General features: G+C 38.9%; 51 protein-coding genes and 1 pseudogene (1 of these 52 running past the window's edge). 19 read left to right on the top strand and 33 right to left on the bottom strand.

Features of this window, described 5'->3' with window-relative positions:
- The 3 genes from M1381_05840 to M1381_05830 all read right to left on the bottom strand — a co-directional run.
- Nucleotides 1-403, bottom strand: the 5' portion of a protein-coding gene (locus M1381_05840; GenBank protein MCL4478607.1) for a glucosyl-3-phosphoglycerate synthase. The gene continues 1,799 nt to the left of window position 1, outside the view; only the first 403 of its 2,202 coding nucleotides appear in the window; its start codon is at nt 401-403; its stop codon lies off the left edge, out of view.
- Between the two features lie 147 nt (nt 404-550).
- A complete protein-coding gene (locus tag M1381_05835; GenBank protein MCL4478606.1) occupies nt 551-1,612 on the bottom strand; it encodes an acylglycerol kinase family protein in 1,062 nt (353 codons plus the stop codon).
- Between the two features lie 63 nt (nt 1,613-1,675).
- On the bottom strand, nt 1,676-3,301 hold the full coding sequence (locus tag M1381_05830; GenBank protein ID MCL4478605.1) for an ASKHA domain-containing protein: 1,626 nt from the start codon (nt 3,299-3,301) through the stop codon (nt 1,676-1,678).
- 77 nt (nt 3,302-3,378) lie between these two features.
- On the opposite strand from M1381_05830, the gene lptE reads away from it, so the two are divergent.
- Entirely contained in the window at nt 3,379-3,894 is a 516-nt protein-coding gene (gene lptE, locus M1381_05825) for an LPS assembly lipoprotein LptE (protein MCL4478604.1), read from the top strand.
- 4 nt (nt 3,895-3,898) lie between these two features.
- Complete coding sequence (locus tag M1381_05820; GenBank protein ID MCL4478603.1) at nt 3,899-4,741, top strand: hypothetical protein; 843 nt, start codon at nt 3,899-3,901, stop codon at nt 4,739-4,741.
- Nucleotides 4,742-4,775: 34 nt separating this feature from the next.
- On the opposite strand, the gene M1381_05815 is transcribed toward M1381_05820, so the two are convergent.
- The 15 genes from M1381_05815 to M1381_05745 form a co-directional block, all read right to left on the bottom strand.
- Nucleotides 4,776-5,777 (bottom strand): glycosyltransferase family 9 protein, encoded by a 1,002-nt coding sequence (locus tag M1381_05815; GenBank protein MCL4478602.1) that lies wholly within the window; start codon nt 5,775-5,777, stop codon nt 4,776-4,778.
- The gene (locus M1381_05810; protein MCL4478601.1) at nt 5,764-5,943 is read right to left on the bottom strand and encodes a Trm112 family protein; all 180 of its coding nucleotides are present in this window, start codon (nt 5,941-5,943) and stop codon (nt 5,764-5,766) included. Before M1381_05810 ends, M1381_05815 begins: the two co-directional genes overlap by 14 nt.
- Nucleotides 5,944-6,052: 109 nt before the next feature.
- Nucleotides 6,053-6,985 (bottom strand): glycosyltransferase family 2 protein, encoded by a 933-nt coding sequence (locus M1381_05805; protein ID MCL4478600.1) that lies wholly within the window; start codon nt 6,983-6,985, stop codon nt 6,053-6,055.
- Nucleotides 6,986-6,998: 13 nt separating this feature from the next.
- The gene (locus M1381_05800) at nt 6,999-8,171 is read right to left on the bottom strand and encodes a glycosyltransferase family 4 protein (protein ID MCL4478599.1); all 1,173 of its coding nucleotides are present in this window, start codon (nt 8,169-8,171) and stop codon (nt 6,999-7,001) included.
- A 24-nt stretch (nt 8,172-8,195) separates the two neighbouring features.
- Entirely contained in the window at nt 8,196-9,275 is a 1,080-nt protein-coding gene (locus M1381_05795; GenBank protein MCL4478598.1) for a glycosyltransferase family 4 protein, read from the bottom strand.
- Nucleotides 9,272-10,525: a hypothetical protein gene (locus tag M1381_05790; GenBank protein ID MCL4478597.1), complete on the bottom strand. Its 1,254-nt coding sequence runs from the start codon at nt 10,523-10,525 to the stop codon at nt 9,272-9,274. The genes M1381_05795 and M1381_05790 overlap by 4 nt, the downstream gene beginning before the upstream one ends.
- Complete coding sequence (locus M1381_05785; GenBank protein ID MCL4478596.1) at nt 10,526-11,593, bottom strand: metallophosphoesterase; 1,068 nt, start codon at nt 11,591-11,593, stop codon at nt 10,526-10,528.
- Nucleotides 11,590-12,891 carry an FAD-dependent oxidoreductase gene (locus M1381_05780; protein MCL4478595.1) on the bottom strand — a complete coding sequence of 434 codons (1,302 nt, stop codon included), beginning with the start codon at nt 12,889-12,891 and terminating at the stop codon, nt 11,590-11,592. The genes M1381_05785 and M1381_05780 overlap by 4 nt, the downstream gene beginning before the upstream one ends.
- 18 nt (nt 12,892-12,909) lie before the next feature.
- The gene (locus M1381_05775; protein ID MCL4478594.1) at nt 12,910-14,232 is read right to left on the bottom strand and encodes a hemolysin family protein; all 1,323 of its coding nucleotides are present in this window, start codon (nt 14,230-14,232) and stop codon (nt 12,910-12,912) included.
- 429 nt (nt 14,233-14,661) lie between these two features.
- Nucleotides 14,662-17,115 carry a hypothetical protein gene (locus M1381_05770; protein ID MCL4478593.1) on the bottom strand — a complete coding sequence of 818 codons (2,454 nt, stop codon included), beginning with the start codon at nt 17,113-17,115 and terminating at the stop codon, nt 14,662-14,664.
- A gap of 124 nt (nt 17,116-17,239) precedes the next feature.
- Entirely contained in the window at nt 17,240-18,214 is a 975-nt protein-coding gene (locus tag M1381_05765; GenBank protein MCL4478592.1) for a response regulator, read from the bottom strand.
- Nucleotides 18,215-18,268: 54 nt separating this feature from the next.
- On the bottom strand, nt 18,269-18,670 hold the full coding sequence (locus tag M1381_05760) for a response regulator (protein MCL4478591.1): 402 nt from the start codon (nt 18,668-18,670) through the stop codon (nt 18,269-18,271).
- The gene (locus M1381_05755; GenBank protein MCL4478590.1) at nt 18,655-20,637 is read right to left on the bottom strand and encodes an ATP-binding protein; all 1,983 of its coding nucleotides are present in this window, start codon (nt 20,635-20,637) and stop codon (nt 18,655-18,657) included. Before M1381_05755 ends, M1381_05760 begins: the two co-directional genes overlap by 16 nt.
- Nucleotides 20,638-20,781: 144 nt before the next feature.
- Complete coding sequence (locus M1381_05750; GenBank protein ID MCL4478589.1) at nt 20,782-21,234, bottom strand: cbb3-type cytochrome c oxidase subunit I; 453 nt, start codon at nt 21,232-21,234, stop codon at nt 20,782-20,784.
- Nucleotides 21,235-21,251: 17 nt separating this feature from the next.
- The gene (locus M1381_05745; GenBank protein ID MCL4478588.1) at nt 21,252-22,988 is read right to left on the bottom strand and encodes an SGNH/GDSL hydrolase family protein; all 1,737 of its coding nucleotides are present in this window, start codon (nt 22,986-22,988) and stop codon (nt 21,252-21,254) included.
- A 256-nt stretch (nt 22,989-23,244) separates the two neighbouring features.
- Here M1381_05745 and M1381_05740 point away from each other — a divergent pair, with 256 nt between their 5' ends.
- From M1381_05740 to M1381_05725, 4 genes are all read left to right on the top strand, one after another.
- A complete protein-coding gene (locus M1381_05740) occupies nt 23,245-24,531 on the top strand; it encodes a TolC family protein (protein ID MCL4478587.1) in 1,287 nt (428 codons plus the stop codon).
- Nucleotides 24,524-25,546, top strand: a complete 1,023-nt coding sequence (locus tag M1381_05735) for an efflux RND transporter periplasmic adaptor subunit (protein ID MCL4478586.1) — start codon at nt 24,524-24,526, stop codon at nt 25,544-25,546. The genes M1381_05740 and M1381_05735 overlap by 8 nt, the downstream gene beginning before the upstream one ends.
- A 142-nt stretch (nt 25,547-25,688) precedes the next feature.
- Nucleotides 25,689-28,730 (top strand): efflux RND transporter permease subunit, encoded by a 3,042-nt coding sequence (locus M1381_05730; GenBank protein ID MCL4478585.1) that lies wholly within the window; start codon nt 25,689-25,691, stop codon nt 28,728-28,730.
- Nucleotides 28,723-29,298: a dual specificity protein phosphatase family protein gene (locus M1381_05725; GenBank protein MCL4478584.1), complete on the top strand. Its 576-nt coding sequence runs from the start codon at nt 28,723-28,725 to the stop codon at nt 29,296-29,298. Before M1381_05730 ends, M1381_05725 begins: the two co-directional genes overlap by 8 nt.
- Here M1381_05725 and M1381_05720 read toward each other — a convergent pair.
- Complete coding sequence (locus tag M1381_05720; GenBank protein MCL4478583.1) at nt 29,280-30,242, bottom strand: BtrH N-terminal domain-containing protein; 963 nt, start codon at nt 30,240-30,242, stop codon at nt 29,280-29,282. The genes M1381_05725 and M1381_05720 overlap by 19 nt on opposite strands.
- Before the next feature lie 207 nt (nt 30,243-30,449).
- On the opposite strand from M1381_05720, the gene M1381_05715 reads away from it, so the two are divergent.
- Complete coding sequence (locus M1381_05715) at nt 30,450-31,232, top strand: enoyl-CoA hydratase (protein ID MCL4478582.1); 783 nt, start codon at nt 30,450-30,452, stop codon at nt 31,230-31,232.
- Between the two features lie 75 nt (nt 31,233-31,307).
- Here M1381_05715 and M1381_05710 read toward each other — a convergent pair whose 3' ends face one another.
- The 10 genes from M1381_05710 to M1381_05665 all read right to left on the bottom strand — a co-directional run bounded on the left by M1381_05710 (nt 31,308) and on the right by M1381_05665 (nt 39,375).
- A complete protein-coding gene (locus M1381_05710; protein MCL4478581.1) occupies nt 31,308-31,904 on the bottom strand; it encodes a peroxiredoxin in 597 nt (198 codons plus the stop codon).
- A 21-nt stretch (nt 31,905-31,925) separates the two neighbouring features.
- Entirely contained in the window at nt 31,926-32,342 is a 417-nt protein-coding gene (locus M1381_05705; protein ID MCL4478580.1) for a transcriptional repressor, read from the bottom strand.
- A 180-nt stretch (nt 32,343-32,522) separates the two neighbouring features.
- Nucleotides 32,523-33,314 (bottom strand): DUF4412 domain-containing protein, encoded by a 792-nt coding sequence (locus M1381_05700; protein MCL4478579.1) that lies wholly within the window; start codon nt 33,312-33,314, stop codon nt 32,523-32,525.
- A gap of 2 nt (nt 33,315-33,316) precedes the next feature.
- On the bottom strand, nt 33,317-33,895 hold the full coding sequence (efp, locus tag M1381_05695) for an elongation factor P (GenBank protein ID MCL4478578.1): 579 nt from the start codon (nt 33,893-33,895) through the stop codon (nt 33,317-33,319).
- Nucleotides 33,896-33,905: 10 nt separating this feature from the next.
- Nucleotides 33,906-35,504, bottom strand: coding sequence for an aldehyde dehydrogenase family protein (locus M1381_05690; protein ID MCL4478577.1), 1,599 nt, complete (start codon nt 35,502-35,504; stop codon nt 33,906-33,908).
- 190 nt (nt 35,505-35,694) lie between these two features.
- Nucleotides 35,695-36,090: a hypothetical protein gene (locus tag M1381_05685; protein ID MCL4478576.1), complete on the bottom strand. Its 396-nt coding sequence runs from the start codon at nt 36,088-36,090 to the stop codon at nt 35,695-35,697.
- 12 nt (nt 36,091-36,102) lie between these two features.
- On the bottom strand, nt 36,103-36,543 hold the full coding sequence (locus M1381_05680) for a MaoC family dehydratase N-terminal domain-containing protein (protein MCL4478575.1): 441 nt from the start codon (nt 36,541-36,543) through the stop codon (nt 36,103-36,105).
- 23 nt (nt 36,544-36,566) lie between these two features.
- Complete coding sequence (locus M1381_05675; protein MCL4478574.1) at nt 36,567-36,989, bottom strand: OB-fold domain-containing protein; 423 nt, start codon at nt 36,987-36,989, stop codon at nt 36,567-36,569.
- Complete coding sequence (locus M1381_05670; GenBank protein ID MCL4478573.1) at nt 36,989-38,158, bottom strand: thiolase family protein; 1,170 nt, start codon at nt 38,156-38,158, stop codon at nt 36,989-36,991. The genes M1381_05675 and M1381_05670 overlap by 1 nt, the downstream gene beginning before the upstream one ends.
- Nucleotides 38,155-39,375: an acyl-CoA dehydrogenase family protein gene (locus tag M1381_05665; GenBank protein ID MCL4478572.1), complete on the bottom strand. Its 1,221-nt coding sequence runs from the start codon at nt 39,373-39,375 to the stop codon at nt 38,155-38,157. The genes M1381_05670 and M1381_05665 overlap by 4 nt, the downstream gene beginning before the upstream one ends.
- A 69-nt stretch (nt 39,376-39,444) precedes the next feature.
- Between M1381_05665 and M1381_05660 the strand changes: the two genes are divergently transcribed.
- Nucleotides 39,445-40,989: a hypothetical protein gene (locus tag M1381_05660; protein MCL4478571.1), complete on the top strand. Its 1,545-nt coding sequence runs from the start codon at nt 39,445-39,447 to the stop codon at nt 40,987-40,989.
- A gap of 120 nt (nt 40,990-41,109) precedes the next feature.
- On the opposite strand, the pseudogene M1381_05655 reads toward M1381_05660, so the two are convergent.
- Nucleotides 41,110-41,388: pseudogene (locus M1381_05655) on the bottom strand (SWIB/MDM2 domain-containing protein).
- Between the two features lie 365 nt (nt 41,389-41,753).
- Here M1381_05655 and M1381_05650 point away from each other — a divergent pair.
- From M1381_05650 to M1381_05635, 4 genes are read left to right on the top strand one after another with little or no spacing between them, the layout of a single operon-like run.
- The gene (locus M1381_05650; GenBank protein MCL4478570.1) at nt 41,754-42,857 is read left to right on the top strand and encodes a DnaJ domain-containing protein; all 1,104 of its coding nucleotides are present in this window, start codon (nt 41,754-41,756) and stop codon (nt 42,855-42,857) included.
- A 1-nt stretch (nt 42,858) separates the two neighbouring features.
- The gene (gene dnaK / locus M1381_05645) at nt 42,859-44,436 is read left to right on the top strand and encodes a molecular chaperone DnaK (protein MCL4478569.1); all 1,578 of its coding nucleotides are present in this window, start codon (nt 42,859-42,861) and stop codon (nt 44,434-44,436) included.
- A complete protein-coding gene (locus tag M1381_05640; protein MCL4478568.1) occupies nt 44,433-45,005 on the top strand; it encodes a hypothetical protein in 573 nt (190 codons plus the stop codon). Before dnaK ends, M1381_05640 begins: the two co-directional genes overlap by 4 nt.
- A 1-nt stretch (nt 45,006) precedes the next feature.
- Entirely contained in the window at nt 45,007-46,035 is a 1,029-nt protein-coding gene (locus tag M1381_05635; protein ID MCL4478567.1) for a PAS domain-containing protein, read from the top strand.
- A gap of 9 nt (nt 46,036-46,044) precedes the next feature.
- Here the strand turns inward: M1381_05635 and M1381_05630 are convergent, their stop codons facing one another.
- Nucleotides 46,045-46,431, bottom strand: coding sequence for a hypothetical protein (locus M1381_05630; protein MCL4478566.1), 387 nt, complete (start codon nt 46,429-46,431; stop codon nt 46,045-46,047).
- Between the two features lie 249 nt (nt 46,432-46,680).
- Between M1381_05630 and M1381_05625 the strand changes: the two genes are divergently transcribed.
- The 6 genes from M1381_05625 to cobA all read left to right on the top strand — a co-directional run bounded on the left by M1381_05625 (nt 46,681) and on the right by cobA (nt 52,499).
- Nucleotides 46,681-47,268, top strand: coding sequence for a hypothetical protein (locus M1381_05625; GenBank protein ID MCL4478565.1), 588 nt, complete (start codon nt 46,681-46,683; stop codon nt 47,266-47,268).
- A gap of 107 nt (nt 47,269-47,375) precedes the next feature.
- A complete protein-coding gene (locus tag M1381_05620; GenBank protein ID MCL4478564.1) occupies nt 47,376-48,029 on the top strand; it encodes a bifunctional precorrin-2 dehydrogenase/sirohydrochlorin ferrochelatase in 654 nt (217 codons plus the stop codon).
- A gap of 2 nt (nt 48,030-48,031) precedes the next feature.
- Entirely contained in the window at nt 48,032-48,838 is an 807-nt protein-coding gene (gene ccsA / locus M1381_05615) for a cytochrome c biogenesis protein CcsA (GenBank protein ID MCL4478563.1), read from the top strand.
- A 3-nt stretch (nt 48,839-48,841) separates the two neighbouring features.
- Complete coding sequence (hemA, locus tag M1381_05610; GenBank protein ID MCL4478562.1) at nt 48,842-50,101, top strand: glutamyl-tRNA reductase; 1,260 nt, start codon at nt 48,842-48,844, stop codon at nt 50,099-50,101.
- On the top strand, nt 50,098-50,997 hold the full coding sequence (gene hemC, locus M1381_05605) for a hydroxymethylbilane synthase (GenBank protein MCL4478561.1): 900 nt from the start codon (nt 50,098-50,100) through the stop codon (nt 50,995-50,997). The genes hemA and hemC overlap by 4 nt, the downstream gene beginning before the upstream one ends.
- Nucleotides 50,994-52,499: a uroporphyrinogen-III C-methyltransferase gene (cobA, locus tag M1381_05600; GenBank protein MCL4478560.1), complete on the top strand. Its 1,506-nt coding sequence runs from the start codon at nt 50,994-50,996 to the stop codon at nt 52,497-52,499. The genes hemC and cobA overlap by 4 nt, the downstream gene beginning before the upstream one ends.
- Before the next feature lie 56 nt (nt 52,500-52,555).
- Here the strand turns inward: cobA and M1381_05595 are convergent, their stop codons facing one another.
- Entirely contained in the window at nt 52,556-54,046 is a 1,491-nt protein-coding gene (locus tag M1381_05595; protein MCL4478559.1) for an FHA domain-containing protein, read from the bottom strand.
- A gap of 18 nt (nt 54,047-54,064) precedes the next feature.
- A complete protein-coding gene (locus M1381_05590; protein ID MCL4478558.1) occupies nt 54,065-55,525 on the bottom strand; it encodes a pentapeptide repeat-containing protein in 1,461 nt (486 codons plus the stop codon).
- Nucleotides 55,526-55,774: 249 nt separating this feature from the next.
- On the opposite strand from M1381_05590, the gene M1381_05585 reads away from it, so the two are divergent.
- Nucleotides 55,775-57,613 carry an OmpA family protein gene (locus M1381_05585; protein ID MCL4478557.1) on the top strand — a complete coding sequence of 613 codons (1,839 nt, stop codon included), beginning with the start codon at nt 55,775-55,777 and terminating at the stop codon, nt 57,611-57,613.
- Nucleotides 57,614-57,671: the final 58 nt, after the last annotated feature.

Raw genomic sequence — 57,671 nt, 5'->3', positions numbered from 1 at the left:
TGTTTTTGATATCCGCATCTATCCAGACAACAATGTCACCTTCGAGTACGTATAAGCTTTTGAATAGTGCCTCACCCTTCCCGCTGTACGTACCGAGTAACGGCATAATGTCCCTATGCATATAAACCTTTGCACCGAGTCCTTTTGCAATATCCCTTGTCCCGTCACTTGACGAGCTGTCAATTACAACAATTTCATCTATCAATCTGATATCATCGTAAAGTGCACTCTTTAATACAGAAATAACATTACCTATGGTTGCTTCTTCATTAAGCGCGGGTAAACAAAGGCTGATCTTGAGCCCCCTTTTCTGTTTTAATAGCAAAAGGGATTGAAGATTGGAAAAATCCTGACTATGGAATGTATGCGTTTCAAACCACTGAGTGGGCTGATACTTGGACATATAATTATCTTATGCTCATTCAGTTATTTTGTCTATAAAATAAGAGGTAGTTTTATACAGCCTTACCATACATATTTGCTCAATACTGCTCACCGCATAAACCTCATTATTTTTAAATGCATCGTCAGGATCAACCGCTTTTCCAGGTTAAAACAATGAGAACGTAATCTGATTATCTTTATCGTATTTATTTACATGCTCGGGATTTATGTATGCCTTATATGTTATGCCATAAGATGTTCTTATTGTTTCAGGAACAACAAAAAACTTGAGCAACGGACCTTCCTCCAATATAATATCTGTATATTCGTCATTTACAAGCTCTCCATCTAGTGCATATCCGCATTCTGCATTTATTCTTACATTAGACGGTACTCCATTGAATGTATGAGGGGGTATCTCTTTCCCTGTTGTAAACGCACGAAGATTTTTTATAGCAATCCACGGGTCAACAGCGCTTGCAATAAAGTAAAAATTATTAATGCCCTTTTTTTCGGGCTGGTAAAAAGGCTTAAACCATAATAAAAGCCTCTGGAATACGGCGGCAAACATGAGAAGATACCTTTGCTCCGGGTATCTATTACCGTCGATATAAAGTTCTGCATTGATCTTGCTATAATATTTTTTCGTTCCGGTGTGCCCTATTGCATAACCGCCTATTGTACTTGTTATAAGATTGATAACAGTGGTGAATGTAGGATTTTCCTGCTCTGTGTATAATTTCTGCACCCTGTAAACAAGTCCATTAGTAAAAGTAAATCCATACTTTATTCCGTATTTAGAATCCGTTAGTTTTAACGGTTTTACAGAAAGTGATGATATACTTTCTTCACCTTTATCATAGAGTTCAAGATGTTTTAATAGAATCTTCACGGTATCAATCGGATTCTTCCTTACCCCGATAGCACCCTGGACCGTATTCGATGTCCCGCCTCTTAACGGCAGTATGATCGGCAATGAATCAGCCGGCATCGCATTAATAAGTGCAGTTAAAAGCTGTTGCAATGTCCCGTCACCACCATTCACCATAAGCATGTTTATCCCCTCATCTTTTATTACATGCACTGCCTCGTTAAGCTCATTAAGTGAATACGCATCAATAATCCTGAAATCATCTGGAACAAACTGCAGAAACTTATCTTTATTGTATCTATATTTTCTGTTTTTACCCGAATTCATATTGTTAAAAATACAGCATCTCAATTCCATAAATCCTCCACTTTTTAAGGCTAAAATATTACTTTTAAAAATTCAAGGAATTATTTTATACGGTTAAATATAATTTGTCGGTTTCAATTCAAGCATTGATATAAATTCTTTGTTAAATGAAGGCTCCTGTGCAAGTTCGATATGCTTTATTTTTGATAAAAGTTTTTCAATATCAACCTCGGGCTCGTTTAAAATGAACCTCTTGAGTCCTGAAATTACGCTATCACCTATAAAGTATGTTTTCGATGCGAGGGATAACGGTAGCATACCTATAAGAACCAGATCCTCGGGGTTTAGGTAATTACCGAATGCACCTGCAAGAAAGAGTTTTGACGGTTTTATGCCGGATCTGGTTATAAGCGTTTTTAAACCAGCAGCTATCCCTGATTTTGCAAGCTGCAATGCCCGTATATCCGATTGATAAAGATAAACCTCATTATTGAGCGATCTATAAAGCATAAAAGCCTGCTCTCCATTTTTGTGAACTGATCTGATAGCAAGGTTGTTTGCAATATGCCCTGGGTCGAGAAGCTCACCGGACTCCGTTATGATTTTAGACTTTGTAAGTTCGGATATGATTCTAATAAGGCCTGATCCGGATATACCTTCCGGCTCGGTATTACCTTTTACATCGAGGCTGATTGAGTCATCATTTATAACTATATTCTGTATTGCTCCATCCTGCGCCCTCATTCCATGCTTTATCTGGCCGCCTTCAAATGCAGGACCCGCAGGCGAAGAACTGACATATATATTATCCCTGTTACCAACAACTATCTCTGCATTTGTGCCGATATCAATCAGGGCAACAGGTTCTTCTGAAATGTCCATGTCCGTTGCAAGTATGGAAGCTATTGTATCACCCCCGACAAAACCGGCAATAAGAGGGAAAAGGTATATATCGTCGATTTTGATATCCAGCTTCGTCTTTAGTTCGGTCAACACAAGCATATTTATAAATGCAGGTTTATAAGGTGCCTTTGCAAGCCCTGATAGATCCATTCCAGCGATGATATGTTCCATTGTTGTATTACCCGCTATATAAATTGATCTTATTCTGTCCCTGTCTATACCGATATCTTTTATAAGCTTTTCAATCCCATTTGCAATCGTGTTTACCGTTACATACTTCATTTTTAAAAGAGTAGATCCGTCAAGTCCCGACTTTATTCTTGATATAACATCAGCCCCATAAATTCTCTGAGGGTTCGGCACACTATGTACGGCAATTAGGTTATTGTCCAAAAGGTTTACGAGACTAATGAGTATTGTTGTTGTGCCAAGATCAATTGCAACGGCAATATCGGACGGCGTAATGCTATAGATCGTTCTTAAAGACGGTTTTTCTCCGGTCTTTATTTTTATAGTAATCCCGTCAGGGATAATCCTTTTCCTGCATGCAAGCCTGATGCCGGATTTTATCTCACTCTCTGTAAGAAGCTCCGTTTCGAGATCATCGGGTTGAAGATTTCCATAGACCATAACCTTGCATTTACCGCATTTTCCCATGCCTGCACAGGGTGCATCGGTTATGGTCCCTGACTGCTCTATTACCTCAAGAAGACTGCATGGATTATTTGTGCAGAGGTTGTATTCCTTGTCATTTAACAGTATTCTTGATTTTATGAACATGACTATTTTATCCGTATGTGCATTTCTAACGATAAAACTATCACCAATAGATGTCAATCACAGATTAAGACTTCTATTCCCGATCATTGTTAAAACATCTTGAGAAAATATATATTAATGTTAATTATACTTATATGAAGTATTTAAAATATATATTGATACTAATGATAATACCGCACATAGCAGAGTGCGGATACCATTTCGGAAGAGGCGTTGGAGTTATCCCAAAAGTGGTTTCAAAGCTGTACGTGCCCATATTTACAAATATTACCAACGAGGTTGAGATAGAGGACTATTTTACTGAAGCCATGAGAAAAACCATAGCAGATTCATCAGACTCAGAACTTGTTTCAAAACAGAATGCAGAAGCCATTGTAGAAGGTACTATAACATCTTACAACTCTGTCCCTATTTTTTTCTCAAGTACAGGCACCGCAAGTGTTTATCAGCTGACGGTTGTAGTTAACATAAAACTCGTTCAAAAAATGACCGATAAAACGCTATGGGAGATGAACGGTTTTACAGAGAGTATTGATTTTAATCCTGTAAATGATCCGCTGATAACAAAAGAGCTTGAACATAATGCCGTGCAATCTCTCGCAGTCTCAATGACGCATAGGGCATTTGATGCCATGCATAGTAATTTTTAAAAATATGCCGGATATACATATCATAATAAGTAAAGATAGCTCTTACAATACAGACCTTATCAGGAAGTTAAAAAAAGAGTATACAAAAGATAATGATTCTGTAGAAGTTTTCGACGGTAATGAAGCGAATACGGGACAGATAGATAATGCATTGTTCACATCGTCACTCTTTTCACAAAAAAAAGTGGTTATCATAAACGATTTTGAATCACTCCGGTCTAATACGGTAGATGTACTGAACAGGTTTTCAAACTCTAATATTACCAACTTGTGCCTTATCATGAGTTCTGAAGAGTCCGATGTGTTAAAAGAAAAGCAATTTCAGGAATTACTATCTTCAAAACATATTAAAAGGCATGTACAGATCAATCTAACAACATACGGTTTAATACAAAATCATATAAAACAACATCAGATAAAGATAACAAAAGAGGCAATAGACATGCTTGTTAGCATTCTTGAAATATCTACATGGGGGATAGTGGAGAATGAATTAACAAAACTTGCTACGTATGCAGGGAAAGACGGATTCATAGATGAAAATACCGTAAGTGAGTTGACTTTCAATATCGATAAGGCTGACACGTTCAAGTTTGTTGATGATATAATAAAGATGGATGAGAAATCGGCATTAAGGGATTTAAAAAAAATAAAAGATACGGGCAGTGAGCCTATCATGGTAATAGGTGCAATCGCATGGAAATTCAGACAGCTACTCCAGAACTCTTATGAAGAGAGGTTTGTAAAAGGTCTTAATCTAATCTACAAATATAGTCTTGCACTCAGGGAAGGGAAAATAAGCAATAATCTAATACTTGACAGGCTTGTAATAGAGCTGCTGCATTAGAAATATTAGTTGATCTTTTTCTCTACTCTTCGGATTAAACAAGAAGTGCATGCACGGCATTCATTACATGCTCCGGTTTTATAGAGTTCATACAGAGAAAATGTCCTTCAGGACATTCATTTGGTCCATGAGGAGAGCACGGCCTGCAGTAAAGTTTGCCCGCCTGAACAATAACCGTATTAGGCCTCATAGGCGCAAAACCCTGTTCAGGTATGGTCGGCCCGAATATAGCAATAATGGGGGTATTAACGGCTTGTGCAACCTGCATTGCACCATTGTCATTTGTTATAAGTAATGTTAATCCTGCGATGGTTTTAATAAGATCATGAATATCGGTTTTACCTGTTAAATCTGTGATCTCTGCGTCTACAAGTGATCTTATTCTGTCAGATACCGGTTTATCTTCTTTACTGCCAATCAACACGATGTTAAAATCATTTTTATGAAGCTGCTTTATCACATCTGCGTAACCCTTTCCCAGCCATCTTTTTGTATGCCATACAGAGCCTGGTGCAATACCTATTGTATTAGAAGACCTTTGTATGCCTGTAACATTGATTAAAGGGTATCTCTCACCGGATGATGGTTTTATGTGAAAAGGCTCAAGCAATGCAAATATCCTATCTACCTCGTGCTGAAGTTTATCTCTCTTAACTCTAACATTATAAAATGGTATCAAGGACGGTATAGAATAACCCACTCTATTTTTTGCGCCCGAAAACAATGCGATTGTCCCCGATCTCATGGAACGGTGCGGGGATATGACCGTATCAAAGTTATAAGCTTTTATTTCTTTTATTTTAGCTGCATACGATTTTAAACCGCGCTCTCTTCCATTTTTATCATAGATAATAATTCTATCCGCGACATCCTGATCATTTAAAAGCTCCTCACCCACAGGCGTTGTGAGCAAAAGAATTTCAGCGTTTTTAAAGTGTGATCTTAAAACCCTTAAAAATGGAATTGTTAAGACTATATCACCAAGAAAGGCTGTCTGGATAATAAGTATGAGATGCGGTTCATCATTTTTGTTCATTTAGCTTTATTGCCTCATCAACCAGCATCACGGGTATGTCATCCGCAATAGTGTATTTGAGATTACACCTGCGGCAGATAAGGCCCTTTTCATCTTTTTCAAGTTCAAGATCACCCTTGCACTGTGGACATGCAAGTATATCAAGAAGCTCTTTGCTTATAGCCATCATCATCCTTCCTCAATATTGAGATATATTTGTAAAATAATGAATTAATAACTTTATGTCAAATAATACCAGTTCTTCACCGGCAGTTTATAAAGAATCCTGGTTTGATTCAATCCCTTCCAATCCTTATAGTAGTCCTATCAGACATATTCCCATTAAACTCTTCTGTTTTTCGCCTTTTAAAAACAAGGGGCAGTAACCTGAGGGCAGAAAATAAGGCAGGATAAAAATAAATATCCAATGTAATTATAGATGTAACGGTTCTAATAACAAGAAAAAAGATATGTTCTGACATAAGAAATGGTGAACTGATATTCTTCCAGATAAAAAGCAAACGATTCCTCGCTTTAATGGTTTTGAGTGTAAAACGCTTGAAGGAGGTTTTCATTGTACTGATCTCTTTATGATAAACTACACTTTCCGGTTCGTAAAGCACCTTCCATCCGTTTTTCCATGCCCTCCATGATATGTCCACATCTTCCCAGTAGCCTGGATGGAAAAGTTCATCAAATCCACCAAGAGCAAGAAACATCTGTTTTCTTACTGCGCAGTGCCCACCTACAGCATACAAAGAATATTTGTTGTTCTCCGCTTGATGCCTTAAAGCATGTCTAATATGCGGGAAGCCTAAAGAAAACACCATGCTCTTTCCACCTTCCCGGAAGGTTTTCTCATCGTCTCCCAGAGATCTAAAAGTGACGGCAAATACGGATGAATCATCAAAATTAGGGATAACAGCATCTAAAAAATTATTACTCACTGTCACATCATTGTTGAGTAGAACTGCAATATCTTCCCGAGCCTCATGAACGCCTTTGTTACTTGAGTAAATAAAACCACGGTTTTGTTTATTTTTAATCATTCTAATCTGTGGGAATTGCAATCGCAGAAACTCTTCCGTATCATCACTGGAAGCATCATCAACAACTATTATTTCACGAATAACTTCCGGGTGGCTTTCCCATGCGTGCATTATGGAAGGAAGTGATATTTTCAGTCTTTCCTTCCCGTTCCAGCTCGTTATTACGATGCTTGTCCCCATTGCATATTCTCCGTTAGATGAACTTTTTATAAAAGAGATAGATTTGTTGTGCGATTTTCCGAGAATCGTATTTTTCTTTTGCAAGATCTGCTGCCTTAGCACCTAATTTATTCCGCAGCGTTTCGTCCTCTAAAAGTCTTTTTAATACATTGGCAAGGGCTATCCAATCACCGGAAGGAACGAGTAAACCGGCATCACCCAACACCTCCGGAATTGCACCCGAAGTTGAACCGACAATTGCCTTCCCGCTTGCCATTGCCTCAAGCAAAACCATACCGAATTGCTCTTGCCATTCACTTGTGGGAAAGCTTGGAAGCACAAATATATCGGCAAGATTATAGAGGTGTGGAAGTTCGTGATAAGGTATGTATGGAATAAGAACGATCTTTTCTTCCAGCCCCCATTCCCTGATAAGTTGTGTTATGAGATCCCGTTCTCTGCCTGTTCCCACTATAAACAATTTGACTGGAAAACCCATATCTCCTGATAAAAGGTATCTTGCTGCAAAGAGTAATTGATAAATACCCTTTTCGGGAACAAGTCTTCCAATAAAAAGTATGATCCTTTCTTTATCTTTTATGCGGAATCGATCGGAATATATCGCTTCTCTTTCCAAAGGCTTAAATGCATTCACATCTATTCCATAGTGTATCAGAGTAATTTTATGCTCCGGTACCCCCTCAATCAGAAGTGCCTCTTTGGCACCCTGCGTTACAGCAATAATACCATCGGCGTGTTGAAGTATAAATGATCTCATTTTCTGCCAGCGGGGCTTATTTTTATACAGGAATGGAATATTTTCCCATACCGTGACGATCAACTTGAACCCGTGTTTCCCCTTTAGATATGCGCCTGTGTAGGTCATCCTTGCTTTTAAATCAACGGTATGAAGTATGTTAAGAGTATTGGCCTTCTTCTCTATCTCGTTTGGATAATAAAAAACCTTTTCGAAGTGTGAGCTGAAAGCCCGTTTAATATACTTAACCGGATGAAAAACATTGTACGTGGTCTCTGAAAGTTTATTAAGGTTATATACCGGTAGATCAATACCCGTAATATCAAAACCATTATCATTGGGCATAAACAATACAATATCCATCTTATCCCTTAAGGGAATGTAATTCTGAATTTCCCATGGATTGATATTTTTCTCCCTCAAAATCCCGACACAGGGCATTTTATCCATAAGTGATCTCTTTCATAACAATCTTTATGCTCTTGTGCGTTCCAGCAAAACATTTTCCAACAACTCTGCACTCCTGTACCATTTGAATTCCTGTATACGTTCAAAGCCTGCTATAGAAATCCTTTTTCTTACGCCCTCATTATTTAAGAGCTTCAGTACATTATCTGCCAGAGCTTTAGGGTTATTAGGCGGCGATAATAAAGCAGTCACCCCATCCTCCGCATAGTCTCTATTGCCGCCGCAATCGGTTGATGCTACCGCACACCCGCATGCCATTGCCTCAGCAGAAGGAAATGCAAACCCCTCGCCTATACTACTGCTTATAAAGATCCGTGAACTATTGTATATTTGTACAAGTTCACGATTACTAACCCTATATTCATAATTTATCCATTGTGAGTTCCTCGATGAAGAGCCCGTATTCCCGAATACGACAGCCTTTAAATCAGGATACCGTATTTTGCAGATCTCCATTGCCGCTATACCGTCTTCCGCAGCTTTGTAATAACCCGGCGCATACATCATCGCTAAGTGGTAAGGTCTGTTATCAGTGTTATTTTTTATATGAAATATTTTATGGTTAATACCAAGAGGTATGTAGGTTAGATTTTCCGTACCCGCAATCACAGCAACATTATTAAAAATCCATCGGGAGATTGCTATCTTCTTTAAAGGAAACTTCCACGTTTTTTTCAATTCCTCTTGTGGCCCAAAATAATCGCCAAAATCCATTACCATGTAAAATTTTTTCCCCTTTCTGCCCGGTAACTGCATCACAGATTCAGCGGTTTGCCATGCCGTAGCAAAAACAGCGTCGCCGTCAGGAATAGAACTCGTCGTGATATCGTGGACGCATAGTACCTTAACCTGTCTGCTGAGCGGCTGCCATTTCTTGATCGCATGACGGATTCTAAGTACATCTTTAACGTACGTGGTAAAGCTGCCGAGTGAATGAAATACGGTGGCTGGTTTTGAATGAGCCCAATGGTGCACAATATAGACATCATGCCCCCGTGCTGCCAGATGATTAGCATACTCATAAACAACCCTGAAACCTCCGACGGGTTTCCGTGGAAACCCGGGCAATATAAATGTAACTTTCATAGAGGCTTTCCATCCAAACGGGGATTTCCGTTAGTTATGGGAGTAAAGTACCTTACTGAACGTTCAATAACGCCGAACAAGAACAGGTAATAAAAAAATGGAGAGGTCGCAAACATATTAAACAGAGAGCCGAAAAAGTAAGCACCTACCCCTGCCGTAAGCCCGGTAAGCAAAAACCCGGATTCCTGCGACTTCGGATGGAGGTTTCTCACCCTGAAAATGAGTTTAATAAATGCACCATAGATAAACAACATATAAAGAATACCTATAATGCCCGTATCTATGTATTCACCTAAAAAAGAGATGGATTCGAAAGATGTTTTAACCGGTTGTGAACCATAGTATTGCGACAGAGTTGACCCTGCCCTGAACCCGTGTCCAAGAATGAGGGGTGCATAATGCTTCATATCAATATCGTGTTTTATGATAGCTATGGATGCCTTTAATTTATAGAGGCGGTCGGAACTCAGTATGTTTATTTCATGTAAACTGATATTATGATTTATTATTATTTTCTTTAAAATCACGAATCTTGGATCATGCTTTGCAAACACAGACAGTAGTATGGAAAATAATAGGAGTATACTTAATATACCGGTTATGAGGACAGCGGGTTTTACTTTTATTTTATGCTGCACGGCAAAAAAGAAAAACGCAATACCCCAGAAAACGTCTAACCATGCTGTTCGTTCAAAAGTCAGTACAATAGCTCCAAACATAAAAGCAAAGGCAGTGAACATGAGTATTTTATTTGTGCTTTTTTTTATCGAAAACAAAAAAGCAAGAGATATACACATTGACAGTGATACCAGATTGCCCAGCTCAAAACCGCTGCCCCATAACCCGCTGGCATGTTGTGGCATTAATAGAAAGAATTTTATATATGCAGCTGCGGAAAACAGCATCCCGCCTGTCAGGATAATGAAAGCATACTTTTTCAGCAGTTTTTCATCCGCGGTATCAAGAAGAAGTGCCGGAAAGTAGATCAACGCAAAAACAGCCCTTATTACGGCCTGCATCGCATATTTCGAATGAGTTTCAAACAACATTGTAGGCAGGATCATGCCAATAAAAAACAAGAAAACGGGAATGGTTAATGAGCCTGCAAATCGATGTTTTGGAATGGTGCTGAATCGCAGTAAAAAGATAAGAATGATTAATACGAGCACCGCTTCATACAGAGAAATAGATAGATATATTGCACCAACAAAAAAAAGAAACAGCCATTTGATATCAAATATACTTATCATTTAAAATGATGAAACCTCTTCTATTTTATGTTTACCATGCCATTCCCGTAAAGTTACGCCGACAGGATTCACTCTATAATCAATCAACGCATAATTAAGTCTTGTATGCCTGCCGAGGTTTTCAATATTCATATTTATCATTTCTGTCCATGTGCCCGTGTTGATATATTCTTTGCCTTCTAATTCTATGTGCATTGCTTTATGGCTGTGTCCAAATATAACAACCCTGTAGTTTGTGTGCCTGAGAATGGATATCGCAACTTCTGTCAACGAATTTAATCTTAGAGATTCCATTATGTGTTCAATGTTGATACTAAATTTTTTTCTTCTCTGCGGATCCCTGTGAAACCTGTTTCTAAAATAGAAGAGTACCATCCGAGATACGATCTTGAGTGTATTCACCGTATCGAATAAAAGCCCCCATCTTATATATTTTCTTAATGGTTTAATCTTATCAAGATATGGTATTTTTTTCTTCCTCGGATAAATAAAGGTCATGACAAAATAGCTGCCCCATGGTATATTAAGAACGCGTCTGCCTTCAAAGTCCTTTTCTGAATATTCCTTAACATCAAAGCCATTCAGCATATCGTAATGATTCCCATGTTCTATGTATATACCATCGAAGCTTCTGGAACGCGGATAAAACATAATCCTCTCTGAAATCTCATTTTTTAATAATGCTTCTATCCTATACCACAAAAATCCCTGATCATGATTTCCTATTATAAAGCTGAGCTGATGTTCCGGCTGGTTCATGAATTGTTTAAGCGTTTCAAAAAATACGGCGTGGCCATTGAGGACCCTCTGCAGCATAAGCATGCTGTCGGGTTCCGTGATTGTAACACCGTCAATAAGTATATCAGGCTGAAGAAGATTAACAAAATCGCCGTTGATTATAAGTTCAACATTAAAATCCCTGTACTGCCCTGCGGTGTAATATTCTACGAATTCTGCGAAGCTTCCATCAAACCAGAAATCCTCATACGGATTTTTTATACCGTCATCAAACGTGGGTCCCCTCCCGAGATGTAAATCACTCACAACAAGTTTTATGGCTTTCTTCATTTGACTGTTTTACCGGTTATCTCTTCATAGCATTCAATGCTTGACTCATGTGCAACATCTCCGCCTGCTCCACGGGCAGACGTAGTATCCCCAACAAAATAAAGATTCTCTACTCCATTTAATGCAAAATTGATCCTTTTTTGTCTCAGTTGATTTATATTTAATTCTACGCCATCAACCATATCAAAATGTAAAACGCGTTTAAATATAGCCCTTCTCTTTATTTCAGGGAATACGGACTCTATCTTTTTTTCAAGCCTGTCCTGATATCCTTTTACAACGGCATCATTCTTTATTTTCTCATGCACAATTGGGCAAAACCATGTTAACAAAGATTTATCTTTAGGTGCAACATTTGATGAAAGGCTGGATACAAAACAGCCAAAACTTAAAGGATCTTCAAAATAAATCAATCCATCAATATCACTTATAATACCGTCTAACGCATAATCTATTGATATCCCTGCAGTAGGAACAAGGTTTGACGCATTTTTTAAGCTGTTATCATGAATTAAACCTGTATCAAGTATCTCGTCGATATACTGTGATGGGACATCAATAATAATATTATTTGCCTTTATATTATCATTGCTAAGCCTGACACCCGTTGCCCTGCCATTCTCAATGATTACAGATCTAACCTTGCTGTTTACTCTGATCTCTCCACTCTGTTTTATCTTGTTTGTAATAGGCTCTATTATATCTTTTGCCCAGCCATGTAATGGATATTCTACAGATATGCCTGTTTTTAAAACCTTACTTATATTCTCTGTTAATGCACTGAGCGATGCAACGGCAATATCGGGGCACACAAGCATCGAGCCTGAAACAAGTGAAAAATATCTTTTCAATCCTTTTTGTATATGTTCATTAACCATCCAATCCGATACGGTAAGATTTTCCGTATCCTTATATTTGTTCATTTTTATCTGCAGCATGACGAACAAAGCCTTAAGCCGTTCTGCGATTGTAAACATCTCACTTTTAAAGAAACCTGACGGACTCGTGGGGAATAAAACAAAGTTATTGTTCTGATCAACAAAATATGATTTACCGAGTTGTTTAAATTCAATATTACCGCCGATGCGGTTTATTACCTTTGCGATTGCACTTTTTTTACCAAACCGTACAAGGTGTATTCCATTATCAAGGATAAACCCGTCCTTCTCATGTATAAATGCTCTGCCGCCAACATGCTGTGCCTGCTCAAGCACAAGCACTCTATATCCATCCTGACCAAGCATAGCCCCAAGTTCAAGCCCTGCTATCCCTGCACCAACTATTATAAAATCATACATACAACGCTCCGCTAACTTTTAAAATGCATCCATATTTGATTCCTCAACAAGTTTTTTTGTAACCTTTAATTTTTCCGGAATCCTGCCTTTAACTTTTATAACCGTTATTCTCAATTGTTCGTCCTCGTATACCTCACCTACTGAGGGATAATGCCCGAGCATGCTTGTTACAAACCCTCCGATAGTACTTATCTTTGTATCATCTATGCCAACCCCTATAGCTTCATTGATATCGGCGATCTTCACATTACCGAGAGATATTATTCCATCCAGAATATGCTGTATGGGTTCCTCCTCCATTAGGTCGTATTCATCCCTTATCTCCCCTACCAATTCTTCAAGTATATCTTCCATGGTTACTATACCTGAGATACCTCCGTATTCATCCGTTACGACAGCCATCTGAATGTCCCTTTTTCTGAACTCCTTTATAGCATCGTCCAGCCTCATTGTATCGGGTATAAAAGAAGCAATTCTGAGTATCTGCAATAATGTTTTTCCTTTATTCTTTGCATCAAGCAGGTCTTTTATATGGACAATACCAAGAACATGGTCCATGTCCTTTTCATAGATGGGCATGCGTGAATATCCTGATTCTATCATCCTGTTCAACGAATCATCTAACGGGGTATCCTTTTCTATTGCCGTGACATCAACTCTCGGTATCATGATCTCCTTGACCATCGTATCACTAAATTCTAAAATAGAATAAAGCATCTGTTTTGCGTCAGGCTCTACAACACCTTCTTTTGCACCCGTATCTATAATAGCCCGTATCTCATCCTGTGTAATGATTGATGACTTACCTTTCAGTTTTAAACCAAATATCCTGCCGATCATATTAACTGACAATGTCAGAAATTCTACAAATGGGGAAAGAAGCTTAGAAGTCATGTTTATAACTGGTGCCATAATAAGTGCTATTTTATCGGCATATTCCACAGCAATAGCTTTAGGGAAAAGTTCACCAAGTACAAGGAATAAGTATGAGATAATGATGGTAACGAAAATAATCGTAACGATATGCCATTGAGTTATGTTCAAGAATCCTATATGTAAAAAAAAGTAATCAGCTAACGGTGAGGCGTACCATTCTGATGCAACCGCTGAAGATAGAAAGCCGACTATTGTTACCATTATCTGAATAGTGGAAAATAATCTCTTCGTATCATTTACAAGAAATTGTAAACTATCCTGGATTTTACCTTTGTTTTTTTCCTTTTTAATACCCTTTGCCTTAACAATTATTATCGCTATTTCTGAGGCTGCAAATAAGGCATTTAACAAGATAAAAAACCCGATTAACAATAGTCTTAATATAAATGAGCTTGATACATCCATATAATGATTTTACTCTAATAAAATTATGCTTCTTGTCAAGAACCCCTGCAAATCTTACCCACCCGCGGTTCTATCATTGCAGATAATTAACCCAAAAAATGCATTTAAAAATAGGAAAGTTTTTGTAGTGAACGTGGCGATGAATAAAGAGCCTCAAGTTTGTTCGCGCCTGCGAGAAGGTGAGCGGGCAGAGACGAAAAATCTGCGTCAATATATAATATCGCTGGTGCTCCTGTCTGCATCGCTCTTTGTCGTACGAACCCGGTTAGAAGACCTCACGCTCCAACAAGTGCTTGAAGGATACGAGGAATACGCTCAAAAAGTGCGTTACCGTTTATTGCCGGGGATCTGGTGAAAATCACTTTTGGATCCAGCAGGTAAAGGTTAAACAAAAAACCTTATTTTATAAGCTACGGGAAAGAACTAAAGTTAAAATACTTCTATCCTATAGACTGTACCTGGATTAGATGGCTTTGCATACAGGGTAAAAAGATTGATTCCATTTATATTGCCATTCACAGTAAAATCAGCCCCTGTGATTATACCGCACGCAATCGCACCGCTATCAATTACATTGCAGGGCTGGAGTGATTGACCATACTGGTTTATAAGGTTCATACCATGTTGTGGATTTAACCCTGTACTTGATGATACCAGGGTAAATGATGAACCATCATACATTGTAAAATTCCCATTTGCACCAGGATATACACGCAATGTTTGTGCTGTTATGACATTTGCGAGTGTTGTAACAGTAACCGTTGTTCCTGTTATAAATGTATCAGGGGTATATGTGAGCATAGGGATTATTGAACCAGTTCTAACAAAAATTGGAATAGTATTAAGAGGTGTATTTACAGTCACACTTATACCACCTGCAACTGCGATACTGCCATTGAATGGATACCAATTACCAGCAGGTAGATACACCGAAGCTTCGCTTATATTTTGCGATACAACAGGTGTGACGAGTATCGCATCACCAAACATGTATTCAAATGGATTGTTAAATATCTCCGGGTCATTTGGAAATTGAAGGTATAAGGGCATCATTATAGGCACACCTTTAATATGAGCCTGGTATGCGTTTGAATATATATATGGGAATAACAATGCATGCAATGTTGTGTATGTTTCATAAATGGACAACAACTGTTGATCGTATACAACCCATGGTCTTCTGTCACCAGCACCTCCATACTGCATAATAGGTGAGAATGCTCCGAACTCTATCCATCTTGCCATTACTTCTTCTGTAGGTGTTCCACCCCGATATCCGCCAATATCAGAGCCGTAAAAAGGAAAGCCTACAATACCAAGATTTATGCCTCCAAGTATTGATGACTTCAATCCGCCCACATAGCCGGGTAATGTACCATTTGCTGCTGGTTGGGTAAAGTACATGGTATTTGGAGAAAAGTTGTTATCGAGGTCTCCGGGCCAGATAGCATCAACATAGGATTGTGAGCCTATAGTACCTGTTCGTGCAATTATAAAGAAATTATCAGCTCCATTTGTAGCTTTTGGATAGAATGCAGTTGCAGTCTCATAGAAATCTTTGTGATATAAGAGCTTATATTCAGCATGCATATTGTAAGCCCTGCCATTATTGTAAAACCTGTATATATCAATTGGCGTGCCAGCCAATGAGGGAACAACGTCCTCTCCATAATCCAATTTGAATCCTCTGCTACCCATTTCTAAAGGCTTTTTAATAAGTATCTTATACCATGCATTGGCATTAGGGTTTGTAAAATCAATGATTCCTGCAACCCCCCTACCCCATGGCAACAGAAGCGTAGAACTTGTTGAACCTGTAACAAAATATCCATTTGTCTCACATTGATCAAAGTATGGTGCTGTTGCAGGTTCATTTGACTGAACAGGATCATTTATATGCTCTGTTGCCCAGTTTATAACATAAAAACCTTCACTCTGAAGCTGGGATATTGTTTGGGTAGGTTGACTAAACCTTGTTAGATCATAATCAAATGTATTTTCTCCGGTTTCCCATGGTGCATCTATCCATAATACAGAAACAGGTATGTGCCTTGTCCTTAATTGATAGGCGTCATCAAGTATATCCTGATCACCTGTAGACAACGGATATTCATCTCTCCAAAACATGCTCGCAAATGCCCATGCAGGAGGTAAAGGTGGATAACCTGCTGTTGCAGCATAATCCTCAACAAACTTTACTGGCAGATCACTCTTAGCCTTGAAAAAGTAATGAAGCTCGAGTGACGATGTAATAAAATTGAAACACAGCAGATCAGAGCTTGCAGCACCGACATCAAAAATTCCCTGATCCTTGTTGTTAACAAACAAAGCATAGCCTTTTGTCGATATAAGAAACGGTATCGGAACATGTACCTCATTTGTATCGGTTTCACTGGATGGTAGAATTTCAAGATACATTCTTCTTACTTTACCATAGTTGTCTATGCTATCAAAGTTTTCCCCAAGACCAAGTATGTGTTCTCCCTGGCTTATTCCATAACACCCGCCACCCCACCTTATATTTTGAGGATCAATCGCAAAAATACTTACTGTAAATTGATACGCACTTAAGGTAAAATCTATAGCAAACTTATTACCAATACTGTCACCCACAACCATTTGTATAGTATTACTATTAGCAGTGGTAGAGTAATTGGTGCTTATGTTACTAACAGAGCCATCAAAGCTTGTAAATGTAAAATTAACCCCATTAATAACATTGCCGTTATTTAAGAATATATGATAAGAAAAGTGGTCAGGATTAATAGCTAAGTTATACCCCTGCTCTTTGAATGTAAGAAAATCCGAATGGCTCGATTGACAAGAAACAAGCCAGAGTAACACAAGAAATATCACCAGGCTATACGATTTAGACCTTAACATCAACATCATATACTGTAAAAACCTCTATATTTAGGTCATGGTTTAAAGATTGTTGGAGAAAAACATGGTCACCCATTGAAAATATGTTTACAACTCGTGTTTTGATATAGGTATCTAAAATGATTCAGTCCTTTAAAAGGTACGTTACTTCAATTATGTCTTTGATCCGTTTTAAGAACACATCAACAAGCTCCGGATCGAAATGTTTACCTGATTCTGCATTTATAGCCTCAATAGCATTCTCTACTGAGAATGCGGGTCTATATGTTTTCTTCATAGTTAAAGCATCAAATACATCTGCAATGGCAGTGATCCTCCCTGTTATCGGTATTAAATTCCCTGCTAAACCCATGGGATAGCCATTGCCCTCCCATCTCTCATGATGTGTCAATGCAATCTCAGCAGCAAGATCAAGTATCTTTGAGCCTGCACTGCTTAATATATTAGCACCTATTGTAGTATGCTCTTTAACTTGTTTAAACTCGTTTGTCGTAAGACTATCAGGCTTTAAAAGTATTGACTGCGGCACACCAATTTTACCAATATCATGCATACAACTTGCAACAGATATGGTTTCCGCTTCATCCCTTGATATTCCAAGTGCGTTGGTTATTATCATCACATATCTGCTAACCCTTTCATTATGATTGCCTATATTTTGATCCATATATTCAACTACCTTCGACAGCTTATAAATTGTTTTTATCTGACCTTGCTTCAACGTTTCTATTGTGCTTTGAAGAGAGCGTGTTTTCTCGCTTATTATTTTATTTAAGCTGTCAACGTGCTGTTTTACTTTCAGAAGATTCTTTACCCTTAATATCAGCTCGGAACGATCGATCGGTTTTGTAAGAAATTCATCTGCACCTGCAGAAAGTGCACTTATCTTTGATTCTGTGTCGTCGAGTGCGGTAATTATGATTACAGGAACTGAAGACGTTTGTTTATCTGCTTTAATTAGCCTGCATACCTCTATACCATCTACTTCAGGCATAAGCACATTTATAAGTGCTATATCAGGTTCAATTGTTTTAATCTTATCAATCGCCTGTTTGCCGTTATTTACCGCTATTATGTTATACCCAAGAGGTAAAAGTATTGCCTCGATTAATTTAAGGTTTTCTATCCTGTCATCCGCGACAAGTACGTTAATTCAATTATGCCTTTGTGCCTTCTTAGCATCAACATCATACTTATTCAAAATATCAATAATTTCATTTACGTGAAACGGCTTACTTATGTATTCATCATACCCTGCCTGCAAAAACCTCTGCTTATCACCTTTCATTGCGGATGCCGTAACTGCAACAACAGGTATATTATTTATCCTTGGATTTATCTTTATGAGCTTTGTCAGTGTAAGTCCATCCATACCAGGCAGGTTTATATCCACAAATATAAGATCAGGGATATGCTCATTTATAAGCCTTAGTGCCAACACACCGTTGTTTGCCTCCATTATAGTGTGAGCCCTCATCTTAATGATATCCCTCATAAGTTTTACACTTTTAGGTTCATCCTCTACAACAAGTATCTTTATTATACCCTCCCACAAATCTTATTAATTTCTTCTATAAATACCTTTTTATCAAAAGGTATCAGTATAAATGCATATGCACCAAATTTAAGTGCATCCTTACTCTCCTCCATAGATGAAATAATAACGATTGGTATATTATTTGCAGCTGGATTTTCCCGAAGGCTCTTTATTATATGCCATCCCTTACTATTCGGAATAGAAGGGTTAAGAATTATGATATCAGGCGAAAATCTTTTAAGTCTTGTTAAAGCCTCGTCACCATCATAAGCAGACTCTACCCTTAATCCTGCATCCTCAAGATAACTTCTTATAAGCTTTGATAATGCTTGATCCCATTCTATTACAAATGCGGTATTACATTTACCTGTTTTTTGTAGTTTTTGTGATTGTACCTTTACATATCCATGTTTTATATCTGCAGGGATTGTAAAGTAGAATTGGCTGCCTTTTGCTGGGATGCTTTCAACCCATACATCTCCGCCGTGAAGCTCTATAAAAGACTTTACTATTGTAAGCCCAAGTCCTGTACCTTCATGTATTGATTCATGTTCAGGGTGCAACTGGGAGAACGGCTGAAAAAGTCTTGGTATGAGTTCTTTCGGTATCCCTATACCGGTATCTCCTACAGTGAATAAAACATTTCTACCATCCATATTTATTCCAACAGTTACATTGCCGCCGGATGGTGTAAATTTTATAGCATTGCTGAGCAAATTATATAATACCTGCTTTATTTTCCTCTCATCTGCATATATAGTTGTTACTGTCTCATCATATTCTACATGGATATTTATACGCTTCTTTAGTGCGCGTTCCTTTATTATTGCTATACTCTGTTCAACTACATCTTTTATATAAAATTCGGACGGTTCAAATATCATCTGTCCCGATTCAACTCTGGAAAGGTCGAGTATATCATTTATCAGATTAAGCAGGTATTCGCCTGATTCGAGAATAGACTTTATATAATCCCTTTGTTTTTCATTCAATTCTCCCATACTTTCCATAAGCAATATCTCGGAAAACCCGATAACAGCATTCAATGGCGTTCTTAATTCATGCGACATATTTGCAAGAAATTCTGACTTAGCCTTATTAGCCTTCTCGAGTTCAACGTTTTTTTGCCTTATCTCTGCCTGCGTTAAGCGTATGGAGCTGATATCAGTAATAACACCGAGTTTGCCCACAAGCTTATCATTCTCTATAACAGGAACACCTGTTATAAGAATAGGCAGTTCTTTACCGGTTTTAGTAATAATATTGATCTCGTAAGTTGTTATTGTCCTCATTATTCGTTTACTAAATTCAGCCCTCATTATATCTTTATTTTTTTCATCAAAGAATTCAAAGACATTTTTACCAAGCATTTCTTCTTTTGCGTAACCGAACAATTCTGTAAAAGCGGGATTTACATCAATCGTGTTATTATTTTCATCAAGCGCCCACACAGCGTTGTGCATGTGATTTATATAAAATTCTTTCCTCTGGAGCTCTTTATTCTTTTCTTCAACAATTGATTCAAGATGTTTTGTCTTATGTTTTAAATGTTCAATTATGCCTTTAATCCTGTATAGTATGTTAAAACTGAATATGCCTGTTTTTACTCTGTTATCTATTACAAAGCCTTCTTTATCAATATCTTCTATAAGCGGCATGAGCCTTTTCATGGGTAAATATAACAGAACAACCAAAGAATAAATGACAAATATCAGGATTAGCGATAATATTATAATACCCGATGTTTCTAAAGACGCTGACTTGCCTGTAGCATGGACACTTTCTCCATGTTTGTCGATGATATGTAATGCTGTAAAATGTGATAAATAATCCACACCTGTAGTCGTGTCCGCGCCTGCGGTGAATTTTACATCCCCTGTTTTAAACATACATGGAGCTTGATACTGTAAAAACATTACATCTATGAGAAAAGCAACAGGGAGTAAGGCTAAAATAAAGATATTTTTGTATACAAATTGGAGCAATTTTCAGCACACCTCCTTGTATGGATAAATTATTGACTCTCTTTTGAACAAAAGTCAACAATTCTGATAGCTGGGGATCACACGGCCCATCATTTGCATGGATACCTCGGGCGAATGAATAAATTTCCTTATTGATTTTATGGGTTAAAACTTCTCACCCTTTTCTTCCCTGAAATGACTGCCAATAGGCTTTATCCTCTGCCATATATTTATGAAAAACAGTATTATGCCTATAACCTCAATCCATGAAGCAATTAAAACATCCCATCCTATCAGTGGTATTGTTATGAACCCATCCAATGTCTCTCCGATTGCCCTGAATAAGATTGAAAAAAACATTACATAAAATGTAACCTCAGAAAGGTATGGGCTATAGAAAACCCTTTCCCTCGGCCTTGGGAAAAGCCACAGAGCAACGCCCATGATAAGCATCATAACAAAACCTACGAGTATGAGATGCGTATGCGCCGTTACGATAGAATGTGGTATGTCTACTTCCCTAATATTGATCTCATAGCTCATGTAGGCGCCGAGCAGTATGCCGAGAAACAGGAATACAATGGCAGCCTTTACATAGTACCTGACAACCGTATACATATAATGTCCGGTAAAGGTTATTTGTATATGTTATATTGCGTCTCGCATGTGAATGTCGTTACGCTCATGGGATCTCCGGATCCATTTACACATTGACAATATAACTTTTCTTTATTGGAAGTCTGTGAACAATAACCGGATAATGCTGTTGGTGATAATGGATCAGAGGCAAGAATACTATCAAGCGGCGGCAAAGGGACATTTGTACCGAGTATATTATTTATTGTCTGCACAAATATGGATGCGATTATTGCATAACCCGTATTTGTAGGATGCAGGCCGTCAAGACTGAAAAACCCGCCAAGGTGGTTAAGTGTTATTGTCTGCCCGTTGATCTTGTAAATAGGAAAACCATAGGTATCAAAACTAATTCTCTGTCCTGCTAACGAAATATCACCCCGCATAAGTGCATCAAACGGTACAATGTGTACGTTTGGGTATTGGGATACAACCTGTGCAAACTCACTATTGAATGACTCAAGCCTGTTATTAGTCCCCGCCATAGACTCGCATGCAGCCTTAATACAACCTGCATCTTTTGTATTAGATGTAAAATTAGAGCTAAACGTTGAACAGTTATCGGTACAATTGCTGCCGTAGCATGATGCATTATCAAGCTGCTGAAGAGGCACATCACTTAAGGTTAATTGGCATTGGGCAAGTTGATTGATCACACCCTGTTGTTTCGATGGAAATATACTTATGTGTGGGACGTTTCCAAGAAATACCTGTGCACCGGTCGATGCAAATGCCTGCACAGCCTGGGTGATGAACTGCGTAAATTGCGTAAGGGTGGTATTATCATCAATAATGTCATTGCCGTACAGGTCGGTACTCATTATGATTGTAGGATGCAATTCCTGAGCCATAACAGTCTCAGGCTGAATATCCACCGTTTCAAATAAATTATTAACTAACGGCTCAAAAAGTATATTAGAAAGTACTATTACACCCAATACCCTGCCAGATTGGGAATTTGGTCCGAGTACTACATCTTGAATAACAGCACCCGGTATTGCTATGTTATACGTCGGGACATAAGGATTTACAAATACGCCTGGGATATTAAACTGTTGTGTTTTCGGGTTTATAAGGGCATTTTCTATGATAGAAACAAGATCGCTACTGTTTAATGAAATATTTCCGGTTGTATCAAGTATATCAAATCCAGGTGCGGGTGGAATGCCCGGCATTTTGAATAATGGTAGCGGAAAATATGCACCCGCCATTCTTGCAACCCACGTAGCAGGTCCATTAAGTTGTGCAACACCATTATAGCTGTCCGATTGAAAGCCTGCTGTGTAGCTTGCTCCTATTGCCACAAACGTATTAAATACCTTATTTAAAGGCGGGGTATAGGTGTACACATTTTCATAATATTCACAAACACCGTTACCGTTGGAAATAACAAGGGGATACGTTCCTGCGGTCGGTGTACCTGCTGTTGTAAAACTTATGGTAACATCATTGCCTGATTGGGATGTAACCGTAAAATCCCTTACCATGTTACCCAGATAAGCTGTTGTTGTAATGCCCGCATTAAAATTGTTTATAACTGCCGTAACCTTTTGATCGCCAAACTGGCTACCTGTAGTTGGCGATATGCTTAAAAGTCTTGTGCCGCCTGCAAAGCTATTACATATATTTGCATAACCGGGATTGGTAGAACTGCTGCTACCGCTGCTGCAGCCTGATATCACCATAGCCATATACACCAATCCAACACCGATATAGACTAAAAATCTTTTATACATGTTACCTCTCCCTTTTGTAATAATCATTAAATAAAACATATTTTATTTTTAAAATCAAGTTGTTTATTTATGATGTTTCCAGTATAAATGGTTCCGGTACAGATTACCATGGTAAACATGCAAATTTGGATTACAAAATTGTAATGATACTGTCATCATATTGTTAGTGTTTAGACATTATACTCTATTTTGACAAGACCGGCTCAGTTTGTTTATAATTATAAATAACATTAATTTATTAAAATTAGGAATAATAATGAAAAAAAAAGGTATACATATAAAAAAAATATGGCTGTTGCTGTTTATCGCATTTGATATTACAACAACTGCTTTTGCGGATCAGACAATAACAATGAAACAATGCATTGAACATGCGGTTTCCAAGTATCCTCTCTCTCTCGAGTCTACAACAAATGCACGGGCTTATCAAATGGCGTATAAAAGTAAGTTCGCAGGCTTACTCCCCTCTTTCAATCTTTCAGCAGCTTATGGAAAGGCTTACGGTTATGATGTTGCTGTCACAAATGGCGGGATTGCCTCTTTACAGGCTATTGCGCAGGTTGACCTGTTCAATCCAACACGGTGGTTCGAAAGCTCACGGAGAAAGATGTCTTATGAAGCACAGAAATATTATCAGCATGCGACAGAAAATGAGATTGCCTACGCTGTAAAAAGTGCATATACAGAGGCGCTTTTTTATAATCAGGAGATCATGATTTTACAGGAGAACATACATAACCTTGGAGTCTATCTCTCACTCGCAAAACGTTTATTATCTTCAGGACTTGTTACAGAGAATGATGTGCTAAGAACACAGATAGAGCTTGACGCTGCACAGGCAAACCTGCAAAATTCAATATTAAATAAACACGCACAGTTGAATATACTCACATCGCTTACAGGCATACCGATGACAGACGGAGTTAACCTTAAAAAACGGTCTGCCACGTTTACTGCTCCGGCGAATGTTGAACGTATAAATACGGATACCTTTTCAAGCAATCCTACATTACAGGCAATTGATTATGAGGAGAGAGCCGAGAAATACCGCGTACAATCGGCAAAGTCGCAATACCTGCCTATTTTAAGTCTTGAAGCGGACGTAGGATGGCTTGGAGAATCGTTTCCTGCAGCCGTGGATCAGTACCGTGGATATTCGTACTTTGCAACGATGAATTTCCCTCTGTTTAGATGGGGTGAGATCGGTTATAATGTTGAAAAAGCAAGCTTGTTAAAAAATACGATCCATTACAAAAAAGCCCTGTTCCTCAACGAACTTACGCTTTCTTATCATAACACTATTGGAGCATTACAAAATGCTATCGAGCGAATCACTCTATATAAGAGAGACATAAGTATAGCAAAACAAAATTTTGATTATTCGGAAGCCCGCTACAGCGGAGGCGGAAGGATCGGCAGTTACGAGGTGCTTCTTGATCAACAGTTGTTGAAAAATGCCCAGCTTGCACTGGCAATTGCACAAAAAGATTTTTACCTTGCATTATTTAAAATACAATTATTAAGAGGCAAAATATATGAATGATAAACAAAGGAATTACAGGATAAGGAAAATCCTTTTCTCACTGTTCTTTATGTACACGATATGGAGTATGATATTTATGAGTTCCTGTGCCGGCAAAAAGCAGGCAGAACAGTCATCTATCAGGGTAAAAGTAAAAGCTACGGCTGTTATAAGAGGTAACGTTAACCATATGATACAGGCAACCGGAAAGGTAGATGTACTAAAAAAGGTCGATATTAATTCACCGGTGCAAGGAGTAGTTACCGAACTTCTTGTACGGGAAGGAGACTTCCTTAAAAAAGGCAGTACTGTTGCCCGCATAAGACCTATCGAGGCAGAAGCAGCTATCAGGGGCAGTGTATCTTTACCTGCAACAATGAAGAGATACTTTCTGAGACTCGGCATTATATCTTTATCATCTCCCTTCAACGGATATGTCAGCAAGAGATATGTAAGCAGTAACGCTCTTGTTCAGGCAAACGCACCTATCGTTACAGTAGAGGATCTCTCAAGCACATATCTTCATGTAGATCTTCCTTCCATATATCTTGAACAGGTTGGGATCGGCGATGCTGTACTTATACATTTCCTGTCTTTACCCGGTGATGTGTTCAAAGGCAGAATTGTTACAATCAACCCGACGGTATCTCAGGAAACACAGACCGTCAAACTCAATGTGAGCTTTCCCAACAGGGATCAGGACATAAAAGACGGGATGTTCGCAGTTGTTGATATAATAAGCAGCACACACAAAAATACGCTCATCGTACCAAAGGATGCAATACTCTTTGATCCGGATACTGGCAGGGAGTATGTCATGGTTGTGAGACAGGATTCTATTGCCAGATCCGTTACAGTTAAGACAGGTTACGAAGAGGATGACAGGGTGGAAATCCTTAAGGGTCTGAGCCAGGGACAACTCGTTATAACGCAGGGCAATTATGCACTTGCAGACGGTACGAGCATAAAGGTGGAAACGAATTCACCTGTTAATAAACCTATACAGACAAAAAGCCCGCAGAAAGGCAATGATTAGAATAAGGATAGTTGGTAAAATGAGCGTACGCATATGTGCTGCCTCGTCATTACCGTGTAAACGGGAATCCAAAAACAGGAAAACTGAATTCCTTTTTTTGCAGGAATGACAATCTAAAATATATAAATAATATTATAATAATATGGATATCTCCAAATTTTTTGAGACACACAAAAAAGGCATCATATTCCTCTCCGTTGTATTGGCGGCGGTAGGTATTATCCTGCTCAACACAATGCCCGTGGCCATATTTCCGGAGATAACTTTCCCAAGGCTTGTAATCCTTGCAGACAATGGAGACATGCCCATTGAGAAGATGATGATAGAGGTAACAAAGCCCATTGAAGAATCGATATACTCTGTCCCAGGTGTAACGGATGTAAGGTCGGCAACAAGCCGCGGCTCCATGCAGATCTTTGTAAACTTTGTCTGGGGTACGGACATGTTCAAGGCACTTCAGTTAACACAGAATGCAATAAATCAGATTAGATCAAAATTACCGCAAACTGCATCTGTTACAGTCAACTGGATGAGACCAAGCCAGTTCCCCATTATAGGACTGAGCCTGACCTCGGAAACACTCAACATGGTGCAGTTGAGAGATGTAGGATATTACACACTCAGACCCATTCTTGGCAGGCTAAAAGGCGTGTCCCAGGTTGTGGTACAGGGCGGAAAGATCAAAGAATATCATGTTGTTGTAAATCCGCAGAGGCTTGTTGCATACCACCTCACACTCAATGATGTGATCAACGGCTTAAAGGAAACGAACATCATTTCATCCGCGGGTTACATCGGCAAGAATTATGAGCTCTACATGGTCCAGCCGACAGGGCTTTTTACATCGACGACGGCAATGAAAGATACATTGATAGCGAATAAAAAGGGTGTACCTGTCTATGTTCGGGATGTTGCAAAGGTAGAAACATCGGTGAAAAAGCAATACATTCGCATAACCAGCAATGGTCATAATGCCGTTTTGATGAACATACTGCGTCAGCCAGGTGCGAACACCATAGCAATAGCAAAAGAGCTCAAAAACAAACTTGCAGAGCTGAAGCCTCAATTGCCTCCATCCCTGCATATATCAACGTGGTACAATCAGTCCAGCCTGATCGAAGAATCCTACGGGAGTGTGCGGGATGCAATTCTCTTTGGCGTGTTCATTGCCATTGTCATCATGTTTTTGTTCTTACGAAACGTACGTATCATGTTTATTACCGCCATCACCCTGCCTATCACGCTTATTATAACGGTCGTTCTGATGAAACTCTTCGGCCAGACATTGAACCTTATGACCCTGGGAGGCATGGCTGCATCCATTGGGCTTATCATAGACGATTCTATTGTCGTACTCGAGAATATCATCAGGCATTTCCATGCACACGGGTCAAAGAAGAAGGCAGTTGAAACAGGCGTTAAAGAGATGCTGCCCGCTATAGTTGGCTCAAGCCTGAGTACAATCGTAGTTTTCTTTCCGCTTGCGTTTCTCGGTGGTGTAACGGGCGCATTCTTTAAGGCACTCGCCCTGACCATGGCATCTGCGCTGACCGTATCCATGATTATCTCGATTACCCTGACTCCCGTACTTGCCATGATCTTTCTCAAGGATACGGAAAAAGAGGCAAAAGAAGGTAAGGTCATGAAGGCATTGACCGACAGTTATGAGACTGCCATGCATAAAATTATACGGAAGCCTTTGTACGTTGTGCTGGCCATTGTTGTACTGGTTGCAGGATCGTGGATACTGGAGCGGCATGTAGGAACAGGGTTTATGCCGGCAATGGATGAAGGCGCATTTGTCATGGATTATTTTACTCCGCCCGGAACAACGCTTGAGGAAACGAACCGCATTCTTAAAAAGATAGAGAAAATCATTCTTCGTATCAAGGAGGTCAAATCGTTTTCAAGAAGAACAGGTACACAACTCGGGTTTTTTATAACGGAGCCGAATACAGGCGACTTCCTGATACGGCTTAAAAATCACAGGAATAAATCCATCGAACAGGTGATTAATGAACTCAGGCAGAAGGTCTACCAGGCAGAACCCGGTAAGATATATGTTGATTTCGGACAGATCATGCAGGATCTTATCGGCGATATGACAGGCTCTCCAATGCCCATTGATATAAAGATATTCTCCGACAATACGGGCGTGCTTGATACTATAGCAAACAAAATAGCGAATATTATCACTAAAATAAAAGGGGTTGTTGATGTATTCAACGGTATTACGATCAGCGGCCCTGCAATAGATATACACGTTGATCCTCTGAAGGCTGGACTTGTAGGCGTTACACCGCAGTATGTGTCTGATTATGTTACCACTGCGCTGTGGGGCACGGTAGCAACAAATGTACGAGAGGGAGAAAAGGTCATTAATATAAGAGTTCTCATGCCTGCATCAGAGACAGATACAATAAAAAAACTTGAATCAATGCAGGTTGTGACGCCCAATGGGCTTGTAGTACCGCTTAAATCCATTGCCAATCTTGAGGTTATGGGAGGCCAGGCAGAGATTGACAGGGAAAACCTGCGCCAGATGCTTGCGGTTACAGGCAGGATAAGCGGAAGGGACCTTGGTAGCGTTATGAGGGACGTTAAATCAGAACTGGCAAAGAAGCTTACGCTGCCGCCAGGTACCACAATAAACTATGGAGGCGTTTATAAGAATCAGCAGGAGTCATTCAAAGGCCTTCTTATGGTTCTGCTTATGGCAGTCGCTCTGGTATTTACCGTTATGATCCTCGAATTTGAATCACTTGCGGTTCCTCTCATCATTTACAGCATTATATTTCCATCGTTCTTCGGTGTGCTCGGACTTTTATATCTGACTAATACCCCTCTTAACATTTCATCTTTAATGGGGACGATCATGATTGTGGGTATTGTGGCTGAAAACGGTATATTTGTTGTGCATTATATTCAGGACGCCTTGAAGAGCGGATACCCTTTAAAAGAGGCTGTTATAAAGGCTGGGAGTCTGCGTATAAGACCCATTTTGATGACAGCTCTTGCAGCAATACTTGCTTTAATGCCTCTTGCGCTCGGGCTTGGAACCGGGGCACAGATGCACAAGCCACTCGCAATAGCTATCATCGGGGGGTTCTCTTTGTCGGTGTTCCTGCTTATTATAGTACTGCCGGTGGTGTATTATCTCTTTACAAAAAAAGGTCATGTTTAAAAATATTAAAAAGAAATTACTTATTGCAGCATCAATATTTCTTGTGTCATTGGCAGGCTATGCATGGTATGAAACCTGGCAAGGGAATTTTCATGCAATCACAAGAAACGAGGCTTACAGATCAGCACAGCTTGATAAGAATGAACTTAAGCATTATATAAGACGGTATAACATCAAAAGTATAATAAATTTAAGGGCTAAACGTGTAAATGAGCATTGGTATAAAACAGAGATAGAGGCAAGTAAAACATACAATGTAACTCACTATGATATACCATTGTCGGCAGAGCATGAACCAGATGTACAAGAGATAAATCAACTGATCCATATTTTCAGAATAGCACAGCGCCCTGTATTGATGCATTGTAAAGCAGGGGCGGACAGATCAGGACTTGCAGCAGCAATATGGAAGGTAATCGTAGACAAAGAACCAAAATCAGAAGCGGATGATGAACTTTCTATTATCTACGGACACATCCCTATCGGACCAACATATGCAATGGATAAATTTTTTGATAAATGGCAGCCCGCTCAGGCATCTCACTTGTCTCAGACGGTTGTGAGGTGAGAATAGAATTCTTCTTCTCTTATAGCTTGAATATAAAGCATATCGGATGCCATCGTAAAATCAGGTTCTGAAGATTCGCTGATGCTCTTGAATACATGAGCAAGCTCCGACCATCTTGATGCAATATCGTCCATAAGTTTAACAAGACCTTTTCTTGCAAATCCTTGAATAAACTCCGAATACATCTTTCTAAACCCACCGCCGCCTGTACCTCTCTTTTCTATGACCTGATATGCAAATCGGCTCAGCCATTTCCAGTCTTCAAGCTCTTCCCATTCAAAAAGTTTTTGGGATGCCATGCTTATACCCTTTACGCCATAGCCTGCAAAATCATTATTATCAAGCATACGCTTTGCATTATTGGATGCAGCTAACCGGGATAACTTCTTTTTGTCGGGTATTGACATTGGTTTTGTTATGGGTGCAACATGCGGCTGATCGCCATTCATAAAACTGCCGTGCATAACAGCCTCAAGCAATGGGTTAAAAGGGACCAGAATCTGTCCGCCATGTCCTGTATCGGTAACGTAAGCTGTATTGTTATCCGGATCATAGCCCCATAATAAGACTGTATGTCCTGGAAAATGGGTTTTACTTTTGTAATAATCAAGATAAAATATGTCCGTCCTTAAAAGAACGGGAATCTCCTTGTTTATGCTGTCAATAAGCAGTTGTTTTATCTCATCGCTATTATTGGAATTATTCCATTTAAAATCTATGCCTATATTTTTGAAGAACTGCTCTTCGAGATCAATAGAGCGAAAATGCATTATCCTTTTAGGATCCATGCCTTCTATGTACCAAAAGCCAATGCCTTCCCCTATTCCGAAACATTCCGGCTCGGATAACTCATAACCATAAAAGTTCATAAGATCGGAAATCGCAGTTGAAGCACAGTGTCTACCGGGATTATGAACCCATTCTTTAATTATGCGCTCAGCCATTCATCACCTCTAAAATAAATCATACACAAGTTATTAATATCATATTTCTGTATTAAGGTCTACCATCATTTTATTCTTCTCCTTGTTTTTCTGGCCGGTTTAAAAATCACCCCTGCAAATCTAATTGCATTTTTGTATCAAATAGCTTAAAACTTTTAAATCAATAAGATTGTTTTCATGTATAAGTGAATTAAATGGGAGGTAAAAATGGGTGTTGTTGAATACGATAAACAGGATGAACTTGCCATGATAACACTAAACAGGCCTGAGGCAATGAATGCAATTAATGCAGAACTTGGCGAGACACTTTTAAAAATATTGTTAGACGTAGAATATAATGAAAAGATCAGAGCAATACTACTTACAGGTAGAGGTAAAGCATTTTCAAGCGGCGGAGATGTTAAGGACATGGTTACAAGCCCTGATCCAAAAAGTAAATTCTTTAAAGAGCTTACCGTTTTTTTAAACGGCATAGTAAATACAATAAAAATGCTAAAAAAACCTGTTATAGCCGGTTTAAACGGCACTGCTGCGGGCGCCGGAGTCAGCCTCGCACTTGCATGTGATTTGATAGTTGCTTCCAGATCAGCAGTGTTTAATCTCGCATATACAAAAATCGGTTTAACCCCTGATGGAGGCGCAACAGCACTTTTAACACAGCACGTTGGACCTAAAAGGGCAATGGAGTATATACTCTTGAATCCTGTTATAAATATGCAGCAAGCATTAGAGATAGGACTTATTAACAGGGTGTTCGAGGATGATATCTTTATGAAAGAAGCGGTAGGGTTTACAAAATCAATAGCAAGGGGTCCTACCGTTGCATACGGATTTGCAAAACGCAATATCAATCAGGCTTTTTCATCCCCGTTCGAAAGAATCCTTGAACTTGAAAGAGAAGGCATATCTGCCTGTGCAAACACACAGGACTTTATAGAGGCAGGCATGGCATTTATTGAAAAACGCAAACCGGTCTTTCATGGTAAATAAACCGGCTCTTATGTTCAGTACCGAGTTTCTGAAGCCGGGACTGGCAAATTCCTCCCCGGACTTCAGAAATTACAATCACTTTAAAACTGAATAGATTTTACCGACAATATTTTCACCGGGCTTAATTGTTTTCTCACCGGGCTTCCATTTGGCAGGACATACCTCTTCAGGATGCACTCTTACGTATATATAGGCTTTAATCTTTCGTAAAAGCTCATCAGCGCTCCTGCCGACATTGTAGTAGTTTATTTCTGATCCAACAACAACGCCGTCGGGATTTATAATGAATGTGCCCCTTAATGCCAGCCCTGTATTCTCATCATATACACCGAACAATTTACTTACACTGCCGTTTGGATCTGCACCCATGTGATATTTTACATGTTCAAGTAACTTCTCTTGTGCCTGCCATGCAAGATGAACATGTTGTGTGTCTGTACTTATGGATACTATCTCACACCCTGTTTTTTTTAACTCATCCTGTTTATCTGCTACGTCAGATAGTTCCGTGGGGCAAACGAATGTAAAGTCTGCCGGGTAAAAAACCAGAATGACCCATTTGTTATTTTTTATTGCACCGTTTAAATTAAACTTACCGTACTTACCCTCTGCCGGTTCATAAGTTTGAAGCTCAAAATCGGGTACTTTTTGTCCTATTTTTATCGTGTCCATATGTTCTTACCTCCTTTAAAATTATTGCTTAATTTTATTTTTACAATCATTACATAACCCATAAAATTCTATTTCACTGCCAAGGATCTCAAAATCCTTGAATTTATTATCAGGTAAATCAAGGTTATAATCCAATTCCACATCAATTATTTTGCTGCATTTAATACATCTGAGATGGTGATGTGGATGTGTATTGGGATCAAATCTTTTTTTATCGGGATCCACGGACAACTCTTTTAATTTACCATTTCTTACAAGTGTATTTAATGTATTATAAACAGTGGCAAAAGACATTGATGGAAACTTTTTGACTACATATTTATAAACGTCGTAAACAGAAGGATGACTTTTATTCCCTTCAAGGTACTCAAAAATAGCTATTCTCTGAGGAGTTAATTTAAGATTTAAAGCCCTATACTTTTCCAAATCCACTTTCATAGTTTATAATTATTATAATATAATAATAAGTATTGTCAAGTAAAATTATTATTTGTGTGGAAATGAAGCTCCCTTACGCTTGCACCTGGGAGCTTTTGATTATAATGTAATACTGTAGCCATAAAAACCTGCCCCTGCAACCCTATTGTGTTTTTTGGATCAATTAAGATATAAGTCTTTTCAGTACATGCCTGCTCCATGTCCTGACATGAAATATTCCTGCAGCGATTGAACTCTTTTATATCCTGATGGGATTTCAAATTCCCTATTGCTTATATTCATTTTTTTCACACTCTCTACCGATGTCGTCATACCGTTGTGCGATACTACCTTAACAGGATAACCCAGCTCTATAAGTTTCATGTATGGCTTTGATAAGCCTATATCACCCGCTATTGTCCCTCCTATTGCAGCCTTTTTTATCTTTGCGTTAAACGACTGCAATTTTACAGGGTCAATATATTTTTTTATATCTATTGCTCTTGCAATCCATACTTCCTCATATGACATACCATTTGCATTAACAACGAACTTTTGTGCATTGTATCCCGAGATCTTTTCTGCTTGATTTGTTTCTTTTACGCTTACCTTTACATGTGGTTCTTTTACATCAAGCCCGTGCATTTCAATAATTTGTTCCTGCTGATCTTTAGGGAGTTTTTTTATAGCCTGCATCATTCTATCCTTTGATACATTCGCCATGTCTGTTATTGCTTTAATGTACTGCTCTATTGTACCTTCCCAGTATGATTTCGATTGTCCTCTGAGCAGATTTATCCTGTTGTGAGCAAAATCAATTATAACCGTTTCCGCCGGATTGACTATCTTATACTTATTCTTTTCTAAGAGAATGGTGCTTGTATCCAGTCCGCTCATTGTTGTTTGCAACTGCACTATTTTATAGCCTGCATATACTTTTGCAGTTAACAGCATACTTATTATAATTGTGATTGTTATAATACTCTTTTTCATATCTACTCCTTTTTACTTTTTTGTACGCGCTCCACATATTTGCCTTCCGCAGTATCTATCTTGATTCTTGCTCCGGTTTCCACAAACGGAGGTACCTGTACAACAAGTCCAGTTTCAAGTCTGGCGGTCTTTGTCGTGTTTGTAATTGTAGCCGTTTTCAGATTAGGCTCTGTTTCAACAACATCAAGCTCTACTGTAAGCGGCAATTCTACACTAACAGGTTTACCCTCATAAAATACTATTTTTACCTTTGCGTTTGGAACTATATAATACATTTCTTCACCTATCACATCTTCTCCTAACATAAGCTGTTCATAAGTCTCTGTATCCATAAATACATAGTGATCGCCATCTTTGTATATATACTCCATCTCTTTCTCATCAAGGTTAGCCTTTTCTACTTTATCCTCCGGCCTAAATCTGTTCTCAAGGTTAGATCCTGTTTTCAAATTTTTAAGCTTCGTCTGTACCATGCCGCGCCAGTTACCAGGTGTAACATGATTGACGTACATAACACTGTATAGATCCTTGTTGAACTCTATAACCATCCCTACCCTTATCGCTGTTGCCTGAATAATCATTACTTACCTCCTAAAATATTTTTTTCCGAGTAGTTGAACTTAACAACAAACTAGCGAGTCCCGCAAGGTTTTTTATTTTTTCTCCTATACCTGTGCCAAACGCCGAAGTTGATCTTTTAAAAAATTCATACTTCTCTTTGGAATAAGGATAAAACCACGGTCTCCATGTCATACTATCGGGAAGGTGATCTATATTTATATGATATGGAATAACCATTTCCATTAATCCTATCTTAGAGTGAGTCCTGCCTATGCCGCTATCCTTGATCCCACCCCATGGCGTTTCCGGCAAACCGTAAGTATATGCATGTTCGTTTACTGTAACAGTTCCGGCATTTAGCTCACGCGCGATTCTCTCTCCCTTATCTCTATCTTTTGTCCACACCGATGCTGTTAATCCATACACAGTATCATTTGCAAGTTCTATTGCCTGTTTTTCATCTTTTACAATCATTATAGGAAGCAGCGGCCCGAACGTCTCTTCTGTCATACAATCCATTTTGTCATTTACCTCTGTAAGAACGGTTGGGGGATAGAAAAAACCTTTCATATCTTTTATTCTTTCTCCACCTGTAAGAATCTTTGCCCCCTTACCCCTGGCATCTAAAACCTGATCCTCGACAATATGCAGCTGTCCCTCATTTACCATAGGTCCCATTTCTACATCGAACCCGTTATCCTCTCCCACCCTTATCTTTATCGTTTTTTCTACAACCTTTTTAATAAATTCATCCGCAGCCTTTTCCATAACATAAACACGCTCTATCGATGCACATACCTGTCCTGCATTAGTAAAAGCCCCCCATACTGCTCCATTAGCTGCAAGCTCTATATTTGCATCTTCACATACGATCATCGGATCTTTACCGCCAAGCTCAAGCACAACTGGTATAAGATATCTGGAGGCAGTTTCCATTACCTGCTTGCCAACAGGCACACTACCTGTAAATACGACCTTCCTTATTTTGGGACCTATCATACTTTTACCAACAGAACTCCCGGGACCTATTATAAGATTAAATACGCCTTCCGGCAGGTTTACCGCACGAAAGATCTCTTCTATCTTCTTTCCGATAAAGATAACATCCGATGCGGGCTTAAACACAATGGTATTACCCGCAAGCAGTGCAAGCACTATTTCACTCATTGGTATGGCAAACGGATAGTTCCACGGGGAAATAACGGCAATAACCCCGTAAGGTCTGAAGTTGATTTTGCTTGATTTTATGGCCTTTGCAAGGTGCAGCTTGATAGGTTCATCTCCAAGCAATTTTTCAGCCCTTTTTACAAAGTAATCTATCAAATCCACAACAAGCATCAACTCTGCAATAGCTGCTTCTATCCTTGGTTTACCCATCTCTTTTGATATAATCTCTGTAATGTCATCATAATGCTTTATTATGTAATCCTTTACAGCGATAAGGTATTCCGATCTTTGATCTATTGTCAGTTTAGACCATAAAACGAACGCGATATCAGCGTTATTCACCTTTTTTTTTATTTCCTCATCACCCATGATCTTGAGTTCACCGATGGGTTCAAGGTTTGCTGGATTTACAGATACGAGATACCTGTCGCCATTTCTTGTTACTGTACCTTTAAGACTCATATAACCTCCCTGTTTAATCCGAAAAATTGTAGCATGATCAAAGGGGCTGGGATCAATCCCGTTTCTGCTTGTTCTTTAATGTATGAAACGGTTTTACTTTTATGCTCGTGAAATAAAGCTCCATTGTCTAAACAATGATACAGCACCCTTGTATTTTTATTGTTTTTATAACAAACGCACCAACAAACGTCTAACCCATATCTACTTCTGTAAATGCATTATTTATAACCTCATCGCCTGTTTGTCTTTTTGCTATAAGTTCACAATAAGCTTTATTATTTTCTATCTTTGTCACCCTGCCTGTTATCATCACCGTGTCCTCCGGCAGTACAGGCTTTGCAAATCTTACCTTAAGCCTTTTTACCTTATAAGGATCTTGCACCCACTCAGAAACCGTTTGCATCACAAAAGCCATGGTACAAAGCCCTTGAAGAATCGCACCTCCGAGTCCTACCATCTTGCCGAATTCAGCGTCTATATGTATTGGGTTAAAATCGCCTGATGCTCCTGCGTAAAAAATGGGCCTGTACTTATCAACATCTTTCTGAAGAGTAAACGTATCACCTACTTTTGCATTTAAAGACATATGCACCTCCTTTTACCTTCTTATGACAAATGTCCACTTGCCTTTACTTACGATACCGTTATCAGATTTCCTCTTTGAGATACTCCCTACTACAACGAAATCCTTGTCGCTCTTTTCATAAATATCAGAGATATATCCTTCCGTAACAATCACATCTCCAGGCCTTACAGGTTCAATAAATTCATACTCCTGTTCTCCGTGTACCAGCATTGCTACATCCAACGACATATCATGGTCAAACAAAGCCTGACTTAAAACATCCTTTGCATACACAACAACAAACATTGGCGGAGCTACAATACCCTTATAGGGGCTTTCCTTTGCTTTTGCTTCATCAAAATATAAAGAGTTAAGATCGCCGATTGCTGTTGCATACTCCTTTATCTTCTCTTTACATACCTCATATTCTACCGGAGGATATTTTTTACCTATAAATTTTTTATCTACTGCCATTTCAAACCTCCTTCTATTAATTTTTATTTATGAACAAGCTTAAACTGATGTAATACAACGCCTTGTTCAAGTTCTAAAAATTCAAGTTCTACCTGCATCCCTATTTTTAAATCTTCGTATCTACCATTGATTCGTGTTAGAATGCGGCATCTATTGTCAAATTCAACAATACCTATAACATCCGGCGTAGAGAATCTGAACGCCTTGCCCTGCTGTGTAAATGCATACAAACGACCACTTGAAGGCAATTGCACCCATTCCAATTTACTGCCATAACACATATCACAAAATGGTTTTGGCGGTAACAAAATCTTACCGCATTTCTTACATCTAACAGTTGAAAACTCTTTGCTCTTGAGTCTTTCAAAAAACTTTTTTGTAATATCGTCACCATAATAACTCAACGATTTTTCATTGTAAACCTTTAGCGTAAAAGGTATATCCATCAGACCCTCTCAAGTATTATAACCATACTCCCGTTTAGCATACCATGCTCTGCATGAACAAGCCCTATGTCCGGATTTTTTACCTGTCTCTCTCCTGCCTCTCCGCGTAACTGCCATAAAATTTCGGCAAGCTCTATCAACGGCGTTGCACCTGCAGGGTGCCCAATTGAAAGCCTGCCGCCGCTGGTGTTGATTGGAATATCTCCATCGATCTTTGTTTCACCATCTTTGACATGATGGACGGCATCACCCTTCTTGAAAAATCCAAGATCCTCATAGATCATCAGTTCCGTATATGAAAACACACCGTATACCTCTGCTACATCCACATCCTCCGGTTTTATACCTGCCTCTTCATACGCTTCGTGTGCCGATTTGATTAAGCTTTCAAATGTCGTAATGCTTCCATTGTATGGAATAAAATTAGATGCGTGATGATACTCACCAATACCTTTGATCCTGACTGCCGGTTTCTTACATTTTATTTCTTCTGCTCCAAGTACGCATGCAGCAGCACCTGTTGAAAATGTAGAACAATCAAGTAACCTTAACGGTGGTGAGATCACGCGTGAATTCAGCACATCATCAATTGTTATCCGGGTTTTAAATTGTGCATAGAGATTTTTTATAGCATTGTCTCTCAGGATAACGGGAAGATGTGCAGCCTCCCATGGATTTATATTATACTCATAAATATATCTCTGGGCGCTCATTGCATAAAAAGGCACAGGTGTTCCAATACCATACTGTGCAAAATGAACGCCATATAATGCATGTTGCGTAATAACGGCATTCGGTATGCCATATTCAATATCTTCAAATGGATCAAACTTAACATCAATTCCTATTACAATATTTATTTTATTCCTTTTGAGGAGGATCTCGTCTATAGCGTAATGTAATGCATCTGTTGATGACGTACCTCCGCATTCAACCAGCGAAAGGCTTTTTAAATTTAAACCAAGATAATCAGACAAGTTACATGCAAGCATGGCGGATGACATACCAGCAAAGCTCATAGGGGTGATAAATAACCCGTCCACATCTTGAGGTTCAAGTCCTGCATCCTTGACAGCCTTAAAAAAAACATCGGAGACCATCTCTTTTACAGTACCGGAAAGATTCGCCTTGATCTCGGATATTGCTGCACCGAGCATATTAACGTTCATATATAACCACTCTCCGATTTATCATCGGGTGTGAATATGGGATTATAATAAAAAGTCTCGGTCATCATAAGTGAACGTGTAATGATCAAAAGCTGTATCTCTGTGGTGCCTGCCCCAATCTCAAGCAGCTTTGCATCCCGCATAAACCGCTCAATCTCATACTCCCTCATGTAACCATAACCGCCGTGTATCTGTATGGCATCAAGGCAGGCATTAACAGCCTCTTCAGAGGTATACACCTTTGCTGCACTTGCAAGTGCTGTAATATCTTTGCCGTTCTTATACAACTGTGTAAGTAAAAATAATATTGCATAGCTATGCTGCAATGCTACGTACATCCTTGCGAGCTTAAACTGTATGCCTTCAAAAAAGATAATATTCTGACCAAACTGAACGCGTTGTTTCGCATACCTTATTGAATCGTCAAGGACCCTCTCCATAATGCCGATTGCCATAGACGGGAGTGTTGTGTGCTCTATTCTTAAGGTATCCATGAGTTCATAAAACGCCTTATGCTCCTTACCTACAATGTTTGTTGCAGGCACCCTAACCTCATCCATATATATCTCGCCCGTTGGTGAACCCCTTAATCCCATTTTATTGAGAGGTTTACTTGTTGATAACCCATACATGCCTCTCTCAAGGATAAATGCGGTAATACCTTTGTGGCCTGATGCATTCGGATCGGATCTCGCATACACTATAAAAACATCCGCATCGGGTGCGTTTGTTATAAAGGTTTTTGTACCGCTGATAATGTAATAATCTCCCTGCCTTACTGCCTTTGTCTTAAGGCTCATCACATCACTACCTGCATCCGGCTCTGTTAAACCAAAACAGCCAACTTTTTCTCCTTTAAAGAGCGGTAAAGCATACTTGATCTTTTGCTCTTCTGAACCTTTAAACAGGATTGTTGCCCCGCATAGTTCTATACTTGCACCTATTGCCATTACAATTGCGGGTGCCATCTTAGCGAGTTCAATAGAAATAAGGCTTGCACTTAATATGTCACGATCTTTGTAAAGCTCCATAAGTTCTTCTACGCTATTAATACTATCCCCGCCGAATAGCTCTCTCACAGCCCTTTTTGCTATATCATAAGGTTTTAATTCTTCGTTATCCAATTGCTGAGCAACGGGCTTTATATTATTGAGTGCAAACCTGTGTGCATTCTCTTTTATAGCATTATATTCCTGTGATAAAAATGAATCAAACATATCTCCTTTTATAAATTCTTGACATAAATGTCAATAAAAACATATAAAGCATATAAAAAGGAGGGGCTTATGAATAAATTCTTAAAACTTAGTCCCCGGAAACAAAAAAAAGAGAGCATCGAAAGATTGCTACATTACATTAAACATTATGTTTACCCATACCACCCGTATATAAGGAAAACATATAAAGAGATGGGGATTAATCCCGATATGCTCAAGACCTATGAAGACTTTATAAATCTGCCTTTGATTACAAAGACAGATTATAGAAAAGACCCGCGCGCATTTATTCTTCAACCCAAATTCCCTACAAAAGAATCTCTTACGGCATATGATACAGCAATGATAGATAAACGGCTCCTAATAAAATATCTTTTACAGGCAATATTTAATATCCCTGTAGACAAGGTATCCCAATACAGAAACATGAGCCTTAAAGACAAGATTACAAGAAGGGTTACACAAGAATGGTTTCCTCTTCACTTTCATGCAAGTGCAGGATCAACAGGGGATCCTACACCTGCTGTTTATACATCCTATGATATGAAAAAAATCCTTAATGAGATTGCTTACATGGTATTCATTGAACCAAAGGACATGCAGGCGGATGCACCAAGAGCAACCTTTGATAAGATCAACTTTAATACATTTCCCGGTGCACCACATCTTGCTTTTTTCCAGGCTGTGCTTACTAAGATATTTGTCGGTGTTTCGAGTTTTGATTCGTTTGGCGGCAAGGTCATACCAACCGATCAACAGATAAGAATCTTTGCACAGGGCAGGTTTAATGGCATAACTTCTGTTCCATCTTATCTGGTTTACTGGCTGAGAAAGGCGGCAGACATGCATGATCATGGAGACATTCCTGATCTTCCCTTTTTTGAAGGCGTAATACTCGGCGCTGAAGGTGTAAGCCCTGAGCTCGAGGCTTATATACTTGATCTCGCGAGAAAATTAGGTGCACATCCTAAATTCAGAATCATCTGCTCCTACGGCTCTACAGAATTAAAATGGGCATTCATTGAACCAGACTATGACTGCGGTATTCATCTTGATCCAAGATTTTATTTCTGGGAATTGCTTGATCCGGTAACCAAAAAACCTGTTAAAGAAGGTGAGCCGGGGATACTCGTATTCAGTCATATAGGCTGGAGGGGCACAGTATTCACACGGTACTGGACTGGTGATCTCGTAAAAGGCGGGATTTCTTATGATAGATGTCCGAGATGCGGGCTTACCGCGCCGAGGATGTACCCTCCAATTATAAGGTATGACAAAGATTTTACAAAGATCAGAGGGACGAAGGTGCTTCTGCCTGATTTCATAACTGCGGTGCGGGATACACCAGGGGTCTCAAGCTTCCAGATTATCATTAATAAGAAATCACAAAATGATCCATTCTCCATGGACGTTATAAAACTTAGGATTAGCATTCATAAAGATGCGCAGGAGGATACGGTAAAAGAAGCTCTTAACCACAGAGTTAAGGCCTTTATAGAACTCACGCCCGATGAGATTATCTTTGAGAAGGATGAAAAGGCGATAGAAACAGATCTGTTTGCAAAAACAGGTATCAAGGCTGAGTATGTTGTTGATAAAAGACCGGATCACTGACTGAAATAAAAAAGATACTTAATATGTAAAAAACTAAAGGATTGCAGCGGCAGAAAAAACCTGCCGCTGCGATTGAAGATATGTTATTAAGAAACCAATGATGTCCCTACAAAGGGCTGATTACTTAAGATGCTTATTCACCAACTTTGTCATCTCAAACATTGATACCGTCTTCTTCCCTCCGAACACAGCCTTCAGATTGTCATCAGCATTGATGTTTCTCCTGTTCTTTGTGTCCTGAAGCTTATGCTTCTTGATATACTCCCACAGTTTCTTCACAATCTGTGTCCTCGGCAAAGGCTTGCTTCCAACTATCTCCGCCAGTTCCTCGCTGATTTGCATAGGCCTCATGAATGCCGCATTCGGCTTCCTCGTGGATTTTGAACTTTTTTTCTTTGCTACCATTTTTCCTCCTTTATTTTTTTAGATTTTTTCAGCTCTTGGCTGTTTTTTAAAATAAATTTTAAATGCCCGGTACTGCCTCCTTATCATCAATGGTAATAGTCAAGCATTTTTTATTAAAAAAAACAATACAAATTTTTATCACCGTGATATCCATCGTACATACAGCAGGTCTTTTTATCTATAACCGCATTGGAGGCACAAGATGTGGAGGCATAATATCGGTACGCCCGTTACTGTTTATAACAAGTCTTGTTATCCGGAAGTTCAGAAAAGCTTAATCCTGAAAAGGTGCAGATATTATAAGCAGTAAGTGATACTTGACACGCAATATCTTTAATCTATATAATCAGCGCCATTATATGGATACCGTCCCAAGACTCAAAAAACAAGCACATTCTATATCGGGATTGAATGAACAAGAGAAATTTATCATTTCTCTTATAGATGGAAGAACTGCATTGTCAGGCATAGCAAAAGTAAGCGGTCTTGGGTTGTCAATTGTACAAAAAATCGTTGACAAATTAATTGCCATAGAAATGGTTGAAATTCAACAGAAAAAGGTTTCACAGGAGTCAATGAGTAATAATTCACTAAAAGAGCTTCTTCAGTTGTATGAGTATGCGGATCCATATACAATTCTTGGAGTTGATCGAAAAGCAGCAGGTGAGAAGATCAGGAATGCCTATTATGAAAGGACAAAAATGTATCATCCTGACGGAATGTATGCGAAGTCTGTTAATAAAGAAGATAAAAGGGTGTTATCCGATATATACAAAAAGATACAGGAAGCTTATGAGGTTTTGAAAGGTACGGTTTCTGAAACAGCTAAAAAGCCTGAACAGTTTGAACCAACCGTTTTAAAGGGGACTCCTGAAAATAGAACTGCGCCACAAGCCCTATCACCCGCAGATGATCCATATAATCAAATAAAGAAGAATGTTCAAAAAGCAGCAGAATATTATAAAATCGGAATAAAAGCATTTTTGAAAGATGATTATTCAACAGCTTATATAAATCTTAAATTCGCTAATGCATATAACCCTTATGAGAAAGAGTATATCAATAAATTAAAAGAAGCAGAGCACTATATGAGACTTAACAGATATAAAGAGCTCGTTAATAACGCAAATATGTATATCGAAACAAATAAACCGCAAGAAGCTGTTAATGCTTTAAAAAATGCATTAGAATTAACAGACGAAAAACAGTCGATATACTATAAACTCGCCTCTGTTCTGTATGATTTTAACACAGGGTCTTTAAAAGATGCAAGTTCTTATTGTCAGAAGGCAATAACCTGTGAGCCTAAAAACCCCGATTACCATCTCTTACTTGCAAAGATATATAAAAAAGCAGGTTTATTAAAGAGTGCTATAGTAGAATACGAACATACAATCGAATACGGATTTATAAATGATGAAATTAATGTTACTATAAAACAATTAAAGGGTATGGTGAAATAAAATGGGTAAAGTGATTGGAATAGATTTAGGCACTACGAATACATGTGCTGCAACGATAATTGCGGGCAAGCCATTTATCATACCTTCATCAACCGGAAGCAGGCTTATACCAAGTTATTTTGCTATTACAAAAGATGATAAGATACTTGTTGGTGCAAGGGCTAAACGGCAGGTTATAACAAATCCCAGAAATACCATATTTGCAGCGAAAAGGCTTATAGGCAGGCGATTTGAAAGCAATGAAGTTAAGCTGGCAAAAGAAAGGCTGCCTTATGAGATTGTAGCAGGTCCGCATGGAGATACGAGGGTTGTTTGTGGAAGAAAGGTAATGAGCATTCCCGAGATTAGTGCAGGTATACTACTTGAGGTGAAAAGGATAGCAGAGGAGTTTCTTGATGATGAAATAGAAGGTGTCTGTATAACAGTGCCTGCATATTTTAACGAAAATCAAAGACAGGCGACAAAGGATGCAGCAGAGATAACGGGTTTAAAGGTACTAAGGATTATAAATGAGCCAACCGCATCAGCTATTGCTTATGGTCAAAAATATAACAAGAAGAATGGACTTATCGCTATTTATGATCTTGGAGGCGGAACGTTTGACATATCCATACTTGAGTTTGGTGAAGGTGTCTATGAAGTACTATCAACGTCAGGAAACACCTATCTGGGCGGCGAGGATATAGACAACTTATTGATAAAATATATTACGGATGAATTCAACAAAAAAAACAACACGGATCTGAGCAAGGATGTTCTCGCGATGCAAAGGCTGAAAGATGCCGCAGAGAGGGCAAAAATCGATCTATCCGTTCAAACAGAGGTGCATATATCTTTACCATTTCTGACAGAATCCAGCCGCGGGCCTGTCCATCTTAATACGACGATCACAAGACAGGAGCTTGAAGAGCTTATGAAAGATCTTATAGAACGAACGATTTTGATATGTAAGGAAGCGATTGAAAAAGCAGAGATAAAAGTAGAAGATATTGATTCAGTAATGCTTGTAGGGGGTCAAACAAGGTCTCCTCTTGTTGCAAAAATGGTTACGGACTTTTTTGGCAAACAGCCAAACAAGAATATAAATCCGGATGAGGTTGTTGCAGAAGGTGCTGCGATACATGCTTATAATATAACATCACCATTACCTTCCAATATTCTTGTTGATATTACAGCATTATCGCTTGGCATAGAAACAAAAGGAGGAGCCTTTGTAGAGATTATAGTACAGAACTCTACAGTTCCGGTGACAAAAAAACGTAGATTTACGACAACTTATGATAACCAGAATGCAGTGAGGGTATCTGTATTCCAGGGCGTTTACAATTTTGTAAAAGACAATGAATTACTTGGAGAGTTTGTATTAAGCGGCATAAGACCTGCAAAAAAAGGTGAGCCTAACATAGATGTTATATTTGATTTAAATGGTGAAGGTATACTTACAGTAAGCGCTGTTGATTCGGATACAGGGGCAGAGCAGAGCGTAATGATAGAGGGACGTACAGGGTTGACAAAGAGCGAGATAGATGAGATTAAAAACCGGATAACGTCGCTCGAAATAGAACTCAAAGAAATATGAATTCAGAAGATATAAAACAATTGCTTGATGATGGTTTAGCTTTTTATGGTGTAGGTAAGATAGAAGAAGCGGTTGATGTATGGGGAAAGGTGATTGAATTGGATCCAGGCAATCAACAAGCGGTTGACTATATAAATTCAGCAAAGGAGAAGGATGAAACAAAAACAATTAATATGGATAAAAAAGAAACAGAGTTTACGAATATAAAATATATAAGAGATCTTCTAAAAGTACAGAGGTTTGAATTAGCGTATGATTTTCTTGAGCATTTGATCAATAAAGATTACTCGTCCAACAAACAGCTTTTGGGCTATCTTTCAATTGCAAAGGCGCATTTAATAAAGACATACTATGATGATCTTGGCGGTTTAAAAGTAGTTCCGAGATTAAATACAAATGATCAGGAAATTATAAAGTATAATCTTGATAAAGAAGACGGATATATAATCTCTCTCATAGACGGCTATTTTGATATTGAAGAGATCGTACAGCTGATAGAGACAATAGAGCAATTTGATGTTATGAGAAGGTTTCATAAACTTAATAAACTTGGAGTCATAGCTATTTAATATGTTTGGTTTGGATCTTATAAAAAAGATGAAGACCCTGCTTGCTTTTGTTGATAGCGGGATTGTTATAGCTGATACAACTTTTAACATTGTTTATGTAAATCCGTCTGCTCTAAAATTCTTCAATAAAGATATAGAAGATATGGTTGGAGTACCTATTGTGTCCTTATTCAGCAAGGATAACTGGGAAAAAATCTCCGAATCAATAAACAAGGTAAGAGATACAAATACCCCTCTAAGGATTAACATAGAAGAAAAGAACAGATTTTTGAAACTCGGGGTGTCTCCGATAATGGTAGGAGAAAAGTATATAGGTTTCATACTCAACATGCTTGATATAACTGTTGAGGAACATTTATTAATACAAAGGGCAGAATTAACATCAATGATAATAAATGAATTAAAGGATCCAATTTATACACTCTACGATCAATTTCATAACAAACAGATATTAACTGATATGAAAGGATTCGAAAGTGTTAAAGATGCAACAAAGATGCTGATGCAGGCACTTGATACCCTCCTGGATATAAACGAATTAACATCAGGGATTCTTAATCTTGAGCTTGAAGATGTTGATGTACTTATGGTCATGAAGTCTTCTATTAGCACTATAAAATCGTTTGCTAAAAAACAGGGTACCCGTGTTTACAGCACTTATAATTGCAATAACTCTACCGTAAAACTGGATAGGGAAAAGTTCATAAAAGGAATGGTAAATCTTCTCAGTTATGCAATAAAAGAGAGCGGAGAAAGAGGTGTTTTGAATATCGAAATACGGAATACGAGCATCAACCAAATTAATCAGATCTTGATTTTAGTATCAAATACGGGTACGGGTGTTGCAGAATCAATCTTTGAAAATATAACCGACAATTATAGTTTCTCTCATCTTAAAGATGAGGAAAAACTATATCTTGAGGTGCTTACGGCTAAGAGAATTATTCAAGCACACTCGGGCAGTATGCAGGCTGTCAGTGAATTTGGAATAGGTTCAAGTTTTGTCATAACACTACCTGCTGTAGCATAGTTTTCTCGGTTAATGTACGTATCTTACTATCACCGCTCTATAAACTACAGGTATGATAAGCGGGTATAGACCCCATAACATGGCCATGATTGTCATTATTATATACTTATTTTTAAACATAAGAAATTTATTATTTGGGAAATAGAACAGGTCTAAACCCGTTGCATTTGCATATTCGTATAAAAATCCAAACCCGAATCCGATCAAATATCTTATAAACCACCGCATATCTGCTGTAAAATAAGCTAATCCGCCGAAAACAATTGCAACAACAAGAAGCATATGAAGAACAAAGTTTTTTTTCGATGTGTACCTCCATAGCTTCCATAAATAAGCAATGATCTCTGCACCCGTTTGTCCGATAACAGCCAATAACATAAAAATAACGAGCTTCATAATATGTCCCCCTTTTATACTATACATGTTACTTAAAGCCATTTATGTCAAACAAATTAAGGATGTTTAATAAAAAATTTTATCCCTTTAGAAAGCCCTGCCGTCCTTTCAGCTAAAGGCGGATGCGCCTCCGGAGAAATGGCGGGTGATGGTATGCTGATTTTGATTTCTTGTAAAAATGTCACTGTCTAAAGCCGCGATTTTTCCAACGGGGTTTACTTTTATTTTTTTTTGTCTTAAACTAACGAGATGAGAAGATCCATTATTACGCTGTTTATAATACTTGCTGTAACTTGTTATGCAAAGGCGGATACTCTTACCGTTTCTTCTGAGAGCCTCGATCTCACGCAGTCTCTCAATCTGCTTTCCAACCCTTCAAATACAGTGCAGATCGGTTATAGTTTTAATGTATACCATCAATGGTTATGCGTGGATTTAAGAGGGAGAACCGCCCAGACGTCAAATAGTGAAACCTTTAACATAGAAAACGATTCGGGAATTATGAACGACACAATAACGATATTACCATCTATTGACACAGGACTCAGATTTCAAATCATTAGGTATGCCCATGTACAACCTTATATGTTTTCTTTACTCAATTATACGATTATATCTTCCTCGACATCCGTACAGAACCAGCAGGCTAACCAAAATTTATTAGTGATAGGCTTAAGAACGGGTATCGGAACGAATTTTCTTTTAGCGTCAAACGTACCCAGTTTTTTATTGAATATGGATATGGGCTATCAATATCTCTCCCCCATAATTCCTGGTGTAGGCAATGTTAATCTCAGCGGTATATTTCTAAATTTTGGGTTTGGATATTCTTTTTAAACAATGGCAATAATCCGCATATTAAAAGGCATTCTAACAGGAATGGAAACCGCTGCAATTATAAATACAGCAAACAATGATATTATACGAGGTTAAGTAAATAATAAGTGAAGCATTATCCGATCAATCTAAATATTAATGGGAGAAAAGGTGTTGTCATAGGAGGCGGAGATACCGCTTATAAGAAGGTAATCTCCCTGTTAAATGCAGGGGCAAAGGTTAAAGTAGTTGCACCGAGGGCAGGAGCAAAGATACATAGACTTGATAAAAAAGGAATGATCCGGCTTATAAACAGGACATATAGAAAAGAGGACCTAAAAGATTCTGACATCGTTTACGCTGCAACAAGTAACCCCGGCACGAATAAACAGATTTATTATGATACAAGGGGTAAACACATTTTTATGAATGCAGCCGATACGGCTGTATATTGCGATTTCATAGTACCAGCCGTATTAAGAAAGGGCAATATTGTTATTTCCGTATCTACGGATGGCAATGCTCCCTATGTTTCAAAATTCTTAAAAAAAAAGATTGCCAGAATTTTTACCCCCGAATATACTAAGTTATTAAATACAATGATAAGAATGAGAAGGGAATTGCTTACAATGAAAAAAGAAGGCATAAGGATTGATATAGAAAAAGCCCTTGATAAATTATCCGTAAAAAAACTTAATTGTTATATAAAAAACAATGATAAACAAAACATGAATAAATACCTCCACAACTATATTCACACCATACGGGCAAAGGTAGAATAAGAATGATAAACGGTATAATAATTTTACTGTACATACTTGTTACCGTATCAGGGATATTTACGGCATTTTATCACGATAAGAGATTAGTCCTAACGGGTGAGATAATCGTTGTTATTGCAATCGTATTACAAACTCTCTTCATGTTTATAGTCTATAAAAGAATCGGCACCTTCCCGATGACATCAATAAAAGATGCCGTATACCTTTTTGCATGGTCACTTGCTATTGGAACCATTCTTATAACAGTCATTTTTAAAGGAACGACTCCTATACTTGGATTTTCAAGCCCGATAATACTTATACTAATTGTCGTATCAATTCTGCTCAAGAGACACGTGCACGAATTAAGTCCTATTTTCAATACAGACATATTTCCGATACACGTTTTTTTATCAATCATTGCTTATGGGCTTTTTGCATTATCTTTTATTACATCCGTGATGTATTTGTTTCAGGAGAAATGGCTAAAGCACAGACGCATTATATGGCTGACAAAGTGGCTTCCATCGCTATTTGTTCTTGATGATCTTGATTACAAAACCTTAACAATAGGCTTACCGTTTCTTACACTCGGGATACTCACAGGTGCTCTATGGGCAGATAGGGCATTTAGTCATTATTGGACATGGGATCCAAAAGAGACATGGTCTTTAATTATATGGCTGGCTTACGTTATTTCTCTGCATGGAAGAATAAGTCTCGGATGGCGCGGGAAAAAATTCGCGATAGTATCTATTGTTTGTTTTCTGTTCGTGATTTTTGGTTTTATAGGAGTTAACTTTATTTTTAAAGGTTTCCATAATTTTTAAGCCATGAAATTACTTGTAACAGGATTAAATCATAAATCAGCATCCGTTGAGCTCAGAGAAAGGGTCAGCTTTACAGAACAAGAACTGCCCGACATACTTAAAAAGCTTATCACCATCCAGGAGATTAATGAATTGATTATCTTATCAACCTGCAACAGGACAGAATTCTACATTGTTACAGATGAGGCAGAAAAGGTAGAAAAAGAGGTAAAACTATTTATTAACAATACCAGATCAATTGAACCGGATACACTGTCAGCCCACATGTACACCTATACTGACAGGAGGGCGGTAGAACATGTGTTTAGGGTAGCAAGCAGCCTTGATTCAATGGTTATAGGTGAAGCACAAATACTCGGCCAGATAAAAAATGCGTATAAAATAGCCTCTTTTAATTCCACTACAGGACCTATACTTAATAGATTGATGCACAGGTCTTTCAGCATTGCTAAAAAGGTAAGGACCGATACATCGATCGGGTTTTATAGTGTTTCTGTAAGCTCTGTTGCAGTAGAGCTTGCAAAAAAGATATTCGGTTTACTCAGTGGAAAGAGTATAATGCTCATGGGTGCCGGAGAAATGGCAGAGGATGCGGCAAGATACTTGCGTGAATCTGGGGCAACAGAACTCATTGTTGCAAGCAGAACGTTTGAGCATGCAGCCCGGCTTGCCGAAAAACTGAACGGCAGAGCCATAGAGTTTGAAGAGATGTATAATCAATTGCTTGATCTTGATATTATTATATGTTCGACATCGGCAGATCATTATCTCATCACTTATGATCACATGCATAAGATCATGAAAGGAAGACAGCACAAACCGTTATTCTTTATAGATATATCGGTACCAAGAAATATTGAATCTTCCATATCCGATATCGAAGGAGTATTTCTGTTTGATATAGATGATCTCAAGGGTGCTGCCAATAAAAATCTTAAAGAACGGGAAAAGGCTTCTCATGAAGCTGAAACGCTGATAGAAGAAGAGGTGAATAAATTTATTAACTGGATAAGCGAGCTTTCCCTTGTACCGGCAATCGTATCATTGAAAAGCAAGTTTGAGACGGTCAGACAGGAAGAGCTAAAAGAGGCTATTACAAAGCTGAAAAATCCTTCAGAAAAAGAGATCGGAATTATGGACGCAATGTCGAGAGGCATAATAAACAAATTACTCCACGATCCAATAGCTACAATTAAGAATGAGCATAAAAGAGGCGAGGTCCTTAAGTACATAGACTCCATTAAAAGGTTATTCAATATATGAAAATAAAAATAGGAACAAGGGGCAGTAAGCTTGCCTTATGGCAGGCAAATTATGTTAAATCACTTATAGAATCGGTTGATCATGACATTAATGTGGAACTTGTGATAATCAAAACATCGGGTGATGCCATACAGGATGTTTCACTCACCGATATCGGAGGTAAGGGCTTATTTGTTAAGGAGATCGAAAAGGCTCTTTTATCAAAAGAGGTAGACATTGCTGTTCACAGCATGAAGGATATGCCTGCGGATATTCCCGGCAGTCTTTATATAGCAGCAACCCCACCTGCTGAAAGCCCGTGGGATGCAATCATATTCAACAAACCTCTAACCTTTACCACACTAAAACCACATTCCGTTATCGGGACAACAAGCCTCAGGAGAATAGTTCAGATTAAAAGGCTTAATAATGCCATGGATTTTAAACTCTTGAGAGGAAACGTTGATACCAGAATAAAAAAAATGAATGAAGGATCGTACGATGCGGTTATCGTTGCCTATGCCGGAATAAACAGACTCGGAATAAAACCGGAGTTCATTGAAAGGCTTGATATAATACCGGCAGCAGGACAGGGTATAATAGCTATCCAGATTCACAAAGATTCTAATCATCTGATCCATGTACTAAACATGATCAGTCATACCGAAACCTTTATAAGGTCACTGGCTGAAAGGGGTTTTACAACACGCATAGGCGGGAGTTGCAATACTCCACTCGGTGCCCACGCTGAGCTTTCCGGTGCCGATATTATTATAAAAGGCTTTGTTGCAAGCCCCGATGGCGGAATCTTTTACTCCAACACCGTAAAAGATAAACAGGAGAACGCATACAAAACGGGTGAAACACTTGCAGAAACACTGCTTGAACTCGGAGCTGCGAAGATACTAAATGTATGAAAAGGGGTAAGGTTTACATAGTAGGTGCCGGGCCCGGAAACCCTGAGCTTATTACATTGAAAGCCGTAAGACACATCGGTGATGCAGATGTTATTGTTTATGATTACCTTGTAAATAAGGAGATACTAAGGCATGCAAAACGATCTATAGAGCTGATCTATGCGGGGAAAATGCACGGAGAGCATTCAATACCGCAGACAGATATAAACAATATTTTAATTGACAGGGCAAAAAAAGGATACAAGGTGGTGAGACTTAAAGGCGGGGATCCCTTCTTATTCGGCAGGGGGAGCGAAGAGGCGCTTGCGATATCCAATGCTGGCATCGATTTTGAAATAGTAGCCGGAGTATCCTCGTTCAGTGCGGTTCCTCTTTATTCAGGTATCCCGCTTACCCACAGAGATGTTTCATCATCCGTGGTTATTATAACAGGTCATAAACATACCCACGGCAGCATAGAAGAACTTAACTGGGATGCAATCGCAAAGATTGACACGATTGTCATCCTCATGGGTTTGACAAACATTAAGGAGATCGCAGAAAAACTCATAAAGAGCGGCAGAGCTCCTGCTGAACCGGTTAGTTTGATCAGATGGGGAACACTACCCACCCAGTCAAGCAGCATAACGAGTCTAATAGATTTATTCGAAACAGATACAAAACCTTCATCCCCTCCTGCTGTTATAGTGATCGGCAAGGTTGTTGAATTTCACAATCACATTAACTGGTTTGAGAAACTTCCACTGTTTGGTAAAAAGGTACTTGTCACAAGAGCGGAGAAAGAGGGCGCATATCTTAAACAGTCGCTTGAAGATCTCGGCGCACTCGTTATTGAACAGCCGACTATAAAGATCACTGAACCTGATGATTATACGATTCTTGATAAAGCAATATCTATGCTTGAAAAGTATGACATCATCATATTCACAAGCGTAAACGGCGTAAAATATTTTATTGACAGGATATCATATAATCACAAAGATATCCGTGCACTTGCCAACTCAAGCATACTTGCGATAGGTCCCAAAACTGCAAAGGCTATACAAGATTTAAGACTTGATGTACGCGGTGTTCCTGAGGAATTTAATGCGGAAGGACTTATATCAATGCTCGGCAATAGCGTTAAAGGCAAGAGGATCCTTATACCAAGGGCACAGGAGGCACGAATGGTTCTGGTGGATGAATTAAACCACAAGGGTGCATTCGTTGATGTTGCCCCGGTGTATAAGACGGTCAAGGCAGAAATAAATTATGAATTTATACCGTATTTAAAGGATGGAGTGGATCTTGCAATATTTACAAGTTCTTCAACAGTAAAAAACTTTTTTGAGATGTTTGAGCAAGATGCGGCAAATATTATTAAAACTTCCGTTATAGCCTGTATCGGGCCAATAACCGCCGAGACTGCTGTTAAAAAAGGACTTAAAGTCAGCATACAGCCTTCCCAGTACACTATCGAGTCGCTCGTAGAACAGATAGCACAGTATTTTTCAAAACCTTAAACCAGCTTATCCCCAAAGGCGGCTTTTGAAGAATAAGTACACGTCGTCATTTGCCTTCATTCCCAGATTATCCGATAAACTTTGAGCGGTTTATCTTTTCCTTTCACAGAAACATCGCCTACCAGTTTTACATTGACAGACATTCTTAGATGGCTGTTCGTTTCACTCGATACCAATATTTGATTAACACCCGCCATTGCCTGAAGTCTTGATGCAGCATTAACACTGTTACCCATAACCGTATATTCAAGCCTTTTTGTAGAACCAACCATTATACTAACAACACGGCCTGTATCTATGCCTATTCTCAATGATAATTTGATTCCGCTGTTTTCATCATGTATCCATTTCATAAGCTCAATGGCTGATCTTATCGCTCTATCGGGATCATCTGAATGTAATACTGGCGCGCCAAATACTGCCATAAAGCCGTCGCCGAGAAACTTATTTATAGAGCCGCCGTTACTAAGAACAATATTCGTGGACTTATCAAAAAACGATCGTAGAATTCGTGCAATCTCTCGGGGTTTTGTTTTTTCCGTTAATGTGGTAAAGCCAACAATATCCGCAAACATCACGGTGGCTGAATCAATTTCATTAACATCCCATAAGGCAGACGGGTTATTTTTTATTACTTCAAGTAAGTTTGATACGGCCTCGATCGGAACGAAACGTTTCAATTGTTCCGATACACTCTTCTCATCGGCAAGCTTGTTGATGAGCTTCTCATGGGCTATATTGAGCGCCAACAGGTTTGATACTATCGTTATAAGGTCTAAATGTTCTTCACTAAATGCCGAAGGATCCGCTCTGCGATCAATATACAATGCTCCGTATGTGTGATCTTTTTCCCATATGGGTGCACATAGTGCTGAAGAAATACCCATACTGTAGATCGTACGGTCCTTCAGGAATCTGTTATCCATACCCGCATTCTTTACAAGGACAGCCGCGCGGTTTTTTACCGCCCTATCAATTACAGATGAACTTATACCGGCCACGCCTGGTCCATTTTCCTTGTTTGAAGCTATAAGACACAGTTCTCCGGTTTTATCATCAATTATCAGTATACCTCCGTATTCCCCCTTAACGGCATTGCATAACATTTTTATAGTCATGTCATAGAATATGGAATTTTCCTGCGGGTATATGAGTTCTCTTGCAACCGAATATATAACATTAAGGTATGCGCTGCTTAATATAGACGGTGATTTTGCAACATATTCCAGTTCCTGTTCATTGATCTCTTTAACCGTTGTAAGATTGTCTTCCTTAAATATTATTGAAACCGTACCCGCTGCAATCCTGTCGTTATGCATTAATCTAACAGGCATTATAATCTTTACATCATTAAGGAATGTCCCATTTGAGCTGCCGTTGTCATATATATAATAACCGTCCGATTGTTTTTTTATTATGAAATGGTTTCTTGATACGCTTGGCTCCTTAAGAGAAAGATCATTCGAAGGAAGCCTGCCTACACTTAAAACATCATGCTCTATCACATGGATCTCTTCATAATGGCTGCCTTTGTATTTGTAAAACAAAGAGGGCATAAGGCACGGCTATATCAGTATAATCATGTAAGCTAAGATACTTATAAGTGCTATTGAAATAGATCCCTTTATATATCCTGTGCCTTCTATCAAAGGTTTATGCCACAAGATCGCTATCATTATCAGCGAGGCTATCAAATTCAGTAAAGTTAAGACTATACCTACCTGGAACATCAAAGCACCCATTTTCAAAGGTATCAGGTTTATATTAAAAGCTTGAAAACCATTTATAACAAAGATCAGAGGACCTGAAATGAGGCTTATTATGGGGAGTATGACAAAAAGGGCTATTGTTTTTACAACGGGCCCGGGGATATTAATCGTTTTACCGCAATGTTCGCATATATCCTTCGTCTCCTGTTTATAGCCGCACCACAAGCATACAGACTTGGCTATTCTGCTTGAGATCTGTGCATTGGTAAGTATGGTATTATGAAGCATTGCACCCTCTATATTGGATTCCCTTAAATCCGAGTTACTTAGATTGGCACCTGTAAGATCGGCATAAGAGAGGTTAGAGTGGGTTATTACAGCGCCTGAAAGATTAGCCTCCTTCAGATTCGCTCTTGACATGATGGCATGCGTGATTATTGTACCTTTCATGTTTGCAGCAGAAAAGTTTGTATTTATGCAAGAGGCATTCTGCATGCTCGCCCGTTCAAGTGTTGCACCGTTAAATGCCGCTTTATCGAGTTTTGCATAATCAAGTATTGCCCCAGAAAGCTGTGCAAAATCAAGCTGTGAGCCCTCCAGGTTAGCACCTCTTAAATTGACATCTATGAGTTTTACATTACTCATCTGTGCAGAAGTAATAACAGCCTCCGACAGATCCAATCCTGACAGGTTTACATCTCTTAAATCCGTTGAGGGCATGAATATCTTTCTCAGTGATACCTCGGTTAATAGAGACTTCTTTATATTCACTCCTTTTAAAGTAGCTCCAGAGAGATCTGCTCCTCGCAGGTCTGTCTCTGATAAATTCGCATATTCCATATTCGAATTGACAAAACTTGCCCTGTAAAGAAGTGCACCTGTCAAGTTTATTCCATTCGCTCTGACAGTATCAAAAGTAGCTTCTTTTGCATTTACACCCGTTAGATTTGCTTTTATCATAATGCAACCTGTAAAATTGGCATTCTCTATTGTTGCCGATGTCATATTTACTTCCTGCAGGTTTGCGTTTGAGAAATCAGCATCCCTCGCATCAATCTTTGTAAGGTTTGTACCCTGCATGTTGGAGTTTTTAATTGAAGTATTAATGAGTTTTGTCTCTTTCATGATACAAAATGACAGATCGGCGTTGTCAAGTATTGCCTCAGACAGATCCATACCGGACAGATCGGAATTCCTTAACTTTATCCCTGTTAAATCGAGGCCTTTGAGATGTTCGCCGGAAAGGTTTACATTAGAAAGCTCTACCACTTTCCCCTTGTTCTCTGATATGATTTTTATCAGTTCTTCCCTCGTCATAATTTATAGCTTATTATACTAATTAATAGATAGTTGCAAGCAGAAAGATATGATTCGTTGGTTGTCCTGCGTGCAATATGTACTATTCGAAAACTGTATGAGCAAGTTTTACGGATCATAATTCAGCTCAAACCAGTTTTCTTGAAAAATGGTATAATAAATTTTTTATAAATGCCATAAAAATCTTCAAAAAGAAGGATTCCACAAAACCAGATTTTCTTGCTTTTTATAAAAAGGGATTCTAACATCATGCAGTACGTTACGATTGATTATGGATTAAAACTTATACAGGAGATAAACAAAGACATGAACACAATTATAAAGGGCATGAAGGTTAGAGAGGCAATAAAAACGATATTTAAAGAAACGGCTGCTGGTTTGTTTGAGCGAAGTTTCCTTGTATTTTTCGGATTAATAATATGCACTGCAATTTTTCTCATCACGGTGACTGCGGATGCTGCATCACCGGCTGGTCCTGCCATTAACGGTGAGACAGGGATCATCAATGTCGTTTCGGCCGAGAGTCTTCCTGCGGGAGCCATAATGCTTGGAGTAAATGGGTTATATTTTTATTCCAAAGATCTGCTCAACACAGCGGGCGATGTAAACGAGAGGTTTGAGGGAAATGTGAATGCAACTTATGGTGCAACAAACTGGCTTGAGGTATACCTGAACGAATCAAACTTTGCACATACGATAGTAAACGGTTCAAACGGCAAGGACAACATATACCAGATGTTCGGGGATTTGACAGGCGGTTTTAAGGTAAGCCATCCGTTATCGGACGGTTTTTTTATAGGTATCGATGCTTTTGCACAATTACACACAAACAGCGGTGTATTTGGGTATAAGTTAAATGCGACTAATTTTGGTGCAAGGATACTGGGGACAAAAGAGCTTGATGTCATAAAGAACGTGCCCATAGTGTTCGATCTTAATTTAGGGTATAAGTGGGACAATTCAAGATATCTAATGCCCGCACCAAACTACACGATAGGTCCTTATACGACCGCTTCCGATTTATACGCTGCCGGATTTCCATACAATGAAATAGAATACGCTCTTGGAGTATACCACAGTAACCAGGTACTTGGTGCTGCCGGGCTTGAGATTCCGCTCGCTCTTATAACGCCGTTTATCCAATATTACACAAATCAAGTGATAAACACCGGCGGTTCCGGGCCATCTCTTCATTATGATCAGTCTCCTCAATTCATAATTCCCGGTGTAAGGTTTACCCCGGTCAAAAGGCTCACGATAGACCTTGCGGCAGAGATAGGGCTTACAAAGGTAGAGCCGGTAAATGTTCCCGGCTCGTCCGGTGTAACAAGGAACGTGAGGGGTATACCATTGTGGACTGCCGTTATAGGTGCAAGTTATACAATACTGCCCGGCGAGAATGCCGTTACGCGGAGAAAAGCACCACAATTCGTAGGACTCACAGGTACGGTCTCCGATACCGCGGGTAACCCGCTTGCAGCGGTCATATCATTCAACAATATGGCAATACCGCCTGTAGGGACAGAGCCTGTAACCGGCATTTATTCTGCCAAGCTGCCTCCGGGTAACTACGAAGTTACAGCCTCTGCACAGGGCTTTACAAGCCAGACGATCAATGTGGAGGTGAGGAACAACGAGAAAACCGTTACCAGTTTTACGCTTGAACAAAACCTGGCAGCCGCACCACAGGCAGCTGCTGTAACGGAGAACAAACCGTCTCCGGTACTTGAAAAGGCGATAAGCCGGATAACGATAAGGGCTCAATCCATTCACTTTGAAACGGGCAGCGCAGAAATATTACCGGTCTTCTATCCGATACTAAATGACCTGGTAACCCTGTTAAAGGAAAACCCTTCCATTCACATAGTAATAGAAGGGAACACGGATAATACGGGTACCGCTGCGTTTAATGAAAAACTCTCCGTGTCAAGGGCGGATTCCGTCATGAAATACCTTATCCAGCATGGAATAAACCCTGACCGATTAAAGGCAAAAGGTTATGGTGAGGCGCAGCCTGTAGAACCAAACACAACCTCAGGTGCAAGGGCCATCAATAGAAGGGTTAATATACAGTTTACAATAGAATAACGGAACTTTGCTGTTCCGTATAACATGGATATCGTGTTTGAAAAATGGAGAACACTGT

It is taken from the genome of Deltaproteobacteria bacterium (assembly GCA_023382265.1).
Classification (GTDB): domain Bacteria; phylum JAMCPX01; class JAMCPX01; order JAMCPX01; family JAMCPX01; genus JAMCPX01.
The sequence above is the reverse complement of the archived record's forward strand: the minus strand, read 5'-3'. Positions and strand labels throughout refer to the sequence as shown.

Bases quoted from the DNA above. Each gene is read 5' to 3' on its own strand.
- M1381_05725 (MCL4478584.1), top strand. From the start codon at position 28,723: ATGTTTAAAAATATTAAAAAGAAATTACTTATTGCAGCATCAATATTT.
- M1381_05785 (MCL4478596.1), bottom strand. From the start codon at position 11,593: ATGAAGAAAGCCATAAAACTTGTTGTGAGTGATTTACATCTCGGGAGG.
- M1381_05745 (MCL4478588.1), bottom strand. From the start codon at position 22,988: ATGTATAAAAGATTTTTAGTCTATATCGGTGTTGGATTGGTGTATATG.
- M1381_05775 (MCL4478594.1), bottom strand. From the start codon at position 14,232: ATGGATGTATCAAGCTCATTTATATTAAGACTATTGTTAATCGGGTTT.
- M1381_05635 (MCL4478567.1), top strand. From the start codon at position 45,007: ATGTTTGGTTTGGATCTTATAAAAAAGATGAAGACCCTGCTTGCTTTT.
- M1381_05680 (MCL4478575.1), bottom strand. From the start codon at position 36,543: ATGGCAGTAGATAAAAAATTTATAGGTAAAAAATATCCTCCGGTAGAA.
- M1381_05810 (MCL4478601.1), bottom strand. From the start codon at position 5,943: ATGGCTATAAGCAAAGAGCTTCTTGATATACTTGCATGTCCACAGTGC.
- M1381_05630 (MCL4478566.1), bottom strand. From the start codon at position 46,431: ATGAAGCTCGTTATTTTTATGTTATTGGCTGTTATCGGACAAACGGGT.
- M1381_05820 (MCL4478603.1), top strand. From the start codon at position 3,899: ATGCCGGATATACATATCATAATAAGTAAAGATAGCTCTTACAATACA.
- M1381_05685 (MCL4478576.1), bottom strand. From the start codon at position 36,090: ATGTCTTTAAATGCAAAAGTAGGTGATACGTTTACTCTTCAGAAAGAT.
- hemC (MCL4478561.1), top strand. From the start codon at position 50,098: ATGAAAATAAAAATAGGAACAAGGGGCAGTAAGCTTGCCTTATGGCAG.
- M1381_05585 (MCL4478557.1), top strand. From the start codon at position 55,775: ATGCAGTACGTTACGATTGATTATGGATTAAAACTTATACAGGAGATA.
- M1381_05660 (MCL4478571.1), top strand. From the start codon at position 39,445: ATGAATAAATTCTTAAAACTTAGTCCCCGGAAACAAAAAAAAGAGAGC.
- M1381_05750 (MCL4478589.1), bottom strand. From the start codon at position 21,234: ATGTATACGGTTGTCAGGTACTATGTAAAGGCTGCCATTGTATTCCTG.
- M1381_05705 (MCL4478580.1), bottom strand. From the start codon at position 32,342: ATGAAAGTGGATTTGGAAAAGTATAGGGCTTTAAATCTTAAATTAACT.
- M1381_05780 (MCL4478595.1), bottom strand. From the start codon at position 12,891: ATGTATGATTTTATAATAGTTGGTGCAGGGATAGCAGGGCTTGAACTT.
- M1381_05625 (MCL4478565.1), top strand. From the start codon at position 46,681: ATGAGAAGATCCATTATTACGCTGTTTATAATACTTGCTGTAACTTGT.
- M1381_05800 (MCL4478599.1), bottom strand. From the start codon at position 8,171: ATGGATAAAATGCCCTGTGTCGGGATTTTGAGGGAGAAAAATATCAAT.
- M1381_05815 (MCL4478602.1), bottom strand. From the start codon at position 5,777: ATGAACAAAAATGATGAACCGCATCTCATACTTATTATCCAGACAGCC.
- M1381_05665 (MCL4478572.1), bottom strand. From the start codon at position 39,375: ATGTTTGATTCATTTTTATCACAGGAATATAATGCTATAAAAGAGAAT.
- M1381_05670 (MCL4478573.1), bottom strand. From the start codon at position 38,158: ATGAACGTTAATATGCTCGGTGCAGCAATATCCGAGATCAAGGCGAAT.
- M1381_05720 (MCL4478583.1), bottom strand. From the start codon at position 30,242: ATGGCTGAGCGCATAATTAAAGAATGGGTTCATAATCCCGGTAGACAC.
- M1381_05710 (MCL4478581.1), bottom strand. From the start codon at position 31,904: ATGGACACGATAAAAATAGGACAAAAAGTACCCGATTTTGAGCTTCAA.
- M1381_05795 (MCL4478598.1), bottom strand. From the start codon at position 9,275: ATGAAAGTTACATTTATATTGCCCGGGTTTCCACGGAAACCCGTCGGA.
- M1381_05735 (MCL4478586.1), top strand. From the start codon at position 24,524: ATGAATGATAAACAAAGGAATTACAGGATAAGGAAAATCCTTTTCTCA.
- lptE (MCL4478604.1), top strand. From the start codon at position 3,379: ATGAAGTATTTAAAATATATATTGATACTAATGATAATACCGCACATA.
- ccsA (MCL4478563.1), top strand. From the start codon at position 48,032: ATGATAAACGGTATAATAATTTTACTGTACATACTTGTTACCGTATCA.
- M1381_05650 (MCL4478570.1), top strand. From the start codon at position 41,754: ATGGATACCGTCCCAAGACTCAAAAAACAAGCACATTCTATATCGGGA.
- M1381_05770 (MCL4478593.1), bottom strand. From the start codon at position 17,115: ATGTTAAGGTCTAAATCGTATAGCCTGGTGATATTTCTTGTGTTACTC.
- M1381_05790 (MCL4478597.1), bottom strand. From the start codon at position 10,525: ATGATAAGTATATTTGATATCAAATGGCTGTTTCTTTTTTTTGTTGGT.
- efp (MCL4478578.1), bottom strand. From the start codon at position 33,895: ATGATTATTCAGGCAACAGCGATAAGGGTAGGGATGGTTATAGAGTTC.
- M1381_05835 (MCL4478606.1), bottom strand. From the start codon at position 1,612: ATGGAATTGAGATGCTGTATTTTTAACAATATGAATTCGGGTAAAAAC.
- M1381_05690 (MCL4478577.1), bottom strand. From the start codon at position 35,504: ATGAGTCTTAAAGGTACAGTAACAAGAAATGGCGACAGGTATCTCGTA.
- hemA (MCL4478562.1), top strand. From the start codon at position 48,842: ATGAAATTACTTGTAACAGGATTAAATCATAAATCAGCATCCGTTGAG.
- M1381_05740 (MCL4478587.1), top strand. From the start codon at position 23,245: ATGAAAAAAAAAGGTATACATATAAAAAAAATATGGCTGTTGCTGTTT.
- cobA (MCL4478560.1), top strand. From the start codon at position 50,994: ATGAAAAGGGGTAAGGTTTACATAGTAGGTGCCGGGCCCGGAAACCCT.
- M1381_05715 (MCL4478582.1), top strand. From the start codon at position 30,450: ATGGGTGTTGTTGAATACGATAAACAGGATGAACTTGCCATGATAACA.
- M1381_05805 (MCL4478600.1), bottom strand. From the start codon at position 6,985: ATGGGGACAAGCATCGTAATAACGAGCTGGAACGGGAAGGAAAGACTG.
- M1381_05590 (MCL4478558.1), bottom strand. From the start codon at position 55,525: ATGACGAGGGAAGAACTGATAAAAATCATATCAGAGAACAAGGGGAAA.
- dnaK (MCL4478569.1), top strand. From the start codon at position 42,859: ATGGGTAAAGTGATTGGAATAGATTTAGGCACTACGAATACATGTGCT.
- M1381_05730 (MCL4478585.1), top strand. From the start codon at position 25,689: ATGGATATCTCCAAATTTTTTGAGACACACAAAAAAGGCATCATATTC.
- M1381_05640 (MCL4478568.1), top strand. From the start codon at position 44,433: ATGAATTCAGAAGATATAAAACAATTGCTTGATGATGGTTTAGCTTTT.
- M1381_05675 (MCL4478574.1), bottom strand. From the start codon at position 36,989: ATGGATATACCTTTTACGCTAAAGGTTTACAATGAAAAATCGTTGAGT.
- M1381_05700 (MCL4478579.1), bottom strand. From the start codon at position 33,314: ATGAAAAAGAGTATTATAACAATCACAATTATAATAAGTATGCTGTTA.